Annotated in this window: 53 protein-coding genes (2 of these 53 running past the window's edge); 33 read left to right on the forward strand and 20 right to left on the reverse strand. The window is 67.9% G+C overall.

Annotated elements, in window-relative coordinates:
- From VSR71_RS27610 to pdeM, 8 genes are all read left to right on the forward strand, one after another.
- On the forward strand, positions 1–4 hold the final stretch of the coding sequence (locus VSR71_RS27610) for an amino acid permease (protein WP_342916948.1). 1,433 nt of this gene lie to the left of the window's left edge; 4 of the gene's 1,437 nt are visible here — the last part of the coding sequence; its start codon lies beyond the left edge, outside the window; the stop codon is at positions 2–4.
- 63 nt (positions 5–67) lie between these two features.
- Complete coding sequence (locus tag VSR71_RS27615; RefSeq protein ID WP_342916949.1) at positions 68–1,639, forward strand: PLP-dependent aminotransferase family protein; 1,572 nt, start codon at positions 68–70, stop codon at positions 1,637–1,639.
- A 149-nt stretch (positions 1,640–1,788) separates the two neighbouring features.
- On the forward strand, positions 1,789–2,193 hold the full coding sequence (locus VSR71_RS27620; protein ID WP_342916950.1) for a nuclear transport factor 2 family protein: 405 nt from the start codon (positions 1,789–1,791) through the stop codon (positions 2,191–2,193).
- Positions 2,194–2,209: 16 nt separating this feature from the next.
- Positions 2,210–3,652: an FAD-binding oxidoreductase gene (locus VSR71_RS27625; RefSeq protein WP_342916951.1), complete on the forward strand. Its 1,443-nt coding sequence runs from the start codon at positions 2,210–2,212 to the stop codon at positions 3,650–3,652.
- A 345-nt stretch (positions 3,653–3,997) separates the two neighbouring features.
- On the forward strand, positions 3,998–5,149 hold the full coding sequence (locus VSR71_RS27630) for a ligase-associated DNA damage response exonuclease (protein ID WP_342916952.1): 1,152 nt from the start codon (positions 3,998–4,000) through the stop codon (positions 5,147–5,149).
- Positions 5,146–6,819 (forward strand): ATP-dependent DNA ligase, encoded by a 1,674-nt coding sequence (locus tag VSR71_RS27635; RefSeq protein WP_342916953.1) that lies wholly within the window; start codon positions 5,146–5,148, stop codon positions 6,817–6,819. The genes VSR71_RS27630 and VSR71_RS27635 overlap by 4 nt, the downstream gene beginning before the upstream one ends.
- Entirely contained in the window at positions 6,816–9,500 is a 2,685-nt protein-coding gene (locus VSR71_RS27640) for a ligase-associated DNA damage response DEXH box helicase (RefSeq protein WP_342916954.1), read from the forward strand. Before VSR71_RS27635 ends, VSR71_RS27640 begins: the two co-directional genes overlap by 4 nt.
- Positions 9,497–10,204, forward strand: a complete 708-nt coding sequence (gene pdeM, locus VSR71_RS27645; protein ID WP_342916955.1) for a ligase-associated DNA damage response endonuclease PdeM — start codon at positions 9,497–9,499, stop codon at positions 10,202–10,204. Before VSR71_RS27640 ends, pdeM begins: the two co-directional genes overlap by 4 nt.
- 8 nt (positions 10,205–10,212) lie before the next feature.
- Here the strand turns inward: pdeM and VSR71_RS27650 are convergent, their stop codons facing one another.
- Positions 10,213–10,983: an SDR family NAD(P)-dependent oxidoreductase gene (locus VSR71_RS27650; RefSeq protein ID WP_342916956.1), complete on the reverse strand. Its 771-nt coding sequence runs from the start codon at positions 10,981–10,983 to the stop codon at positions 10,213–10,215.
- A 305-nt stretch (positions 10,984–11,288) separates the two neighbouring features.
- Here VSR71_RS27650 and tauA point away from each other — a divergent pair, with 305 nt between their 5' ends.
- The 12 genes from tauA (at position 11,289) to VSR71_RS27710 (ending at position 22,290) form a co-directional block, all read left to right on the forward strand.
- The gene (tauA, locus tag VSR71_RS27655; RefSeq protein ID WP_342916957.1) at positions 11,289–12,287 is read left to right on the forward strand and encodes a taurine ABC transporter substrate-binding protein; all 999 of its coding nucleotides are present in this window, start codon (positions 11,289–11,291) and stop codon (positions 12,285–12,287) included.
- 41 nt (positions 12,288–12,328) lie between these two features.
- Positions 12,329–13,105: a taurine ABC transporter ATP-binding protein gene (locus VSR71_RS27660; protein WP_029044916.1), complete on the forward strand. Its 777-nt coding sequence runs from the start codon at positions 12,329–12,331 to the stop codon at positions 13,103–13,105.
- A 10-nt stretch (positions 13,106–13,115) separates the two neighbouring features.
- A complete protein-coding gene (locus VSR71_RS27665) occupies positions 13,116–13,988 on the forward strand; it encodes an ABC transporter permease subunit (protein ID WP_342916958.1) in 873 nt (290 codons plus the stop codon).
- Positions 13,989–14,692: 704 nt separating this feature from the next.
- Positions 14,693–15,622 carry a LysR family transcriptional regulator gene (locus tag VSR71_RS27670; RefSeq protein WP_342916959.1) on the forward strand — a complete coding sequence of 310 codons (930 nt, stop codon included), beginning with the start codon at positions 14,693–14,695 and terminating at the stop codon, positions 15,620–15,622.
- Positions 15,623–15,807: 185 nt separating this feature from the next.
- A complete protein-coding gene (locus VSR71_RS27675) occupies positions 15,808–16,161 on the forward strand; it encodes an OB-fold domain-containing protein (RefSeq protein WP_342916960.1) in 354 nt (117 codons plus the stop codon).
- 36 nt (positions 16,162–16,197) lie between these two features.
- On the forward strand, positions 16,198–17,343 hold the full coding sequence (locus VSR71_RS27680; protein ID WP_342916961.1) for a thiolase family protein: 1,146 nt from the start codon (positions 16,198–16,200) through the stop codon (positions 17,341–17,343).
- Between the two features lies 1 nt (position 17,344).
- Positions 17,345–18,109, forward strand: coding sequence for an SDR family NAD(P)-dependent oxidoreductase (locus tag VSR71_RS27685; RefSeq protein WP_342916962.1), 765 nt, complete (start codon positions 17,345–17,347; stop codon positions 18,107–18,109).
- A 10-nt stretch (positions 18,110–18,119) separates the two neighbouring features.
- Entirely contained in the window at positions 18,120–18,923 is an 804-nt protein-coding gene (locus VSR71_RS27690) for an enoyl-CoA hydratase/isomerase family protein (protein ID WP_342916963.1), read from the forward strand.
- 32 nt (positions 18,924–18,955) lie between these two features.
- Positions 18,956–19,939, forward strand: coding sequence for a tripartite tricarboxylate transporter substrate binding protein (locus VSR71_RS27695; RefSeq protein ID WP_342916964.1), 984 nt, complete (start codon positions 18,956–18,958; stop codon positions 19,937–19,939).
- Positions 19,936–20,379, forward strand: a complete 444-nt coding sequence (locus tag VSR71_RS27700; RefSeq protein WP_342916965.1) for a PaaI family thioesterase — start codon at positions 19,936–19,938, stop codon at positions 20,377–20,379. The genes VSR71_RS27695 and VSR71_RS27700 overlap by 4 nt, the downstream gene beginning before the upstream one ends.
- Before the next feature lies 1 nt (position 20,380).
- On the forward strand, positions 20,381–21,613 hold the full coding sequence (locus tag VSR71_RS27705; RefSeq protein ID WP_342916966.1) for a CoA transferase: 1,233 nt from the start codon (positions 20,381–20,383) through the stop codon (positions 21,611–21,613).
- Positions 21,610–22,290 (forward strand): nitroreductase, encoded by a 681-nt coding sequence (locus VSR71_RS27710; protein WP_342916967.1) that lies wholly within the window; start codon positions 21,610–21,612, stop codon positions 22,288–22,290. Before VSR71_RS27705 ends, VSR71_RS27710 begins: the two co-directional genes overlap by 4 nt.
- A 16-nt stretch (positions 22,291–22,306) precedes the next feature.
- Here VSR71_RS27710 and gcvA read toward each other — a convergent pair whose 3' ends face one another.
- A complete protein-coding gene (gene gcvA / locus VSR71_RS27715; RefSeq protein WP_342916968.1) occupies positions 22,307–23,203 on the reverse strand; it encodes a transcriptional regulator GcvA in 897 nt (298 codons plus the stop codon).
- A gap of 191 nt (positions 23,204–23,394) precedes the next feature.
- On the opposite strand from gcvA, the gene VSR71_RS27720 reads away from it, so the two are divergent.
- Together VSR71_RS27720 and fusA are read left to right on the forward strand one after the other, a co-directional pair.
- Positions 23,395–24,300: an oxidoreductase gene (locus VSR71_RS27720; RefSeq protein ID WP_342916969.1), complete on the forward strand. Its 906-nt coding sequence runs from the start codon at positions 23,395–23,397 to the stop codon at positions 24,298–24,300.
- Positions 24,301–24,502: 202 nt separating this feature from the next.
- Positions 24,503–26,566 carry an elongation factor G gene (gene fusA, locus VSR71_RS27725; RefSeq protein ID WP_342916970.1) on the forward strand — a complete coding sequence of 688 codons (2,064 nt, stop codon included), beginning with the start codon at positions 24,503–24,505 and terminating at the stop codon, positions 26,564–26,566.
- A 16-nt stretch (positions 26,567–26,582) separates the two neighbouring features.
- Here fusA and VSR71_RS27730 read toward each other — a convergent pair whose 3' ends face one another.
- The 9 genes from VSR71_RS27730 to paaA all read right to left on the reverse strand — a co-directional run bounded on the left by VSR71_RS27730 (position 26,583) and on the right by paaA (position 35,663).
- The gene (locus VSR71_RS27730; RefSeq protein WP_342916971.1) at positions 26,583–28,247 is read right to left on the reverse strand and encodes a cation acetate symporter; all 1,665 of its coding nucleotides are present in this window, start codon (positions 28,245–28,247) and stop codon (positions 26,583–26,585) included.
- A complete protein-coding gene (locus VSR71_RS27735) occupies positions 28,244–28,552 on the reverse strand; it encodes a DUF485 domain-containing protein (RefSeq protein WP_342916972.1) in 309 nt (102 codons plus the stop codon). Before VSR71_RS27735 ends, VSR71_RS27730 begins: the two co-directional genes overlap by 4 nt.
- A gap of 255 nt (positions 28,553–28,807) precedes the next feature.
- Positions 28,808–30,157: a phenylacetate--CoA ligase PaaK gene (gene paaK, locus VSR71_RS27740; RefSeq protein ID WP_342916973.1), complete on the reverse strand. Its 1,350-nt coding sequence runs from the start codon at positions 30,155–30,157 to the stop codon at positions 28,808–28,810.
- Between the two features lie 73 nt (positions 30,158–30,230).
- Complete coding sequence (gene paaN, locus VSR71_RS27745) at positions 30,231–31,895, reverse strand: phenylacetic acid degradation protein PaaN (protein WP_342916974.1); 1,665 nt, start codon at positions 31,893–31,895, stop codon at positions 30,231–30,233.
- Positions 31,896–31,949: 54 nt separating this feature from the next.
- Positions 31,950–33,026, reverse strand: coding sequence for a 1,2-phenylacetyl-CoA epoxidase subunit PaaE (paaE, locus tag VSR71_RS27750; RefSeq protein WP_342916975.1), 1,077 nt, complete (start codon positions 33,024–33,026; stop codon positions 31,950–31,952).
- A 17-nt stretch (positions 33,027–33,043) separates the two neighbouring features.
- Entirely contained in the window at positions 33,044–33,565 is a 522-nt protein-coding gene (gene paaD / locus VSR71_RS27755; RefSeq protein ID WP_342916976.1) for a 1,2-phenylacetyl-CoA epoxidase subunit PaaD, read from the reverse strand.
- Between the two features lie 5 nt (positions 33,566–33,570).
- Positions 33,571–34,323, reverse strand: coding sequence for a 1,2-phenylacetyl-CoA epoxidase subunit PaaC (gene paaC, locus VSR71_RS27760; protein WP_342916977.1), 753 nt, complete (start codon positions 34,321–34,323; stop codon positions 33,571–33,573).
- 13 nt (positions 34,324–34,336) lie between these two features.
- Positions 34,337–34,618: a 1,2-phenylacetyl-CoA epoxidase subunit PaaB gene (gene paaB / locus VSR71_RS27765; protein WP_029044895.1), complete on the reverse strand. Its 282-nt coding sequence runs from the start codon at positions 34,616–34,618 to the stop codon at positions 34,337–34,339.
- 58 nt (positions 34,619–34,676) lie between these two features.
- A complete protein-coding gene (paaA, locus tag VSR71_RS27770) occupies positions 34,677–35,663 on the reverse strand; it encodes a 1,2-phenylacetyl-CoA epoxidase subunit PaaA (RefSeq protein ID WP_342916978.1) in 987 nt (328 codons plus the stop codon).
- Positions 35,664–35,791: 128 nt separating this feature from the next.
- Between paaA and paaX the strand changes: the two genes are divergently transcribed.
- Positions 35,792–36,715: a phenylacetic acid degradation operon negative regulatory protein PaaX gene (gene paaX / locus VSR71_RS27775; RefSeq protein ID WP_342916979.1), complete on the forward strand. Its 924-nt coding sequence runs from the start codon at positions 35,792–35,794 to the stop codon at positions 36,713–36,715.
- A gap of 194 nt (positions 36,716–36,909) precedes the next feature.
- Here paaX and boxA read toward each other — a convergent pair whose 3' ends face one another.
- From boxA to VSR71_RS27795, 4 genes are all read right to left on the reverse strand, one after another.
- Entirely contained in the window at positions 36,910–38,190 is a 1,281-nt protein-coding gene (boxA, locus tag VSR71_RS27780) for a benzoyl-CoA 2,3-epoxidase subunit BoxA (protein ID WP_342916980.1), read from the reverse strand.
- Positions 38,191–38,386: 196 nt separating this feature from the next.
- Positions 38,387–39,814: a benzoyl-CoA 2,3-epoxidase subunit BoxB gene (gene boxB, locus VSR71_RS27785; protein ID WP_092310250.1), complete on the reverse strand. Its 1,428-nt coding sequence runs from the start codon at positions 39,812–39,814 to the stop codon at positions 38,387–38,389.
- A 46-nt stretch (positions 39,815–39,860) separates the two neighbouring features.
- Positions 39,861–41,519, reverse strand: a complete 1,659-nt coding sequence (gene boxC / locus VSR71_RS27790) for a 2,3-epoxybenzoyl-CoA dihydrolase (RefSeq protein WP_342916981.1) — start codon at positions 41,517–41,519, stop codon at positions 39,861–39,863.
- A gap of 254 nt (positions 41,520–41,773) precedes the next feature.
- Positions 41,774–42,736: a helix-turn-helix transcriptional regulator gene (locus tag VSR71_RS27795; protein WP_342916982.1), complete on the reverse strand. Its 963-nt coding sequence runs from the start codon at positions 42,734–42,736 to the stop codon at positions 41,774–41,776.
- Between the two features lie 87 nt (positions 42,737–42,823).
- Here VSR71_RS27795 and VSR71_RS27800 point away from each other — a divergent pair, with 87 nt between their 5' ends.
- The 4 genes from VSR71_RS27800 to VSR71_RS27815 all read left to right on the forward strand — a co-directional run bounded on the left by VSR71_RS27800 (position 42,824) and on the right by VSR71_RS27815 (position 47,957).
- A complete protein-coding gene (locus tag VSR71_RS27800; protein ID WP_342916983.1) occupies positions 42,824–43,300 on the forward strand; it encodes a DUF4863 family protein in 477 nt (158 codons plus the stop codon).
- An 8-nt stretch (positions 43,301–43,308) separates the two neighbouring features.
- Entirely contained in the window at positions 43,309–44,856 is a 1,548-nt protein-coding gene (locus tag VSR71_RS27805) for a 3,4-dehydroadipyl-CoA semialdehyde dehydrogenase (RefSeq protein ID WP_342916984.1), read from the forward strand.
- Between the two features lie 92 nt (positions 44,857–44,948).
- A complete protein-coding gene (locus VSR71_RS27810; protein WP_342916985.1) occupies positions 44,949–46,553 on the forward strand; it encodes a benzoate-CoA ligase family protein in 1,605 nt (534 codons plus the stop codon).
- A gap of 33 nt (positions 46,554–46,586) precedes the next feature.
- Positions 46,587–47,957 (forward strand): MFS transporter, encoded by a 1,371-nt coding sequence (locus VSR71_RS27815; RefSeq protein ID WP_342916986.1) that lies wholly within the window; start codon positions 46,587–46,589, stop codon positions 47,955–47,957.
- Between the two features lie 253 nt (positions 47,958–48,210).
- On the opposite strand, the gene VSR71_RS27820 is transcribed toward VSR71_RS27815, so the two are convergent.
- On the reverse strand, positions 48,211–48,888 hold the full coding sequence (locus tag VSR71_RS27820) for an isochorismatase family protein (RefSeq protein ID WP_342916987.1): 678 nt from the start codon (positions 48,886–48,888) through the stop codon (positions 48,211–48,213).
- A gap of 157 nt (positions 48,889–49,045) precedes the next feature.
- Here VSR71_RS27820 and VSR71_RS27825 point away from each other — a divergent pair, with 157 nt between their 5' ends.
- The 4 genes from VSR71_RS27825 (at position 49,046) to VSR71_RS27840 (ending at position 51,264) form a co-directional block, all read left to right on the forward strand.
- Complete coding sequence (locus VSR71_RS27825) at positions 49,046–49,954, forward strand: LysR family transcriptional regulator (RefSeq protein WP_342916988.1); 909 nt, start codon at positions 49,046–49,048, stop codon at positions 49,952–49,954.
- 418 nt (positions 49,955–50,372) lie between these two features.
- Complete coding sequence (locus VSR71_RS27830; RefSeq protein WP_342916989.1) at positions 50,373–50,633, forward strand: isochorismatase; 261 nt, start codon at positions 50,373–50,375, stop codon at positions 50,631–50,633.
- Positions 50,634–50,705: 72 nt separating this feature from the next.
- Entirely contained in the window at positions 50,706–50,927 is a 222-nt protein-coding gene (gene infA / locus VSR71_RS27835) for a translation initiation factor IF-1 (RefSeq protein ID WP_008646230.1), read from the forward strand.
- Positions 50,928–51,009: 82 nt separating this feature from the next.
- The gene (locus VSR71_RS27840; protein ID WP_342916990.1) at positions 51,010–51,264 is read left to right on the forward strand and encodes a translation initiation factor 1; all 255 of its coding nucleotides are present in this window, start codon (positions 51,010–51,012) and stop codon (positions 51,262–51,264) included.
- A 44-nt stretch (positions 51,265–51,308) separates the two neighbouring features.
- Here the strand turns inward: VSR71_RS27840 and VSR71_RS27845 are convergent, their stop codons facing one another.
- The 3 genes from VSR71_RS27845 to VSR71_RS27855 form a co-directional block, all read right to left on the reverse strand.
- Entirely contained in the window at positions 51,309–51,683 is a 375-nt protein-coding gene (locus VSR71_RS27845; protein ID WP_342916991.1) for a hypothetical protein, read from the reverse strand.
- 98 nt (positions 51,684–51,781) lie between these two features.
- Positions 51,782–52,069, reverse strand: a complete 288-nt coding sequence (locus tag VSR71_RS27850; RefSeq protein WP_342916992.1) for a hypothetical protein — start codon at positions 52,067–52,069, stop codon at positions 51,782–51,784.
- A 177-nt stretch (positions 52,070–52,246) separates the two neighbouring features.
- Positions 52,247–52,987, reverse strand: coding sequence for a FadR/GntR family transcriptional regulator (locus VSR71_RS27855; protein WP_342916993.1), 741 nt, complete (start codon positions 52,985–52,987; stop codon positions 52,247–52,249).
- Between the two features lie 257 nt (positions 52,988–53,244).
- On the opposite strand from VSR71_RS27855, the gene uxuA reads away from it, so the two are divergent.
- On the forward strand, positions 53,245–54,285 hold the full coding sequence (gene uxuA / locus VSR71_RS27860; protein ID WP_342916994.1) for a mannonate dehydratase: 1,041 nt from the start codon (positions 53,245–53,247) through the stop codon (positions 54,283–54,285).
- 47 nt (positions 54,286–54,332) lie between these two features.
- Positions 54,333–55,352 (forward strand): tripartite tricarboxylate transporter substrate binding protein, encoded by a 1,020-nt coding sequence (locus VSR71_RS27865; RefSeq protein ID WP_342916995.1) that lies wholly within the window; start codon positions 54,333–54,335, stop codon positions 55,350–55,352.
- 127 nt (positions 55,353–55,479) lie between these two features.
- Here the strand turns inward: VSR71_RS27865 and VSR71_RS27870 are convergent, their stop codons facing one another.
- On the reverse strand, positions 55,480–56,282 hold the 3' portion of the coding sequence (locus VSR71_RS27870; RefSeq protein WP_342916996.1) for a hypothetical protein. The gene runs 490 nt beyond the window's last position; 803 of the gene's 1,293 nt are visible here — the last part of the coding sequence; its start codon lies beyond the right edge, outside the window; the stop codon is at positions 55,480–55,482.

Below are 56,282 nucleotides of genomic sequence, written 5' to 3' on the forward strand. Positions count from 1 at the left end.
TTGATGTGCCACGCGGCGCGCCAGTGCAGTAAGCTGGCGCGCTGTGTCGTTTAGCTGCCCCCGCACCATGAGCCTCAAGTCCCCCGCCACCATGTGGTTCCAGCTGTTCCAGCAGCACGCGCTGTCCGGCCTGAGCCTGCAGGGCAAGATCCGCCAGATGCTGGTGTCGGCGATCCTCGACCAGCAACTGCCGCAGGGCGAGCCGCTGCCGAGCAGCCGCGAGCTGTCCGCGCAGCTGCGCGTGGCGCGCAACACCGTGGTGCTGGCGTACCAGCAGCTGGTCGATGAAGGCTACCTGGTGGCGCGCGAACGCAGCGGCTATTTCGTCAATCCAGAGATCCTCGGCACGCGCGTCAGCGGCGTGGCCTCGCTGCGCGGCGAGCCGGTACCCGAGCGCGGCGGCGAGCCCGACTGGGAGCGGCGCTTCGTGTTCCGCCCCACGCAGCAGCGCAATATCGTCAAGCGCGCCAACTGGCGCGACTACCCCTACCCGTTCATCTACGGCCAGTACGACCCCGCGCTGTTCCCCACCGCCGACTGGCGCGAATGCTGCCTGAAGGCGCTCAGCGTGCTCGACATCCACGACTGGGCCCAGGACATGATCCTGCGCGACGACGAGTCGCTGGTGCAGCAGATCCGCACGCGCGTATTGCCGCGCCGCGGCGTCTGGGCCGGCGCCGACGAGATCGTGGTCACCGTGGGCGCGCAGCAGGCGCTTTACCTGCTGGCCGACCTGCTGGTCAGCCCCGATACGCCGGTCGGCATCGAAGACCCCGGCTACCCGGACGCGCGCAATATCTTCGGCTCGCATACCTCGCACCTGGTACCGCTGCCGGTCGACGGCGAGGGCCTGGTGCTGTCCGACGCGCAGCGCGCGTGCGACTACGTCTACGTCACGCCCAGCCACCAGTGCCCCACCACGGTCACCATGCCGCTGGCACGCCGGCAGGCGCTGCTGCGCCAGGCCGAGGAAGCGGACTTCGTGCTGATCGAGGACGACTACGAAAGCGAGAGCCGCTTCGAAGGCGACCCCACCCCCACGCTCAAGAGCCTGGACCGCGGCAACCGCGTGATCTATGTCGGCAGCCTGTCCAAGAGCCTGGCGCCGGGGCTGCGCATCGGCTATGTGGTCGGGCCGGCGCCGCTGATCGTCGAGTTGCGCGCGGCGCGGCGGCTGATGCTGCGGCATCCGTCGGCGTATATCCAGCGCGCGTTCTCGCTGTTCCTGTCGCTGGGCCACTACGACGCGCACCTGCGGCGCCTGTCGGCGGCGCACCGCGAGCGCGCCGAGGCGGTGCTGGCGGCGCTGGCCGCGCATATGCCCGACTTCCGCCCGGTGCCGATCGCCGGCGGCGCGTCATGCTGGATCGAAGGGCCGCCCTGGCTCGACGCCGACGCGCTGGCGCGACTGGCCGAGCTGCAGGGCGTGCTGATCGAGCCCGGCAGCGTCTTCTTCATGGCCGAGCCCGCGCCACGCAACGTGTTCCGGCTGGGCTACTCGTCGATCTCGCTGGACCGCATCGAGCCCGGCATCCGCGTGCTGGCGGCCGTGGCACGTGAACTGCAGGCCACCGCCGGCGCGCCAGGCGCGGCCGTAGCGGACGCCGCCGTCACTTCCCGCGCCCGCCCCGCGGCCTGATCGGGCCTGCGCAGGCTGGCCCCATGCTGGCCCAAGCGATTGTCCCGAACTGGCGCTACAGCGCCGCGGCCGGCTTCCCTATCCTCGAGTCATGGCCGGTTCCGCAGCGCCTTGCGCGGGCCGGTGGACAACACTCAGGAGACCAAGCCATGTCCGATCGCAACACCGCCGCCGGCATTGAACTGCTGCAAGCCTTCAACGACGCCTGGAACCGCCACGACCTCGAAGCCCTGATGGGCTTCATGGCCGACGACTGCGCCTTCCACGGCGTGGCCGGCAGCGAACTGCTGGGCCGCAGCTTCATCGGCCGCGACGCCGTGCGCGAAGGCTTCCAGCTCGCGTGGCAGACCTTCCCCGACGCGCAATGGGTCGATGGCGAGCATTTCGTCGTGGGCGACCGCGGCGTCAGCGAATCCACCTTCAAAGGCACCCGTGCCGACGGCGCCCGCATCGAAGCGCGCATGGTCGACGTCTTCACCTTCCGCGACGGCAAGATCGCGGTGAAGAACGCCTATCGCAAGGACCGCCCGCCCGTGGTGGCAGCGCAAGCCTGAACGCAGGAGACGCGCCATGGAAGCCGTAGTCCCCCGCAGTGCCCTGGGCGGCGAGCACACGACCGCGCCGTCGCGTCCGTACGACCCCGCCTACGACCCGCTGCATACCCCCACCCCCGGGCAAGGCCGCGAGTACGCGCCTACCTACTGGATCGGCACCGCCGGCACGCCGCCCGCCGACGACGGCCCGATCACGCATGACATCGACGTCGACGTGGCCATCATCGGCTCCGGCTTCACCGGCCTGACCTGCGCGATCTTCCTGGCGCAGCAGTACGGCATCAAGGCCACCGTGCTCGAAGCCAACCGCGTCAGCTGGGGCTGCAGCACGCGCAACGGCGGCCAGGCGCAATGCGCGTCGGGGCGGCTCAAGCGCTCGCAGTGGATCCAGCGCTACGGGCTTGACACGGCGCTGCGCCTGCATGAAGAGGTCTGCGACGGCATGGAGACCTTCAAGGGCCTGATCCGGGACATCGACTGCGATCCGCAGCCGGGCGGGCACCTGTACATCGCGCACCGCGACAAGGTAATGCCCGGGCTGGAGAAGGAAGCGAAGCTCCTGCGCGAGGTGTTCAAGTACGACGCGCGCATCCTCGATGCCGACACCGTGCGGCGCGAATACGTCGACGACAAGGAAGCCGCGGGCGCCATGCACGAGCCCGAAGGCATCGGCATCCACGCCGGCAAGCTGGCCTTCGGCTACCTGCGCCGCGCGCGCGAGCTGGGCGCCAAAGTGCATCCGTCCAGCCCCGTGACCGGCTGGGAAACGCGCAACGGCGTCCACTACCTGCGCACCCCCGGCGGCATCGTGCGCGCCCGCGCGGTGGGTGTGGCCACCGGCGGCTATACGTCGCAGTCGCTGCACCGCGAGCTCAAGAACCGGCTGTTCCCGATCCTCTCGAACTCGATCGTCACGCGCCCGCTGACCGCCGATGAACTGGCGGCGTGCAACTTCCGCACCACGCAGGTCATCACCGACACGCGCATCCTGCGCCACTACTACCGGCTGATGCCCGACGGCCGCCTGCAGATCGGCAGCCGCAGCGCCATCTCCGGCAACGACGCGCCGCAGGACCAGTACAAGCAGAAGCTGATCGCCGACATGTACCGCAAGTTCCCGGCGCTGCGCGGGATCCAGATCGACTACTCGTGGTGGGGCTGGGTCGATGTCAGCCACGACATGATGCCGCGCATCACGCAGCCGGACCCGTCGCAATCGATCTACTACGCGATGGGCTATGGCGGTAACGGCGTGATGTATTCCGCGCAGGCGGGCAAGCGGCTGGCGGCGCTGATCGCCGGCAAGGAATCATCGCTGCCGCAGCTGCCGATCTTCCGCTCGCCGCTGCCGTTCCCGAATGTGCGCGAGATGGTGGAGTCGCAGATGTTCGCGCCGTTCCGCCGGATGGGGCAGCGGGTGCTGTATCACTGGTATCACTGGAAGGATGATGTGTTTTGAATGGGGCGCGGTGCTGCTTGCCGGCCATGCTTCAGCGCGCCAACGCCCCTTGTGCAGGCTCCCCTCTCCCGCCCGGCGGGAGAGGGGTGGGGGTGAGGGCCGGAGTATCCACGGAGTGAGCCACGTCGCTATTGCCGGCACCCGCCCTCACCCCCGGCCCCTCTCCCGCGCGCGGGAGAGGGGAGCAAACCCGCAGTCTCTCTAACCGCTTGTCGGACCACCACCGACACCCAAACCGGACCCCGCCGCCTCCTCACCGCGCACGCCGCCGCAGTATGATGCCCAGGTCTCCCGCCCCGGGAGCATCGTGGCCGCATACCGGCCGCAGTGCGTCAGGAGGCACGTATGGACCACCCCCGGCCGTTCCCGTCCGAACCCGCGCGCCCCGGCGACCTGGTCGTCGCCCGGCCTGAAGGCTTGTATTGCCCGCCCGGCGACTTCTATATCGATCCGTGGCGCCCGGTCGAGCGCGCCGTCATTACCCACGCCCACTCCGACCATGCCCGCTTCGGACACGCACACTACCTCTGTCCGGAACCCGGCCGCGGCGTGCTGTTGGCGCGACTGCCAGGCATCCACCTGAACACCCTGCCCTACGGCGAACGCATCACCCATCACGGCGTCACGCTGAGCCTGCATCCGGCCGGGCACGTGCTCGGCTCGTGCCAGGTGCGGCTGGAATACGGCGGCCAGGCTTGGGTGGCCTCCGGCGACTACAAGCTGGAAGCCGATGGCACCTGCGACCCGTTCGAGCCGGTGCGGTGCGATACCTTCATCACCGAAAGCACCTTCGGCCTGCCGATCTACCGCTGGCCGTCGCAGGCGACGCTGATGGCGGAGATCTTCCACTGGTGGCAGGCCAATGCGCAGGCCGGCCGCGCCAGCATCGTCTACGCCTACAGCTTCGGCAAGGCGCAGCGCATCCTGCATGGCCTGCTGCACCATGCCGGCATCGATGGGCTGCCCGGCACGGTGATCGTGCACGGCGCGCTGACCACGCTCAACGCCGCCTACGCCGAGGCCGGCGTGGCACTGCCGCCGATGGCGCTCGCGTCAGAACTGCCGCCGCGCAGCCCGCTGCTGCGGCAGGCGCTGGTGGTGGCGCCGCCGTCGGCGCAGCGCTCGTCCTGGCTGCGGCGCTTCGGCGATGCGTCCGACGCCTTTGCCAGCGGCTGGATGCAGTTGCGCGGCACGCGCCGGCGCCGCGGGGTCGACCGCGGCTTTGCGCTGTCCGACCACGCCGACTGGCCGGGGCTGCTGCAGGCAATCAGTGCCACCGGCGCCGGCCGCATCATCGTGACCCACGGCAACGTGCCGGTGATGGTGCGCTACCTGAACGAACGCGGCTGGCAGGCGCAGGCGTTCGAGACCGAGTACGGCGACGACGATGAATCGGTGCGCGTGGAGTCGCAGGCGGCTGAAACCGCGGCTGAAACCGCGGACGGAGCCGGCAACGGAGCCGGCAACGGAGCCAGCGAAGAACAGGCCGCCCCATGAAAGCCTTCGCCGACCTCTACGCCGCGCTCGACGGCACCACTTCCACCAAGGCCCGGCTGGCCGCGCTGGTCGACTACCTGCGCGCCGCGCCGCCGCAGGACGCGGCCTGGGCCGTGTACTTCCTGGCCGGCGGCAAGCCACGGCAGATCGTCCCGGTGTCGGTACTGCGCGAACTCGCGCGCGAAGCCGCCGGCCTGCCCGACTGGCTGTTCGAGGAGAGCTACCAGGCCGTCGGCGACCTTGCCGAGACCATTGCCCTGCTGCTGCCCGAACCCATGGACGCTGACCACGCCGGCCTGGCCGAATGGGTCGAGCAGCGCCTGCTGCCGCTGCGCGGGCTGCCGCCGGAAGACCTGATGCCGCGGCTCGATGCGCTGTGGCGCCCGCTGGACGCGCAGGGCCGGCTGGTGCTGTTCAAGCTGATCACCGGCGCCTTCCGCGTCGGCGTGTCGCGCCTGCTGGTCACGCGCGCGCTGGGCGACGTGGCGGGCATCGATCCCAAGCGCGTGGCCGAGCGCATGGTCGGCTACACCGACCTGTCGGCGCGTCCCGATGCCGCACGCTTCCTCGCCTTGCTGGCGCCGGAGGGCGATGACGACCGCCAGCTGCGCGCCGGCGGACAGCCCTATCCGTTCTTTCTCGCGCATCCGCTGCAGTCCCCCGTGGAGCAGTTCGGCGGCGTGCTCGGCGCCCCCGGCGGCTGGCTGGTCGAATGGAAATGGGACGGCATCCGCGCGCAGCTGGTGTGCCGCGACGGACAGACCTGGCTGTGGTCGCGCGGCGAGGAGCTGATTACCGAGCGCTTCCCGGAGATCATCGACGCCGCGGCGGCGCTGCCCGATGGCACCGTGCTCGACGGCGAGATCGTGATCTGGCAGCACGGCCGCGTGCAGCCGTTCTCGCTGCTGCAGCAGCGCATCGGCCGCAAGACGCTGAGCGCGAAGCTGCTGCGCGACGCGCCGGCGATCCTGATGGCGTACGACCTGCTCGAATGGCAAGGACAGGACTGGCGCGGCCGGCCGCAGGCGGAGCGCCGCGCGCGGCTGGAGCAGGTGATCGCCACCCACATCCATCCGGCGCTGGAGCTGAGCCCTCTGGTCGACGCCGACAGCTGGGAGCACTACGCGCGGCTGCGCGATGCCTCGCGCGACCTTGGCGTGGAAGGCTTCATGCTCAAGGCGGCGGATGCGGCCTACGGCGCCGGCCGCACAAAGGACGTGGGCGTCTGGTGGAAATGGAAGATCGACCCCTATTCGGTCGATGCGGTGCTGATCTACGCGCAGCGCGGCCACGGCCGCCGCGCCAGCCTCTATACCGACTTCACCTTTGCGGTGTGGAACGCACCGCAGGGTACGCCGGGCCGGACGCTGGTGCCGTTCGCCAAGGCCTATTCCGGGCTGACCGACCAGGAGATGCGCGCGGTCGATGCCATCATCCGCCGCACCACCGTCGAGAAGTTCGGCCCGGTGCGCAGCGTCGAGCCCACGCAGGTGTTCGAGCTGGGCTTCGAAGGCATCGCCCGCAGCGGCCGCCACAAGAGCGGTATCGCGGTGCGCTTCCCGCGCATGCTGCGCTGGCGCACCGACAAGCCCATCGAGGAAGCCGACACCCTGGCCGCGCTGGAAGCCATGCTGCCCGGTGCCACCACGCCCCGGGAGGACGCCGCATGACCCCGCCGCGTGCCGCGCGCAAGCCGGCGGATGACGCCGCTGAGCCGCTCACCGTCGCGCAGGGCCTGCAGGCGCTGTTCGATGTGCGCGGCTGGCAGCCGTTCCCGTTCCAGCGCGAAGTCTGGACAGCGATCGCGCGCGGCCAGAGCGGGCTGCTGCATGCCACCACCGGCACCGGCAAGACCTATGCGGCGTGGCTGGGCGCGCTGATGGCATTCGGCACGCCGCGCGCCGCGCCGTCGCACGATAAACCAGCGCCGCCGCTGACGGTGCTGTGGCTGACGCCGATGCGCGCCCTCGCCGCCGACACCACGCGCGCGCTGCAGGCGCCGCTGGCGGAACTCGGCCTCGACTGGACCGTGGCGCTGCGCACCGGCGACACCGGCAGCGCCGAGCGCGCAGCGCAGCAGCGCCGCCTGCCCACCGCGCTGGTGACCACGCCGGAAAGCCTGACGCTGATGCTGACCCGCGCCGACGCGCACGAAACCCTGCGGCACGTGCGCATGGTAGTGGTCGACGAATGGCACGAGCTGATCGGCAACAAGCGCGGCGTGCAGGCGCAGCTGGCGCTGGCGCGGCTGCGGCAATGGCAGCCGGCGCTGATGGTGTGGGGCCTGTCGGCCACGCTCGGCAACCTGCCGCATGCCGCCGACGTGCTGCTGTCCGGCGTGCCGCAAGACCAGCGCGTGCTGGTGCACGGGCATACGCCCAAGACGCTCATCATCGACACGCTGCTGCCCGGCAATGCCAGCCGTTTCCCGTTCGCCGGCCACCTGGGCCTGTCGATGCTGCCGCACGTGGTCGAGGAGCTCGAGCACAGCGGCACCACGCTGGTTTTCCTCAACACCCGCTCGCAGGCCGAGCTGTGGTACCAGGCGCTGCTCGATGCGCGCCCGGACTGGGCCGGCCAGATCGCGCTGCACCACGGCTCGCTCGACCGCGCGGTGCGCGAATGGGTGGAACTGAGCCTGAAGAACGGCGAGCTGCGCGCGGTGGTCTGCACTTCAAGCCTGGACCTCGGCGTCGACTTCCTGCCGGTCGAGCGCGTGCTGCAGGTGGGATCGCCCAAGGGCGTGGCGCGGCTGCTGCAGCGTGCCGGGCGCTCCGGCCACGCGCCGGGCCGCGCGTCGCGCGTGACGGTGGTGCCCACGCACAGCCTGGAGCTGGTGGAAGCGGTAGCCGCGCGGCACGCGGTGCAGGCGGGCCGGATCGAGGCGCGCGAGTCGCCCGACAAGCCGCTCGACGTGCTGGTGCAGCATTTGGTGACGGTGGCGCTGGGCGGCGGCTTCCGCGCCGATGCGCTGCTGGCTGAGGTGCGCAGCGCCTGGGCCTACCGTGGGCTGACCGACGCCGAATGGCAATGGTGCCTGGACTTCGTGCGCCAGGGCGGCGCCACGCTGTCGGCCTATCCCGACTTCCGTCGCGCCATACCCGACGAGGAAGGCGTCTGGCGCGTGCCCGACGCGGGGCTGGCGCGGCGCCATCGCATGAGCGTGGGCACCATCGTCAGCGACGCCACCATGCAGGTGCGCTACTGGAGCCGCGCCGGCAGCGGCGGCGCCTCGCTGGGATCGGTCGAGGAAGGCTTTATCGCGCGGCTGGCGCCGGGCGACTGCTTCCTGTTCGGCGGCCGCCTGCTGGAACTGGTGCGCGTACAGGAGATGACCGCCTACGTGCGCCGCGCCACCGGCAGGCGCCCGGTGGTGCCGCGCTGGAACGGCGGCAAGATGCCGATGTCGACCGAGCTCGCCGAAGCGGTGATCGACACGCTCGAAGCCGCCGCCGCGGGCCGGCTCGATGCGCGCACCACGCCCGAACTGCCGCTGATCCAGCCGCTGGTGGACCTGCAGGCGCAGTGGTCGGCGCTGCCGACGCGCCAGACCCTGCTGGCCGAGTCGCTGCACTCGCGCGAGGGCTGGCACCTGTTCCTCTATCCCTTCGCCGGCCGCTCGGTCCACCTTGGGCTGGGCAGCCTGCTGGCGTGGCGGCTGGGGCAGAAAATGCCGGCGACGTTCTCGGTCGCGGTCAACGACTACGGGCTGGAACTGCTGGCCTCGGCGCCGCTGGACTGGGGCCACTGGCTGCCGCAGGTGCTGGCCGAGGAGCGCCGGCGCGACCTGGCCGCCGACGTGCTCGGCAGCCTCAATGCGGGCGAGCTGTCGCTGCGGCGCTTCCGCGAGATCGCGCGCGTGGCCGGGCTGATCTTCCAGGGCTATCCGGGCGCGCCCAAGAGCGCGCGGCAGTTGCAGGCGTCGTCGAGCCTGTTCTACGAGGTCTTCCGCAAGCACGATCCCGGCAACCTGCTGCTCGGCCAGGCCGAGCGCGAGGTGCTGATGCAGGAACTGGATGCGCACCGGCTGGCCGAAACCCTCGAACGGCTGGCCGCGCTCAGGCTCGACCTGCACGATCTGAAGCGGCCCACGCCGCTGTCGTTCCCGCTGGTGGTGGAATTCCTGCGCGAGAAGCTCAGCACCGAGAAGCTGGCCGACCGCATCGCGCGCATGCTGGCCGAGCTGGAACTGGCGGCGGGCCCCGAGCCCGGTGAAGCCGCCGGCATGCAGGCGGAAGCAGTGGCCGAGGCCGCGCGCTTCGGCATGGCAGACCACGCCGGCCCGTCCGCGCGCACGCCGCGCAAGCCGCGCCGCGTGCGCAAGCCCTCCAAACCCCTGCCGCTGCTATGACACCGGATACCGGCACCCTGCAGGCCAATGGCGCCTGCGCCATTCAGGTAGCGGGAGAAACACTGTGGCTGCTGCCCGAGCATGCGGCGTGGTGGCCCGCTGCCGGCATGCTGATGGTGGCCGACGTGCATTTCGGCAAGGCCGCGGCATTCCGCGCGCTGGGGCAGCCGGTGCCGCACGGCACCACCGGCGACAACCTCGGCCTGCTGACGCGGCTGACGCGGCAGTTGCCGGTCGAGGAACTGGTTTTCCTGGGCGACTTCCTGCACGCGCGCGCGGCGCGCACGCCTGCGGTGCTGGCGGCGCTGGACGGCTGGCGCCGCAGCCTGCCGCCGCAGGTGCGCTGCACGCTGGTGCGCGGCAACCACGATGCGCGCGCCGGCGATCCGCCCGACTCGCTACAGATCCGCGTGGTGACGGAACCCGCCGTGGCGAGCCCCTTCGCGCTGTGCCATTTGCCCGGCGTGTCGCCGCTGGGCTACGTGCTGGCGGGCCACCTGCATCCGGCCTGCCGCTTGCGCGGCGCCGGCGCCGACAGCCTGCGCCTGCCCTGCTTCCTGTTCGGCCCGCGCAGCGCCATCCTGCCCGCCTTCGGCGCCTTCACCGGCCACGCCACAGTGCGGCCGCAGCCGGACGAACGCGTCTACGTGGTCGGCGGCGGCCGCGTCTGGCCGGTTGGCCGCGCGCCTCGGAACAGCGCTTAGATCAACGCTTAGAACAGGGTGTAGCCGCCGTCGATGACGAAGGTGTCGCCGGTGTGGTAGGCCGACGCCGGGCTCATCAGGTAGACCGCAATGCCCGCGAAATCGCTGCCCTCGCCCCAGCGGCGCATCGGCACGCGCTTGTGCACCATCTCCTGGAAGGCATCGCTGGCCTGCGCGGCGCCGGTCATCTCGGTCTTGATCCACCCTGGCAGGATCGAATGCGCGCGGATGCCCTTGCGCGCATATTCGACGGCCAGGCCGCGCATCATCGAGATCACGCCGCCCTTGGTGGCGGCATAGTGCTCGGTGCGCGGCGCCCCTTCGATGGCCGCGACCGACGCGGTGCTGCACAGCACGCCGCCCTCGCCCTGCACCAGCATTTGCCGCACCGCGGCGCGCAGCGTGAAAAAGGCGCCGTCCAGGTTGACGCGCATGGTCTTGCGCCACACCTCCGCCGTCATCGCATCGAACGGCCCCTTGTTGCCGCCGATGCCGGCGTTGGCGAAGCAGCCGTCGATCCGCCCCAGCGCCGCCACCGTGCGCTGCATCGCAGCATCGACCGCCTGCTCGTCGCCCACGTCGCACACCTCGGTGTGCACCCGGCGGCCATGCTGCGCCAGCCGGTCGGCGGCGGCGGCATTCTTGTCCGCGTTGGTGCCCCAGATGGCGATATCCGCGCCGGCCGCGGCCAGGCCCTCGGCAATGCCCAGCCCGATGCCGCCGTTGCCGCCGGTCACCAGGGCCACTTTTCCTGCCAGGTCGAAGGGGTGCTTGCTCATGTCTGTCTCCTCGGATGGTGGGTCGCTGCCTCGACCGGACATTGTTGACCCGTCACGGCACGGCGCTCGTCGTCGGAACCGATGAGTTTGGATGCGCGCCGGCGCACTTCCGGGCCCACTTTCTGAAGCTAAGGATTTCCATGATTGACGCTTGCCCGTGCCACCGCTCCGCCCGGCCTGTCGCCATTTCCAGCCCCGCGGCGGGGCTGGTCCCAGCGAATCCGGCCAACTGGTCCTATAGCGCCGGATCGGCGCTCACCTATAAAGCCGAGACCTTCAACCCATTCCTTTCGAGGAGCAGAACCATGCGGTGGATCAAGCGACTTGCGACGTATTTCGCCCTGGCAACAGCACTGGTGCCAGCCGCCCACGCGCAAAGCAAGGATGTAGTGATTGCTTACCAGGACATGGTGGTGCCCTGGCGTTATGCGCAAGACATGAAGGAGCTGGAGAAGCAGACCGGCTACAAGGTTTCGTTCCGCCAGTTCGGCGGCGGCGGCGACGTGATCCGTGCGATGGCGTCGGGCCAGATCGCCATCGGCGAGGCAGGCACTTCGCCGATCGCCTCGGCGCTGTCGCAAGGGCTCGACGTGGAGCTGTTCTGGATCCTGGACGACATCAACGCGGCCGAGGCCATGGTCGCGCGCAATGGCAGCAAGATCGCCAGCATCGCGGATCTGAAAGGCAAGCGCGTGGGCGTGCCGTTCGTGTCGACCACGCACTATCACACGCTGGTCGCGCTGGAACGCGCCAAGGTCAATCCCAAGGACGTGCGCATCGTCAACATGCGCCCGCCCGAGGTCGCAGCCGCATGGGAGCGAGGCGACATCGACGCGACCTTTATCTGGGACCCGGTCCTGGCCAAGCTCAAGCAGTCGGGCACGGTGCTGACAACCTCCGGCCAGATCGCCGCCGATACCGGCAAGGCCACCTTCGACGGGATGATCGCCAACAAGAAATTCGCGCGGGAAAACCCGGAATTCATGGTCAAGCTGGTGCGCGTGCTGGCTGCCGCGGATGACAACTACCGCAAGAACAAGGCGTCATGGACCCCCGATTCTCCGATGGTCAAGGCGGTGGCCAAGGTCTCCGGCGCCAAGGCCGAGACGGTGCCCGCCAGCATGGCGCTGTATGCCTTCCCGACACTGGAAGAACAGGTCTCGGAGCGCTGGCTCGGCGGCGGCGCGGCGCGCGCGCTGCAGTCGGCGGCGCAGTTCCTGAAGGAGCAAGGGACGATCCAGACGGTGTTGCCGGACTACGGCAAGGGCGTCAATGCGGAATGGGCCAAACGAGCGCTGCGGTAACGCGCGATGTGTGTGGAACGGCAAGAGCAGCGGAAATCGTCATGAACAAACTTGAAATCGATAACCTCAGCGTGAACTACGGCGCCGCCGGCGGCGCACGCACGCTGGCCCTGTCGCAGGTCAATCTCACCATGGAGCGCGGCGATTTCGTGGTCGCGCTGGGCGCCTCCGGCTGCGGCAAGACCACGCTGCTGTCGTGCATTGCCGGCTTCATGGAGCCCTCGGAAGGCGAGATCCGGCTGAACGGCAAGGCGGTGCGCGGGCCCGGTGCCGAGCGCGGCGTGGTGTTCCAGAAGCATGCGCTGATGCCGTGGCTGAGCGTGGCCGACAACGTGGCGCTGGGCCTGCGCCTGCGCGGCGTGCCGCGTGCCGAACGCCTGCGCATCGCGCGCGAAAAGCTGGCCGCGGTGGGGCTGGAAGCGGCGGCCGCCAAGCCCGTCTACCAGCTTTCCGGCGGCATGCAGCAGCGCGTGGGAATCGCGCGCGCGCTGGCCTGCGACCCCGCCGTGATGCTGATGGACGAGCCGCTGGGCGCGCTCGATGCGCTGACGCGCGAGTCGATCCAGGCGCTGATCCTCAGGCTGTGGGCGAAGGAGCAGAAGATTGTGTTCTTCATCACCCACAGCGTGGAAGAGGCGCTGTTCCTGGCGACGCGGCTGATCGTGATGACGCCGTCGCCGGGCCGCATCGCGCATACCTATGAACTGCCCTTCGCGCGCCGCTTCATCGAGTGCGGCGATGCCCGCCAGGTCAAGTCCGACCCGGAATTCATCCGCTACCGCGAAGAGATCGTCGACCTGATCCATGCCACCGCCTGAGGAATTCAAGATGCCCGCTTCCGTTCAACGCATCGAACCCGCGCCGCGCGCAGCGCCTGCCGCCGCGCCTGCCAGCAAGCCGATGAAAGCCGTCTCGGGCTACCGCCTGCCCGGCGAAGGCTCCAGCTCGCGCATCTCCACCGTGACCGTGGTGGGCCTGCTCGTGCTGTGGTGGGTCGCCAGCCACCTGCGCTGGCTTCCGCCACTGTTCCTGCCCACGCCGGAGTCGATCGTCACCGCCTTCATCGATGGCTGGCAGGGCAACCTGCAAGGCGGCCAGCCGCTGACCGAGCATTTCACCGCGAGCATGGTGCGCGTGTTCGGCGCGTTCGGGCTGGCGGTGGTCACGGCGGTGCCGATCGGCGTGCTGATGGGCGTGTCGCGCATCGCGCGCGGCATCTTCGATCCGCCCATCGAGTTCTATCGCCCGCTGCCGCCGCTGGCCTACCTGCCGCTGATCGTGATCTGGTTCGGCATCGACGAGACCTCGAAGGTGCTGCTGATCTTCCTGGCGTGCTTTGCGCCGCTGGCGATGTCGGCGCAGGCAGGCGTGCGCTCGGTCACGATCGAGCAGATCAACGCGGCCTATTCGATGGGCGCCACGCCGTGGCAGGTGGTGCGGCACGTGGTGCTGCCCGCCGCGCTACCCGACATCCTGACCGGCATGCGCATTGCGATCGGCTTCGGATGGACCACGCTGGTGGCCGCCGAGATGGTGGCCGCGACCGCCGGGCTGGGGCAGATGGTGCTGAATGCTTCCAACTTCCTGCGGACTGATGTGGTGATCATGGGGATCGTGCTGATCGGGTTGATTGCTTATGTGTTTGATTTGCTGATGAGGAAGATGGCGAAGTGGATGGTGCCTTGGAAGGGGAGGATGTAAGGCTTTTTTTGGCGGGCTGCTGTCTTGGTGCCCGCTGGTTTCTTGCCTGCGGCTGGGATCTGGTAGTTGTTTTTATGCCCGGTTCCGCCCTGAAGGGCGGGTAACTTTTTGTCCGAGCGACAAAAAGTCACCAAAAAGCGCGTTTACGGCCCTGCGGGCGGCCACTCTTATCGTAGTGTGCCGGGGTTTTCGTACGGGGCTTTGCTTCGTTGCAGGGCGGGACTGCCTGACGCCTTGGTGCGCTACGGTGGCTCTGGATTGACGTGATGTTTGAACGAGCCCAGAGCTGTGGGTGGCCCCTGCTGCTGGCGTCAACGTAGGAACGCCTGCGGCTGCGCTGCGCGCCGGCAGTATCTCAGGTCGGCGGCACTGGCTCGGAACGCGTCGCTGCGCTCGCTCGGCGCTATCGGCGCTATCGGCGCTATCGGCGATGAGCCCGGGCGCCCAGGCGCTCAGCCGTCCCGCTTGTTTGCTCCCCTCTCCCGCTTGCGGGAGAGGGGCCGGGGGAGAGGGCCAGAGCCTCCACGAAGTCCTGCGCCACGGTATGCCAGCGACTGCCCCTCTCAGGGTGGTGGTCCCTGTCGAGTCCCCAATGCTATGCAAGCCAGCCCGGCCCCGTCACTTGTTCGAAATCCCGCCTTTTCGAACCAGCAAGGCCGGTTCCGCACTATCATCGGCACATTCCCAACCGCCAGTTGCCAGTCATGGACAAGGCCCGTGTGCTGACCCTCTTCATCGGCGTGGTGCGTGCCGGCAGTTTCCAGCGTGCCGCGGTGGAAGCCGGCGTGACGCCGCAAGCCGTCAGCAAGGCGGTGCGCACGCTGGAAGACGACCTCGGCGTGCGCCTGCTGCACCGGACCACGCGCAAGCTCAGCCTCACCACCGAAGGCGCGCGCCTGTTCGAGCTAGCCGCGCCGGGCATGCGCCAGCTGGATGAGGCGCTGGAGCAGGTGCGCAGCAGCAGGAGCGACGACGACGGCCTGATCCGCCTGACCGCGCCGCCGTCGATCGGCAGCCGCGTGCTGGTGCCGCTGGTGCGCGCCTTCCGCGAGTTGCATCCGGGCATCACCTTCGACGTGGTGCTGAGCGACCTCTTCACCGACCTGGTCGAATCCCGCATCGATATCGGCTTCCGCGCCGGCACCAGCCCCGGCCAGAATCTGGTCGCGCGCCGGCTGTGCGATCTGCCGCTGGTCATCTGCGCCGCGCCCGATTACCTCGCGCGGCACGGCGAGCCCGCCACGCTGGACGAACTGCTGCAGCACCAGTGCACCGGCTTCCGCCGCCCGGCGACCGGGCGCATGGTGCCGTGGGAGCTGCAGGTCGACGGCGCGCTGGTCTACCAGGAGGTGCCCGCCGTCGCCAGCTTCAACGACGTGGAGACCGAGGTCGAGGCCGTGCGTGCCGGCATGGGCATCGGCCAGCTGTCCGCCTACATGATCCACGCCGACCTCGTCAGCGGCCGGCTCAAGCCGATCCTGACCGGATTCAGCAGCAGCAATGTCGGCCTGTACATGTACTACCCGCACCGCAGCCAGATGCCGGTGCGGGTCCGGCGCTTTATCGACTTCGTGGTGGAAGCGGGCCGCGGCGCGGAGCAATCGCTGTCGCGGCTGGTCGGCCTGGTGGCCTGACCCGGTCAAGCGCGAGACAGGCCACCCCGAGCCCCACGCCGGCTTCCCGCCAACACGCTTCGCCTGAAGCCTTGCCTGACCTTACGCTTGACTTTTTCTCAAGCGACGGCACCGGAAATGTCGTTTGTCGCGCGCGCCGCCAGCGACAACCATTACGCCAAGGCCCACCAACACAGGAGACTGCCGTGTCAGACCAAGCCTATCCGCTCTGGAGTGCGGACCCCCTTCCCCACCTGATCGCCTCGCGCCACCGCGCCACCGGCGAATGGATCTTCCCGGCCGTGCCGGCCGATTCGCCGCTCGCCGCCGAGCATGACCCGGTCGCCATCCGCGGCGCCGGCGTGGTCTACAGCTTCACCGTGATCCATCCCGCCCCCAAGACCGGCCAGCCGCCGTACGCCCTTGGCTATGTCGACTTCGTCGGCCCGGTGCGCATCTTCGGGCGCCTGCAGGGCAAGGCGCGCCCGGCGATCGGCGACCGCTATGAAGCGCGCCCGGACGCCGAGTTCGGCTATGTCTTCGAGGCCGTCACGGCCTGACCGATCGAAAGTACGCAGAAGGAAAGGGAACGCAACATGCAGGACATCTACATCCATGGCGGCGCGATGACGCCGTTCGGCCGCCACCCCGGCGTGCTGGCGCCGGAACTGGCGCAACAGGCCATCCTCAAGGCGCTGGCCGACGCCGACGTGCCGGCCAGCCGCATCCAGGCGGTGTATTGCGCCAATGTGCTGGGCGGCATGATCCTGGGCCAGCTGATCGTGCGCGACCTGGGGCTGAAGGGCATCCCGGTCTACAACATCGAGAACGCCTGCGCCAGCGGCGCCACCGGCGTGCACCTGGCGCGGCACGCGCTGCTGGCCGGGCAGTATGACACCGTGCTGGTGTTCGGCATCGAGCAGCTCACCGCGCTTGGGGGCGGCACCATCCCGCTGCAGCGCAACGACCACAAGACGGAACTCTATGCCCGCGCCGGCATGGTGCTGCCCGCGGTGTATGCGATGCGCGGCACGCGCTTCCTGCACGAGCGCGACGCTGCGCCGGCCGACCTGGCGGAAGTGGCGGTCAAGAACCGCTACAACGGCTCGCTCAACCCGTATGCGCAGCAGCGCAAGGCCACCACCGTGGAGGAAGTGCTCGGCTCGCGCATGATCGCCGACCCGCTGACGCTGCTGCAGTGCTGCCCGTCGCAGGTCGATGGCGCCGCCGCGGTGGTGCTGAGCACGCGCCGCCCGGCGCAGGCGCGTCCGGTCAAGGTGCTGTCGTCGGTGGTGGTGTCCGGCCTGCGCGAAGAGGCGGACGACGACATCCTCGATGCCGAGATCACCGCGCGTGCCGCGCGCCAGGCCTATGAACAGGCCGGGCTGGGGCCGCAGGACGTCGACGTGGTCGAGCTGCACGACGCCTTCACCATTGCCGAACTGCTCTACTACGAAGCGCTGGGCCTGGCCGAACCGGGCGAAGCGGTGTCGCTGCTGAAGTCCGGCGCGACCCGGCTGGGCGGCCGCGTGCCGGTCAACCCCAGCGGCGGCCTGCTGGCCAAGGGCCACCCGCTCGGCGCCACTGGCGTGGCGCAGATGGTGGAGATCCTGTGGCACCTGCAAGGGCGCGCCGGCGAGCGCCAGGTCGACAACGCCCGCGTCGGCCTGACGCAATGCACCGGCGGCGGCATCGCGGGCGTCGACCACGCCGCGTCTTCCGTCCACCTGCTGGGAGTCTGAGATGAGTACGCAACGATTCGATCCCACGCATGTGGCCGTGGTCACGGGCGCCGCGCGCGGCATCGGCCTGGGTATCGCCACGCAACTGGCGCGGCAAGGACTGACCGTGGCGCTGCTGGACCGCGATGGCGGGGCGCTCGACGAGGCCGTCGGCACGCTGGCCGCCGGAGGGCTGAATGCCTTCGGCGCCACCGCCGACCTGACCGATTCCGCCGCGGTCAACGACGCCTTTGCGCAGGTGTCGGCACGCGCCGGCCGCGTCGACTACCTGGTCAACAACGCGGGGGCCGTGCGCGACATGCGCTTCCTGAAAATGACCGACGACGACTGGGACCTGGTCATCGATACCAACCTGCGCTCGCAGTTCCTGTGCTGCCGCGCGGCGCTGCCCGGCATGGTCGAGCGCGGCTACGGGCGCGTGGTCAATATCTCGTCGCGGGCCTGGCTGGGCGGCTTCGGGCAGGCCAACTACTCGGCAGCCAAGGGCGGCGTGGTCAGCCTGACGCGCTCGCTGGCAATCGAGTTCGCCGGCAAGGGCATCACCGTCAACGCGGTCGCGCCCGGCATTGTCGATACGCCGCTGTTCCGCGGCTTTGCGCCGGAGGTGCAGGCACGGTTGCAGAAATCGGTGCCGGTGCAGCGTATCGGCACCGCCGACGATATCGCCAATGCGGTCAGCTTCTTCCTCGACCCGCAGTCGTCGTACGTGACCGGCCAGACGCTCTACGTCTGCGGCGGGCGCAGCCTGTCGTCGCCCAGCGTGTAAGGAGGCCATCATGACCATCCAACGCCATATCGAAGGCGCGGTCGCGGTGCTGACCATCGACCGGCCCGGCGCGCTCAATGCGCTCGACGTGACCACGCTGCGCGAACTGCGCGCGCACCTGGCCGAGGTGCGCGACCGCGACGACCTGCGCGTCGCGGTGCTGACCGGCGCCGGCACGCGCGCCTTCTGCGCCGGGGCGGACCTGAAAGGCACGCGCACCTCTGCCGCCACCTACCCCGAGGCGCTGTTCCGCGCGCCGGAGCAGGCCGCGGACCTGGGGCTCTATATCCGGCTGATGGACCTGAGCGACCTCGGCCTCGCCAAGCCGCTGGTCGCGGCGGTCAACGGACACTGCCTCGGCGCGGGGCTGGAGATCGCGCTGCAGTGCGACTTGCGGATCGCGTCGACGCAGGCGACCTTTGGCCTGCCCGAAGTGGCGGTCGGCTCGATTCCGGCGGTGTCCGGCCTGCACCGGCTGCTCAGGGCCGTGCCCGCGGCGCATGCGATGCAGATGGTGCTGACCGGCGAACGGATCGATGCCGCGCACGCCGCGCGCATCGGCCTGGTCACCGAGACCATGGCGCCCGACGCCCTGCTCGACCGCGCGCTGGCGCTGGCCGCGCGTATCGCCAACAACGCGCCGCTGGCGGTGCAGGCGGTCAAGAAGCTGTCGCGCCAGACCAGCCACCTCAGCGAGGCCGACGCGCAGCAGCTTACCGAACTCTACTGGGGCGTGCTGCGCGACACCGCCGACCGCGTTGAAGGCCGCCAGGCCTTCGCCGAGAAGCGCCAGCCCCACTACACAGGCCGCTGAGCGGCCCGACAAGAACCACGCAGGAGACAACCATGGCAGGAATCCTTCGAATCATGCGCGCGGCAATGGCCGGCGTGCTGGCGGCCACCGCGCTGGGCGCGGCAGCACAGGCACCCTACCCCACGCAGAAACCGATCACGCTGGTCGTGCCGTTCGCGCCGGGCGGCGGCAACGACATCCTGGCACGCGCCATCGCGCCCAAGATGGGCCAGTTGCTGGGCCAGACCATCGTCATCGAGAACAAGCCCGGCGCCGGCGGCAACCTGGGCGCCGACTACGTCGCGCATGCCGCGCCGGACGGCTACACGCTGGTGATCGCGTCGAGCCAGATCACGATGAACCCGTTCCTCGGCATGAAGGTCCCGTTCCAGGTCGAGCGCGACTTCGAGCCGGTCGGGCGCATCGCGTCGGTACCGATCATGCTGGTTGCCAATCCCGACCAGCCTTTCCGCACGCTGCAGGAGTTCATCCAGTACACCCGCGCCAACCCGGGCAAGCTCAGCTACAGCAGCCCGGGGCCCGGCACGCCGCAGCACCTGGCCGGCGAAGTCTTTGCCAAGCTGAACAAGACCGAACTGCTGCACGTGCCCTACCGCGGCACCGGCCCGTCGATCGCCGACCTGATGGGCGGCCAGGTGCAGATCTCGTTCGCCACCTTTGCTTCGTCGATCCAGTTCGTGCGCGCCGGCAAGCTGCGCGCGCTCGGCATCGCCGGCAAGAAGCGCAGCGCGCTGATGCCCGACCTGCCGACCTTTGCCGAAGCCGGCATCGTCGGCTACGACGCGGAGCTCTGGTACAGCCTGCTGGCGCCGGCACGCACGCCCAAGGCCGTGGTCGACAAGGTCAACGCCGCGCTGGTGGCTGCGCTGAAGTCGCCCGACGTTGCCGGGCAACTGGCAAAGCAGGGCTTCGAGCCGCAAGCCTCCACACCGGACGAACTGAAGGCGTATATCGGCAAGGAAATGTCGCGCTGGCAGCGCGTGATCCAGGACAACAACATCAAGGTGGCGCTGTGAACGCGCCCGCCGCCCTCGTCGATCTCGTCGATCGCGCCATGCTGCCGCCCACCGACAACCCGCTGCTGGACTACCTTGGCATCCGCCTGGCCAGCGTCGGCGACGGCCGCTGCACCTTTGAGCTCGACATCGAGCCGCGCCACCTGAACCGGCAGGGCAGCGTGCAGGGCGGCGTGATCGCCACGCTGCTCGACGCCGCGTGCGGCTACGCCGGCCTGCCGACCGGCCCCGACGGCGCCCTCGGCCACGCGGTGACGGTGATGCTGGCCATCAGCTACCTCAGCAAGGCCAGCGCAGGCCGGCTGCGCGCCACCGCCACGGTGAGCCGCGCCGGCAAGAGCCTGTACTTTGCCTCGGCCGAACTGGCCACCGATGCCGGCGTGCTGGTCGCCACCGCGCAGGGCACGTTCAAACGATCCCGCATCCTTCCGGAGAGCTGACATGCTGCGTGACGCACTGGACGGCCTGACCGTCATCGACTTCACCCAGATCGGCGCCGGTCCGACCTGCACCATGCTGCTGGCCGACATGGGCGCCAGGGTTATCAAGGTGGAGCCGCCCGGCGGCGAACTGGGCCGCGGGCTCGGCCCCGGCTGGCTGGGCGACGACAGCGCCCTGTTCCATGGCTTCAACCGCAACAAGCTGGGCGTGGCGCTGGACCTGAAGTCCCCCGAGGGGCTCGCGGTGGCGCGCCGGATGGTGACGGAAGCCGACATCCTGGTGGAAAGCATGCGCCCCGGCGTGATGGAGCGGCTCGGGCTGGGCCATGCCGAGCTGTCGGCGCTGAACCCGTCGCTGGTCTACTGCTCGATCTCCGCCTATGGCCAGGACGGCCCGTATGCCGGCCGCGCCGGTGTCGACGGCATCATCCAGGCCGATTCCGGGCTGATGAGCCTGATCGGCCTGCCCGACGGCGAGCCGTGCAAGGTGCAGGCGCCGGTGGTCGACGTGATGACCGGTTACGTCGCCTGCGTCGGCATCCTGGGCAAGCTGGCGCAACGCGCGCGCGACGGCCAGGGCGGGCATCTCGACGTCAGCCTGCTCAACGCCGCGCTGGCGCTGCAGCAATCGTCGCTCACCAGCTATTGCGCCGACGGGCAGCTGCCGGAACGCGCGGGCAGCGCCGCCCCCTACTCGGCGCCCAACCAGGCCTTCCGCACCGCGGACGGATGGATCATGGTCGCCGCCTACATGCCCGAGCGCTGGCGCCGGCTGTGCGACGTGCTGGGCCTGCCGGCGCTCGCCGACGACCCGCGCTTCGCCACTTCGCCGCTGCGCGTGGCCAACCGCGGGGCAATGGTCGAGGCACTGACCGGAGCGTTCGTGACCCGCTCCACGGACGCGTGGCTGGCGGTGCTGCAGGACGCCGATATCCTGTGCGCACGCGTCGCCACCTATGAAGACCTGATGGCGCACCCGCAGGTGGCGGCCAACCGCATGGTGCAGCGCATCCCGCACGAGACGCTGGGCGAGATCCGCATGCCCGGATTCCCGATCAACAGCGCCCAGGAAAACGCGCTGCCGGCGCGGCCGGCGCCGGCGTGCGGGCAGCACACGCAGGCGGTGCTCGTGGAGCTTGGCTTCAGTGCGGCACAGATCGCCGCCTTGCAGGCGCGCGGCGCGATCCATTGTGCCGATGCCGTCGAGGCACCGCTTGCGGCATCGGCATCATGAACCGCGCCGACATCATCGCCGCGCTGCACGCCCGCCGCAGCGTGCGCGGCTTTCTCGATACGCCGGTGCCGCGCGACACCGTGGCGGCGATCCTGGCCGACGCGGCGCGCAGCCCGAGCGCGTCGAACACGCAGCCTTGGCGGGTCCATGCCTGCGCCGGCGCCGTGCGAGACCGGCTCAGCGCTGCCCTGCTGGCGCTGCACGACAGCGGCGGCGACGGCCATCGCGAGGAATACGTCTACTATCCGCCCGCCTGGCGCGAGCCCTACCTGGCGCGCCGCCGCACGCTGGGCAAGGCGCTCTACGGCCTGCTCGGCATCGCGCGCGGCGACGCCGCCGGCATGGCGCGGCAGTATGCGCGCAACTACGCGTTCTTCGGCGCGCCGGTGGGGCTGTTCTTCACCATCGAGCGCGGGCAGGGACAGGCGGCGTGGTTGGACCTCGGCATGTTCCTGCATGCGGTGATGATCGCGGCGCTGGGGCACGCCGTGGAAACCTGCGCGCAGCAGGCGTTCGCGCGCTACCACCAGGTCATCCGCTCGCAGCTTGCCATTCCCGACCGCGAAATCCTGGTGTGCGGCATGTCGCTCGGCTACGCCGATCCGGCCGAGCCGGCCAACCGGCTGCGCACCGCGCGCGAGCCGGTGGAGGCATTTGCCCGCTTCGCCGGATGGTGAGCGGAGCGCGCAGCGTCTAGCTTTGCGTCTCGCACTGCGCGAGCAGCCACTCGCGGAACACCGCCATGCTGGCGCTTTCCTTGCGGTCCGCCGGCGTCAGCAGGTAGTAGGTGAAATCGCCCATGTCTACGGTCTGGCGGAATGGCGCGGCCAGCCGCCCCGCCTCCAGGTCGGCCGCGACCAGGAAGCGCTGGGCGATGGCGAAGCCCTGCCCTTCCATTGCCGCCGCGTATGCCATGGCGGAGCTCTGGAAGGTCATGCCGCTGCGCGCATCGACCTGCGCGTCGGCGCGCGCAGCCTTCAGCCAGTGCGCCCAGTCGTCCGGACGCGCGATCGAATGCAGCAGCGTCTGGTGCTGCAGGTCGGCAGGCTTCTTCACCTTCGGGTTGCCGGCGGCAACGCCGGGGCTGCAGACCGGCACCAGGATGTTGGACACCAGCCGGTAGGTATTCACGCCGCTCCACTTGCCGTCGCCGAGGCGGATCGCACCGTCGATGTCTTCCTTGCGGAAATCGACCGGGTCCAGCGACGCGGTCAACAGCACCTCGATACCGGGATTGGCCGCATGGAAGCTGGACAGCCGCGGGATCAGCCAGCGCATGGCGAAGGTGGTGTAGGCGCGCACCTTGAGCTGCTTGCGCCGGGCCCGCTTGCTGAGCCGCCGCGTCGCCTCCCGCAGGTCGTCCATGGCCCGGGTCACGGCGCGGTAGTAATCCTCGCCGGTACGGGTCAGGGAGATCTGCCGGTGGCCGCGATGCAGCAGCTGCACGCCGAGGCCTTCTTCCAGCGAGCGGATCTGGCGGCTGACGGCGCCCGGCGTCACGTGCAGCTCTTCCGCGGCGGTGGTGATGCTCAGGTGCCGGGCGGCCGCTTCAAAGGCGCGCAGGGCGTTCAGGGGAGGCAGTTTGTCCATGCCGGCGAGTCTGCCACACGGTTGAGAATTGCTCAATCGACACCGCGGCCCTTTATTGACAACTTCTGGTTGTCTTTGAAACTCGATTGCACAGCCTAGTGTTGCGGACCGTGCGCGCCTAAATTTGTCTCCGTGGCCCCCGCCATCAGACATCGCAGTCAAACCGAGCACTACGCCAAAGGAGATTCACCATGTCCGCCAACACCACCATCGCTGCCAACACCGCCGCCAACGCCAGCAACGCCACCAATGCCGCCGGCAAGGTCTGGCTCATCACCGGCGCCTCGCGCGGCTTCGGCATGGAACTGACCCGTGCCGCGCTGGCCCGCGGCGACCGTGTGGTCGCCACCGCGCGCCGCCCCGAAACGATCACCGACGCCGTGGGCGCGCACGACAACCTGCTCGCCGTAGCGCTCGACGTCACCAGCGAAGCGCAGGCGATCGCCGCCGCCGAGGCCGCCGTGGCCCGCTTTGGCCGCATCGACGTGCTGGTCAACAATGCCGGCTACGGCCTGCTGGGCGCGGTGGAGGAAGCGTCGGCGCGCGAAGTCGAGCAGCAGTTCGCCACCAACGTCTTCGGCGTGCTGAACGTGACGCGCGCGGTGCTGCCGCAGATGCGCCGCCAGCGCAGCGGCCACATCGTCAATATCTCGTCGATCGGCGGCTACGCGGCCTATCCCGGCTGGGGCGTCTACGGCGCCACCAAGTTCGCCGTGGAAGGACTGACTGAAGCGCTCGACGCCGAGCTGGCACCGCTGGGCGTGCGCGCCACCGTGGTCGAGCCGGGCTTCTTCCGCACCGACTTCCTCGATGCCAGCTCACTGGTCCGCGTCGGCACCGAAATCGCCGAATACGCCGAAACCGTCGGCGCGATGCGCGGCCACATGGCATCAGCGAACCACCAGCAGCCCGGCGATCCCGCCAAGCTGGCTGTGGCGTTGCTTGCCCTTGCCGACAGCGACAACCCGCCGGTGCGGCTGCCGCTGGGCTCCGATACGGTGGCTCGCATCGCCGAGAAGAACCGCAAGGTGGAAAGCGAACTGGCCGCATGGCATGCGGTGGCGGTATCGACCGACCACGCCGAGGCGCACGCCTGATCTGTTGCAGCGCAGCAGTACGCGTATTGCTGCGCTGCAGCCAGGCGTAAAGCGAGTCGCGTCGGCCGGCCAAGCGCCGGCCGCACCACTTCGCACCCCTGCCCGTATCAGGCTTTGTCACGATGCCGACACTGGCATATGTCGTTTCCGGCAAATTTCGCCAATAATGCCCTGACAGCCATTGCCGGACGAGAGAGCCACCATGCACGACAGTCCCGATGCCATCCGCACCGTTGCCCTGCTCGGGCATGCGGGAAGCGGCAAGACCTCGCTGGTCGAAGCGCTGCTGCACAAGGGAGGTGCGCTGCACACCCCGGGCAGCGTGGAGCGCGGCTCGACGGTCAGCGACAGCGATCCGCTGGAGCGCAAGTACAAGCGCTCGCTCAGTTCCGCCATCACCCACGTCGACTTCCGCGACACGCGCATCTACCTGCTCGATACACCGGGGTATCCCGATTTTTCCGGCCTTGCGATCAGTGCGCTGGCGGCGGTCGAGACCGCGGCCATCGTCATCAATGCGGAGACCGGAATCGAGATGACCACGCGCCGCGCCATGGCCTGGGCGCAGTCGCGGCAACTGTGCCGGATGATCGTCATCAACGGCATCGACGGCGAGAAGGTCGACCTGCCGGGGCTGCTCACCGAGATCCAGGAGGCGTTCGGCAAGGAGTGCTTGCCAATCAACCTGCCGGCCGGCAACGGCGGCAAGGTGGTGGACTGCTTCTTCAATCCGGCCGGCGAGTCGGATTTTTTATCGGTGGCGTCGGCGCATGAAGCACTGATCGACCAGGTGATCGAGATCGATCCCGAGCTGATGGAGCTGTACCTGGAACAGGGCGAGGCCATCACGCCCGAGCAGCTGCACGCCCCGTTCGAGCGCGCGCTGCGCGAGGGCCACCTGGTGCCGATCTGCTTTACCTCCGCCGCCACCGGCGCGGGCGTCGAGGAGCTGCTCGATGTCTTCGTGCGGCTGCTTCCCAATCCCACCGAAGGCAACCCGCCGCTGTTCTACCGCGCCACCGGCCAGGACGCCGAGGGCACTGAAAAGCGCAAGGCGGTGCGCGCCGAGCCGGTGCCGGACAAGCACGTGCTGGCCCATGTGTTCAAGGTGGTGATCGATCCCTATGTCGGCAAGCTGGCGGTGTTCCGCATCCACCAGGGCACGGTCACGCGCGACAGCCAGCTCTATATCGGCGAGGGCCGCCAGCCGTTCAAGGTGGCGCACCTGCTGCTACTGCAGGGCAAGGAGACGCAGGAAGTGCAGCGCGCCGGCCCGGGCAATATCTGCGCGGTGGCCAAGGTCGATGAACTAGGCTTCGACGCCGTGCTGCACGACGCCACCGAGGATGGCGACATCCACCTGACGCCGCTGGAGTTTCCCACGCCGATCTACGGCCTGGCGATCGAGCCGGCGCGGCGCGGCAACGAGCAGCGGCTGGCCGAGGTGCTGCACAAGCTCAGCGCCGAAGACCCCTGCCTGCGCGTCGAGCATCCCGCCGGCACCAACGAGACCGTGGTATTCGGACTGGGCGAGTTCCACCTGCGCTGCGCGCTGGAGCGGCTGACCGAGCAGTACAAGCTGGAAGTCGCCACGCGGCCGCCGAAGATCGCGTATCGCGAAACCATTGCCGGCAAGGCCGAGGGCCACCACCGCCACAAGAAGCAGACCGGCGGCGCCGGACAGTTCGGCGAAGTGATGCTGCGCGTGGAGCCGCTGCCGCGCGGCGAGGGCTTCGAGTTTATCGATGCGGTCAAGGGCGGCGCGATCCCCGGGCAGTTCATCCCGGCGGTGGAAAAAGGCATCCGCCAGGTGCTGGAAAGCGGACCGCTGGCCGGCTTTTCGATGCAGGACGTGCGCGTGACCGTATACGACGGCAAGAGCCATCCGGTCGATTCCAAGGAAGTGGCGTTCGCCACCGCCGGACGCAAGGCGTTTATCGACGCGGTGATGAAGGCACGCCCCAGCGTGCTGGAGCCGATCGTAGAGATCGAGGTCACGGTGCCGGGCACCGCGATGGGCGACGTCATCGGCGACCTGTCCGCCAAGCGCGGCCAGGTGCATGGCACCCGCACCGGTGCCGGCAACAGCGTGATCGTTGCCGGGCAGGTGCCGCTGTCGGAGCTGAACGACTACCAGTCACGGCTGAACAGCATGACCGGCGGCCACGGCAGCTACACCATCCAGTTCAGCCATTACGACAACGTGCCGCCGGGCCAGCAGGAGAAGATGGCGTCCCGCCACAAGGCGCAGCAGGACACCGACTGACCTGCTCAATGCTGGCTCAGTGCTGACTGGCGCCGGCCGCGCCGATGCCGGTCATGGCGCGCACGAACTGCGCGCCGTAGCGCTGGCGTTCGGCGCTCGCCTGCGCCGAGCGGTCCAGCACCGAGACCAGCCATCCGGCGGCGAAAGCCAGCGTCATCGAGAACAGCGCCGGGTTGGCATACGGGAAGATCGCCTGCTGGTGCTTGAGGATCCCCACCCACACGGTCGGGCCCAGCACCAGCAGCACCACCGCCGACACCAGCCCCGCGAGGCTGCCCGCCACCGCGCCGCGCGTGGTCAGCCCCTTCCAGAACATCGACAGGAACAGCACCGGGAAGTTGACCGACGCGGCGATCGCCAGCACCAGCCCGGACAGGAAGGCGATGTTCTGCTTCTCGAACATCACGCCGAGCACCATCGCCAGCAGGCCGATCGCCAGCGTGGCGATCTTCGACACGCGGATCTCGTCCTTCTCGCTGGCCTGTCCGCGGCGGAACACATTGGCGTAGAGGTCATGCGACACCGCCGACGCGCCCGACAACGCCAGCCCCGCCACCACCGCCAGGATGGTCGCGAACGCCACCGCCGAGATAAAGCCGAGGAACAGGTCGCCGCCGATCACATGGGACAGGTGCACGGCCACCATGTTGCTGCCGCCGATCAGCTTGCCCGCCGCGTCGCGATAGGCCGGATCGGCGCCCACCATCACGATCGCCCCGAAGCCCACCACCAGGATCAGCACGTAGAAGTAGCCGATGAAACCGGTGGCGTAGAGCACGGACTTGCGCGCCTCTTTGGCATCGGCCACGGTGAAGAAGCGCATCAGGATGTGCGGCAGGCCGGCGGTGCCGAACATCATGCCGACGCCCAGCGAAATCGCATCGATCGGGTTGGACACCAGCCCGCCCGGCGACAGGATCGCGGCGCCCTTGTCGTGCACCTTGGCTGCGCTGGCGAACATCGCTTCGGGGCTGAAGCCGAAATAGGCCAGCACCATCACCGCCATGAAGGTCACGCCGCCGAGCAGCAGCACCGCCTTGATGATCTGCACCCAGGTCGTCGCCAGCATGCCGCCGAACATCACGTACAGCACCATCAGCGCGCCGACGACGACCACCGCCGATTCATAGCTGGTGCCGAACAGCAGCTCGATCAGCTTGCCGGCGCCGACCATCTGCGCGACCAGGTACATGATGACCACGGTCAGCGTCCCGCAGGCCGCGGTGATGCGCACCGGCTTCTGCGAGAGGCGGTATGACACCACGTCGGCAAAGGTGTAGCGGCCCAGGTTGCGCAGGCGTTCGGCGACGATGAACAGGATGATCGGCCATCCGGCCACCACGCCGAGCGCGTAGATCAGGCCGTCGTAGCCCTTGTCGAACATCATGGCCGAGATGCCGAGGAAGGACGCGGCCGACACCATGTCGCCGGCGATCGCCAGGCCGTTCTGGAAGCCGGTGAGGCCGCCGCCGGCCGCATAGAAATCCGACGCCGAACGCGTGCGCCGCGCGGCCCAGCGGGTAATGCCGAGCGTGAACAGCACGAACAGCAGGAACATCACGATGGCGCTCCAGTTCAGCGGCCGCTGCGCGGCTTCGCCCTGGATCGCGGGGGCCGCCGTGGCGGCGGTGGCTGCCAGCCCGCACAGGGTGGCGCCGAGGAAACGGTGTACCGGCTTCATGCTTCGCACTCCTTGCGCACGCGTTCGTTGAGCGGGTCCAGGTCGCGGTTGGCGCGGTGGACGTAGATGGCGGTCAGCAGCACGGCGGCGACGATCACCGCGACGCCTACGGGGATGCCGACCGTCATGACGCCCCCGGCGATCGGCGTGCCGAGCGTGGCGGGCGAGAACGCCAGCAGCAGGATGAAGCCGAAATAGACCGCCAGCATGATCAGCGTCAGCGACCAGCCCAGGCGCGTGCGTCCGTGGATCAGGCGGATAAAGTCGGGGTGATTCTGGATGGCTTCCAGTTGTCGCGCGTCCATGGTGTCTCCTTTGGCGCAGGGGGTGGTGTGGCGGCTCTTTGTGGCTGCCATCGGTTGGGTTTCGTTCGTTACGTCTTAAAAGACGCCGGTTTGCTCCCCTCTCCCGCTCGCGGGAGAGGGGCCGGGGGTGAGGGCCGGCGTGTGGCAAGTGCGATGCGGCTGCACTTCGTGGATACTCCGGCCCTCTCCCCCACCCCTCTCCCGCAAGCGGGAGAGGGGAGCGTTTGCGAGGGGTGTGGGTGAAAAGCAGAGGTGTCAGATCGCCCCGACCGGCTGTTCGTGCGTGATCTTCGGCCGCATGTCCAGCACACGCCGCGCCTTGCCAACCGTGGTGCGCTCGATCCCCTCGGCGGCCACCACCTGCACCCGCGTGGTCACGCCGACATAGGTCTTGATCTGGTCCTTCAGATCCCGCTCCAGCGCCGCCCGGTCGTCCGCCGACAGCGACGCGGACTGTTCCGGCCGCGCCTCGACCCGCACCTCCAGCTTGTCGAGGTGCCCGTCGCGCGTCACCACCAGCTGGTACTGCGGCGCCAGCGCCGGCGCCTTCAGGATCAGTTCCTCGATCTGCGACGGGAACACGTTGACGCCACGGATGATCAGCATGTCGTCCGACCGTCCGGTGATCTTGCCGATGCGGCGCATCGAACGCGAAGTCGGCGGCAGCAGACGCGTCAGGTCGCGCGTGCGATAGCGGATCACCGGCAGCGCTTCCTTGGTCAGCGAGGTGAACACCAGTTCCCCCTCGGAACCGTCGGGCAACACCTCGCCGGTCACCGGGTCGATGATCTCGGCATAGAAATGGTCTTCCCAGATCACCGGGCCGTCCTTGCTCTCGATGCATTCGCAAGCCACGCCGGGCCCCATCACCTCGGACAGGCCGTAGATGTCCACCGCGTCGATGCCGGCGCGCGCCTCGATCTCCGCGCGCATTGCGTCGGTCCAGGGCTCCGCGCCGAAGATGCCGACCTTCAGCGAGCTTTCCGACGGATCCATCCCCTGGCGCTCCATCTCCTCGATCAGGTTCAGCATGTACGACGGCGTCACCATGATGATGTTGGGCTGGAACTCGCGGATCAGCTGCACCTGTTTCTCGGTCTGTCCGCCCGACATCGGGATCACCGTGCAGCCGGCCTTCTCGGCGCCGTAGTGCGCGCCCAGCCCGCCGGTGAACAGCCCGTAGCCATAGCTGACATGGACGAGATCGCCGGCGCGTCCCCCCGCGGCGCGGATTGATCGCGCCACCACGCTTGCCCAGGTGTCGATGTCCTTCGCCGTATAGCCGACCACGGTCGGCTTGCCCGTGGTGCCGCTCGACGCATGCACGCGCGCCACCTGCTCGCGCGGCACCGCGAACATGCCGAACGGATAGTTGTCGCGCAGGTCCTGCTTGGTCAGGAACGGGAATTTCGACAGGTCGGACAGCGACTGCAAATCGTCCGGATGCACGCCGGCCGCGGCAAACGCCTTGCGGTAATGCGGCACGTTGTCGTAGGCATGGCGCACGCTCCATTTGAGCCGTTGCAGTTGCAGCGCCTGCAGTTCGTCGCGGCTGGCGCGCTCGATCGGCTCCAGCTCATTGGGGTTGGGGTTGCGTTGCACCATTGTCTACTCCATCTCGTTATGATGGCGCCGCGTGCGAGGGGGGGCCGGCGCCGGGGTACTGCAAGCCTTGCGATCAGATATGCGAGCGGCTCTGGACCACGCGGAAGCGATTGGCGACGAAGGCCGCATCGGACAGCGATGCATTGGCCGCCGGGTTAGCACCGGTGGCGTGGAAATCGCTGAACGCGGCCGACTGGTTGACGAACACGCCGCCGGTCAGGTTAAGCGACAGCGCCACGCCCGCGTCTTCCGCGGCATCGCGGATGCTTTCGGTCACGCCGGCATCGGTGGTGTAGGCCGACAGCGTCAGCGCGCCGTGCGTCTTCGCGCCGCGGTGCGCCAGTTCGATGCTGTGCGCGGTGCTGTCGGTCGCCACGACGAAGGAGATCGGGCCAAACAGTTCCTGCATGATCTTCGCCTCGTCGCTGGCATCGACCTTCAGCACCAGCGGCGTGCGGATGCGCGCCTCCGGAAATTCGGGATGGGCCAGCACGCGGCTGTCGGCAACGATCTCGCCCAGCGCGCGCGACGCTTCGATCCGTTCCACCACGCCCTCGTTCTGGATCGCACCGATCAGTTCCACCGCCTTGGCCGGATCGCCGGTCAGCTTGCCGACGGCCTCGCCGATCGCCGCCGCGACCTGGTCGAAGCCGATGCGCCCTTCCGGCGTATCGATGCCGTCCTTCGGCACATAGATGTTCTGCGGCGCCGTGCACATCTGGCCCGAGTACAGCGACAGCGAGAAGGCGATATTGCGCACCATGCCCTTGAAGTCGGCGGTGGAGTCAATGACGATCTGGTTGACGCCGGCCTTCTCCGTGTACACCTGCGCCTGGTGCGCGTTGCGCTCCAGCCAGTCGCCGTTGGCGCTGCTGCCGGTGAAGTCGATCAGGCGCACTTCCGGGCGCAGTGCCAGCTTCGACGCCATGCGCTCGCTCGGGTCGTTGGCCACCAGCGTGACGATATTCGGGTCGAAGCCGGCTTCTTCCAGCACTTCACGCGCCACCTCGACGGTGATCGCCAGCGGCAGGATCGCGCCCGGGTGCGGCTTGACCACCACCGCATTGCCGGTCGCCAGGCTCGCGAACAGGCCGGGATAGCCGTTCCACGTCGGGAACGTGCAGCAGCCGATCACCAGGCCCACGCCACGCGGCACCACGGTGTAGCGCTTCTCCATGCGCAGCGGCTCGTTCTTGCCTTGCGGCTTCTCCCACGTGGCCTGCTTGGGGACGCGGCGCAGTTCGTCCCACGCGTAGGCCACGGCCTCCAGGCCGCGGTCCTGCGCGTGCGGGCCGCCGGCCTGGAAGGCCATCATGAAGGCCTGGCCGGTGGTGTGCATGACGGCGTAGGCGATCTCGAAGCTGCGGCGGTTCAGGCGCTGCAGGATTTCCAGCGATACACCCACCCATGCTTCCGGTCCGGCCTTGCGCCATGCTGGCATGCCCTTGGCCATGCCAGCGAAGAGCTGGTCGAGGTCAGGCTTGGGGTAAGTGATGCCCAGTTCCGGGCCGTACGGCGAGACTTCCTTGCCGGCCTGGCCGACGGTACCAGGCTGCGGCAGCGCGAACGGCTGGTTCAGGCGGGCCTCGAATGCGGCCTTGCCGTCGGTATTGGCAGACTCGCCATAGACCTTGGGGCTCGGCATTTCAGCGAACGGGCTCCAGTAGCCGCGCGTGGCGATGGCTTGAGTGGCTTGTTCCAGCAGCGCCTGGTGGCGTTCAAAAAACGGATGGGACACGGCTTGCTCCGGGGGCGGGATTGAATCTGGGTGTATGGGATGGCAGGAAACGCTTCAGGTTTCCTGGTCGAAATCGATCACCAGCTTGTCGCTGACGGCGTAGCTCTGGCAGCTCAGGATGAAGCCGCGCGCGACCTCGTAGTCTTCCAGCGCGAAGTTGACATCCATGTCGACCTCGCCTTCGATGCGCTTGCAGCGGCAGGTCGAGCAGACGCCGCCCTTGCATGAGTACGGCAGCTCGATGCCCTGCGCCAGCGCGGCGTCGAGCACGGTTTCCTTGTTCTTCTCCAGCGTGAAGGAACGGGTGCGGCCGTCCTGGATCACCGTCACCTCGCACTGTTGCTGGCCGACCTGCTTGTGCGCATGCGCGGCGGGCCGCGCCGACGGGATGCTGGTGGCGAACAGCTCGCGCTTGATGCGGGCCTTGTCGACGCCGTTGTCGAGCAGCGACTGCGAGACCTCTTCCATCATCGAGTGCGGGCCGCAGATGAAGGCGACATCGATGTCCTGCGGCCTGACCCATTGCTTGAGCAGCGCGTTGACCTTGTCACCGTCGATACGGCCGTTGAACAGGTCGATGTCGAGCTGCTCGCGGCTGAGCACGAACACGAGGTTGAAGCGCTGCAGGTAGGTATCCTTCAGATCTTCCAGCTCTTCCTTGAACAGCACCGACGACGATGCGCGGTTGCCGTAGAACAGCGTGAAGCGGCTTTCCGGCTCCGCCCGCAAGGTGGTCTTGATGATCGACAGCATCGGCGTGATGCCGCTGCCGGCGGCGAAGGCGACGTAGTGCTTCGCGTGCGCGGCGGACAGCGGCACGTGGAAATGGCCGGATGGCGGCATCACTTCCAGCTTCATGCCAGGCTGCAGCTGCTCGTTGGCCCAGTTGGAGAACAGCCCGCCGTCGACGCGCTTGATCGCCACCCGCAGCTGTTCATCCTGTACCGCGGAGCAGATCGAATACGAGCGGCGCACGTCCTCGCCATCGATGCCGGTGCGCAGCGTCAGGTGCTGGCCCTGCACGTAGCGGTAGGCGTCGGCCAGTTCGTCCGGCACGGCGAAGGTCACGGCCACCGCGTCGCGGGTCTCGCGCGTGACCGAGGCCACCGTCAGTTCATGGAATTTGCTCATCTCCCCACCTTTCCTTCTCAGTGAGCCTTGAAGTAGTCGAACGGCTCCTTGCAGTCGCCGCAGCGGTACAACGCCTTGCACGCGGTCGAGCCGAACTGGCTGACCAGCCGCGTCTGGCGCGAGCCGCAGTGCGGGCAGGCCACCACCAGCGCCGCTCCCCTGCCTGCCTTGCGGCTGATGCCGCTGATATCGATCACCTGCTGCGCCGGCGGCGCGATGCCGTAGCCGGCGAGGCTGGCCTTGCCGCGCGGGGTCATCCAGTCGGTGGTCCACGCCGGCGCCAGCTGCGTCTGCACGCGGACCTTGTCCACGCCCTGCGCGGCGAGCGCGCTTTCGATACCCTCGCGGATCACGGTCATGGCCGGGCAGCCGGAATAGGTCGGCGTGATGGTGACGACGCAGGCGTCGCCTTCCCACGCCACGTCGCGCACGATGCCGAGGTCCACCACGGAAATCACGGGGATTTCGGGGTCGGGCACCGTGTCGAGCCAGGTCCAGACCTGCTCCACGGCGGCACGGTCCAGCGCTTGCGCGGTCATGATGCTCACCACTGCGCGCCGGGATAGGCGCGCTGCAGGAACTGCATCTCGGCCAGCAGGTAGCCGAGGTGTTCGGTATGACGGCCGTGGCGGCCGCCGCTCTGCGCCCACTGGCCGGCGGGCACGCGCAGCGTGGCTTCTTCCAGCACCTCGCTGACGTGGCGCTGCCAGGGCCCGGCCAGCGTGGCGGGATCGGGGATCACGCCTTCGTTCGCCAGCGCGGCTTCGGCCGCATCGGCTTCAAACAGTTCGCCGGTGAACATCCACAGGTCGTCGAACGCCTCCTGCATGCGGCGGTGGCTTTCTTCGGTGCCGTCGCCCAGCCGCACCACTAGGTCGGCGCTGCGGCGCACGTGGTAAGTCACTTCCTTGAGCGACTTGGCGGCGATCCCGGCGATGCGCGCGTCCGTCGAGCGCTGCAACGCTTCGAGCAGGAAGTAGTGCCACGTGTCGAACAGGAACTGGCGCGCCAGCGTATCGGCATAGCTGCCGTTGGGCTGTTCCACCAGCAGCAGGTTGCGGAACTGGTGCGCATCGCGCAGGAAGGCCAGCTGGTCGGCGGTGCGGCCGGCACCTTCCGCTTCGGCGGCGTAGCCCAGCCACAGGCGGGTCTGGCCGACCAGGTCGAGCGCGACGTTGGTCAGCGCGATGTCCTCTTCCAGCGCCGGGCCGCGGCCGCACCATTCCGACAGGCGCTGGCCGAGCACCAGCGTGGAATCGCCAAGGCGCAGCAAATATTCGAGCTTGTGGTTCGTCATGATGCGGGCCGTCTCAGATGTGCTTGACCGCTTCCGGCATCGGGAAGAACGTCGGGTGGCGGTAGACCTTGCTGTTGGCGGGCTCGAACAGCGGGCCCTTGTCGCCGGGGCTGCTGGCCATCACGTCGCTGGCCTTCACCACCCAGACGCTGACGCCTTCATTGCGGCGCGTGTAGACGTCGCGGGCGTTGTTGATCGCCATTTCGCCGTCCGGGGCGTGCAGGCTGCCCACGTGCTTGTGGGCCAGGCCGTGCTGGCTGCGGATAAAGATCTCCCAAAGCGGCCACTCTTTCATGGCAACCTCCTGTGTAATGCGATTCGATATGGGGAGCGGCGCGCTGCGCCGCATGGGGTCAGGCGGCGGCTTGCTGCGCCTGTTTGTCGGCGTGGGCAACCAGTGCGTCGCGGAACCATGCGCCGTCGTCCCAGGCCTTGACGCGGGTGCGCAGGCGGTCGCGGTTGCACGGGCCGTTGCCCTGGATCACGTTGTAGAACTCGGACCAGTCGATCTCGCCAAAGTCATAGTGGCCGCGTTCCTCGTTCCACTTCAGCTTCGGGTCGGGAATGGTCAGGCCCAGGTACTCCGCCTGCGGCACGGTCTGGTCGACCATCTTCTGGCGCAGCTCGTCGTTGGAGAACAGCTTGATGCGCCATTGCATCGACTGCGCGCTGTTGGGCGAGTCGCCATCGGACGGGCCGAACATCATCAGCGCGGGCCACCACCAGCGATTGAGCGCGTCCTGCGCCATCTGCTTCTGCTCGGGCGTGCCGTTGCACAGCTTCAGCAGGATGTCGTAACCCTGGCGCTGGTGGAACGACTCTTCCTTGCACACGCGCACCATGGCGCGCGCATACGGGCCGTACGAACAGCGGCACAGCGGCACCTGGTTGATGATGGCCGAGCCGTCGACCAGCCAGCCGATCATGCCGATATCGGCCCAGGACAGCGTGGGGTAGTTGAAGATGCTGGAATACTTGGCCTTGCCCGAATGCAGGTCGCCCAGCATCTGGTCGCGCGACACGCCCAGCGTTTCCGCCGCGCTGTACAGGTAGAGGCCGTGGCCGGCTTCATCCTGGATCTTGGCCAGCAGCACCGCCTTGCGCTCCAGCGTGGGCGCGCGGGTGACCCAGTTGCCTTCCGGCAGCTGGCCCACGATTTCCGAGTGCGCGTGCTGCGAGATCTGGCGCACCAGGGTCTTGCGGTAAGCCTCGGGCATCCAGTCCTTGGCCTCGATCTTGATGCCTTCGTCCACGCGGGACTGGAACGCGCGCTCCTGCGGGTCCATCTCTTCCATCGCGCGGAGCCTTGTTGCTCCTGTCTCCACCAGCTGTGCGTACATGCCTGCTCCGCTTTTGTTGGGTCCCGCTCGGGCTCTTGATTTACGTCAATTGCGTCAGTTGCAATGCATGGTAGTGATACAATTTGATTCAAGCAATCGACGAATGTGTATCACTTCAAGGACCCGCGATGGCGACTTCACCTGACCCGGAACAACCCTCTCCACGCATTGCCCGGCTGGCGCGCGGGCTCAAGCTGGGAGCCAATTCCCTGCTGGTGACGCTGTTCGGCGACGTGGTGGCGCCGCGGCCGCAGGCGGTGTGGCTGGGGAGCCTGATCCGCCTCGCGGCACCGTTCGGCATCAACGACCGGCTGGTGCGCACGGCCACGTTCCGGCTGACCGCGGACGACTGGCTGAGCGCCACCAGGATCGGACGGCGCAGCTACTACGGACTGTCGGAAGCCGGACTGCAACGCGTGCTGCACGCCGGCAAGCGCATCTATGCGGGCGAAGCGCAGGAATGGGATGGCCGCTGGACGATGGTGATGGTGCGCGGTGACGTACGCGCCACCGTGCGGCAGAAGCTGAAGCGGGAATTGCTGTGGGAGGGCTTTGGTGCAATCGCGCCGGGAGTGATGGCGCATCCCAATGCGGACCTGGGATCGCTGCGCGAGATCATCGGCGCGGCGCGCGCGCAGGAGTACGTCTCGGTGATGGAGGCAAGCAGCCTGGAAGCGTTCCCGATCCAGCCGCTGCAGGCGCTGATGCACCAGACCTTCAAGCTGGGCGACGTGGCGGACGCGTGGCAGGCGCTGTTGAAACGGTTTTCACCGCTGGCGGAAGAAGCGGCGCAACTAGCGCCGGCCGACGCCTATTTTGTCCGGACGCTGCTGGTGCATGAATACCGGCGCGTGCTGCTGCGCGATCCCAACCTGCCGGAGGCGCTCCTGCCACAGGACTGGCCGGGGCGAACGGCGCGGGATCTGTGCAGCGGGATGTATGGGGCGCTGCTGGAAGCGAGCGAGGATTACCTGCACCGCGTGGTCGAGGTGGCAGAAGGGTCGCTGATGCATGCGGAAAGGGTGTTGCGCAGGCGGTTCATGCATGACTGAACTCACGTCAGCCCCGCGCTTGTTTGCTCCCCTCTCCCGCCCGCTGGAGAGGGGCCGGGGGTGAGGGCAGGCGCCTCCACGAAGCGAGGGCCGTCGCTCTTGCACGCGCCGGCCCTCACCCCAACCCTCTCCCGCAAGCGGGAGAGGGAGCACCCCAGGGGAATAGATAATGCTTGGCGTCGATGGATGGGTCCTTAGTAGGTCTCCAAGTGCAGCCGCCCGTCCCGCTTCAACCCTTCCGCCAGCGTCTCCCAATGCAGCCCTGCCTGCTGCGCCACATCGCGCAGCGCCAGCACCACGCCCTCTTCCATGCTCTTGAGCCCGCACACATAGAAGTACGTATCCGGTGAAGCCAGCAGCGCCGCGAGATCGGCCGCGCGCTCGCGCATCAGGTCCTGCACATAGCGCTTGGGCTGCCCCGGCGTGCGCGAGAACGCCAGGTTGATGTCGATGAAATCCTTCGGCAGGTTCTGCAGCGGTCCGAAGTACGGCAGTTCTTCCTTGCTGCGCGCACCGAAGAACAGCATCAGCTTGCCGCCATCGAACTTGCCGGCCTTGCGCAGCCGCCGGCGCCATTCGGTCATCGCCCGCATCGGCGCGCTGCCGGTGCCCGTGCAGATCATCACGATATTCGAGCGCGGATGGTTGGGCATCAGGAAGCTGGCGCCGAACGGCCCGATCACTTCCACCTTGTCGCCCACCTTCAGGTCGCACATGTAGTTCGAGCCGACGCCGCGCACGGGGTTGCCGTCGTGATCCTGCAGCACGCGCTTGATGGTCAGCGACAGGTTGTTGTAGCCCGGACGCTCGCCGTTGCGCGCGCTGGCAATGGAGTACTGGCGCGCATGGTGCGGGCGGCCGCCGGCGTCGGTGCCCGGCGGCACGATGCCGATCGACTGGCCTTCGAGCACCGGGAACGGCGTCGCGCCGAAGTCCAGCACGATGTGGTGCGTGTCGTATTCGCGGCCGACTTCGGTCACGCGCACATTGCCGGTCACCGTGGCGGTAATGGTCTTGTGCGTGGACTTGGCGCCATAGAGGTTGGTGTAGGCATGCGCGGCGGACCACGGCGGCACGGTGGCGCCGTAGCGGGCACTGCTGAAGGTTTCCTCTGCGGTGCCGGACAGCGGCGATGCGGCGGGGAGTTCCGGCGCGGCGGTCTGCAGGTCGGCGCCGGGCGCCAGGTCGGCCAGTTGCTCGGGCGACAGTTCTTCCGGCAGCGTATCCCAGGTGAGCTGTTCTTCGACGCTGTAGGCGCGCAGCCGGGGCATGGCGCGCCAGTTGTCGATCGAGCCGGTCGGACACGGGGAAATGCAGGCCATGCACAGGTTGCACTTGTCGGCGTCGACCACATAGTTGCGCGAGTCATGGGTGATCGCGCCCACCGGGCAGGTGGCTTCGCAGGTGTTGCAGCGGATGCAGATCTCGGGATCGATCAGGTGCTGCTTGATGACTTGAATTTCTGCCATGTCCATGGCGGTCTCCAGAATCAGAGTGCTTCCAGGGCATTTATCCCCTGCCCTCGGTGTTCCCCTCTCCCCTCAGGGGAGAGGGCAGGGTGAGGGGTGGTTTAAGCACCGGCGCTTCGTTGAAGCTCCCGCCCTCACCCCCGCCCCTCTCCCGCAAGCGGGAGAGGGGAGAAAACCGGCAGCACGGAAGCAGCCATGTCGATCAGTTAAACCGCACGTACTCGAAATCCACCGGCTGGCGGTTGATGCCCATCACCGGCGGTGCGATCCAGTTGGCGAACTTGCCCGGCTCGACCACGCGGCCCATCAGGCTGGCGACGAAGGCGCGGTCGCCTTCGGTGGGCAGCCACTGGTCGCGGAAATCGCGCCATTCGGCGTCGGAGATCACGCGGCCGTCCGGCGATACCTTCACGCCGGCCAGCGCGCCGATATTGCGGTGGAAGGCCTTGTGCGGCACCTTCAGGCGGAACGGGATGCCGGCCTTCTCGATCACCTTGTTCCAGCGCTCGACGCCGGCCATGCTGTCCTTGATGTAGTCGTCGCGCAGCACTTCGTTGAGCGCGTTGAGCATCGGCACTTCCTTTTCGGTGAGCTGACCGTTCTGCGCCTGCAGGATGCGGTAGGTCTGGCCCTTGAGCACGTGGTCGTCCATGCGCTTGCCTTCTTCGTAACGGCCCTTCAGGCCGGTGCTGTAGAAGGTGGCGGCGTTGCTCGACTCATCGGCGCCGAACAGGTCGATGGTGACGCTGTAGTGGAAGTTCAGGTAGCGCTGGATGGTCGGCAGGTCGATCACGCCGGCGGCACGCAGCTTTGCCGGATCGTCGGTCTTCAGTTCGTTCATCACCTGGCAGGTGCGCTGGATCACGCGCGACACGCCGCTCTCGCCGACGAACATGTGGTGAGCTTCCTCGGTCAGCATGAATTTGGTGGTCCGTGCCAGCGGGTCGAAGGCGCTCTCGGCCAGCGCGCACAGCTGGAACTTGCCGTCGCGGTCGGTGAAGTAGGTGAACATGAAGAACGACAGCCAGTCAGGGGTCTGCTCGTTGAACGCCTGCAGGATGCGCGGGTTGTCCTGCTGGCCGCTGCGGCGCTCCAGCAGCGCTTCGCCCTCTTCCCGGCCGTCGCGGCCGAAGTACTTGTGCAGCAGGTAGACCATGGCCCACAGGTGGCGGCCCTCTTCCACGTTCACCTGGAACAGGTTGCGCAGGTCGTACATGCTGGGCGCGGTCAGGCCGAGGTGGCGCTGCTGCTCGACCGATGCCGGCTCGGTATCGCCCTGCGTCACGATGATGCGGCGCAGGTTGGCGCGATATTCGCCGGGGATGTCCTGCCACGCGTCCTCGCCCTTGTGGTCGCCGAAGTGGATCTTGCGGTTGGCCTCTGCCGGATTCAGGAAGATGCCCCAGCGGTAGTCCGGCATCTTGACGTGGCCGAAGTGGGCCCATCCCTGCGGATCGACGCTGATCGCGGTGCGCAGGTAGATGTCATGGCTGTGCGAGCCTTCCGGGCCCATGTCGTTCCACCAGCTCAGGTAGTTGGGCTGCCATTGCTCGAGCGCGCGCTGCAGGGTGCGGTCTTCGCTCAGGTTGACGTTGTTGGGGATCTTGTCGCTGTAGTTGATGCCGGACATGGTGGCCTCCGTGGTGCGGGCGATTCGGTATGCGTTCAAGGGTCGGTCAGACCCGGTTCCAGTCGAAGGCGGCCTTGTCGCCCTTGCCGTAGACCTTGAGCGCCCCCTTGTCGCCGACGGCGTTGGGACGCTGGAAGATCCAGTTCTGCCACGCGGTCAGGCGGCCGAAGATGCGGGTGAACATGTTTTCCTGGCCGTTGAAGCGCAGGTTGGCTTCCATGCCGGTCAGGGCATCGGGCGACATCGCCACGCGCTCTTCCAGCGCGATGCGCACTTCGTCGGTCCAGTCGATGTCGTCGGGGTTGGCGGTGACCAGGCCGAGCGCATGGGCGGCATCGGCATCGAGCGGCTGGCCTGCCCTGGCGCGCACCGCGTCCAGCGCCGGCTGTTCGTCATAGAAGCGGCGGCCCAGGCGGCTCTGGCCGGTGGCCATCGGGTACAGGCCGAAGTTGACTTCCGCCACGGTGATCTTCGGCGCGCGCGCCTCGTCGTCCGGCAGCGCCAGGTGGTAGCTGCGGTCGCAGGCCAGCGCCAGTTCCAGGAAAGTGCCGGCAAAGCAGGAGTCCGGCTCGATCAGCGCGAACAGGCTGCGCGACGACACGTCCAGGCGGCTCAGCGTGCGGCGCAGCAGGCCGATGGTCTCGCGCACGAACCAGTGGTCCTTGTGCGCCAGCAGCGTGGCGTCGGTGGCCAGCACCGCGGCGGCCTCGCCGCTGGTCTTGATCAGCCAGGTGCCGATATCCAGCTCGTTGGTGCGCATCGACAGGATCGCGTCTTCCAGTTCGCGCGCCAGTTGCAGCGGGTACCAGCTGGCGCCGGCTTGCACGATTTCATCGGTGTTCCGCGGCTGGGTGCCCGTCGGCGCCTTCACCGTGAACGTGGCGGTGCGGCCGTCGCGGTCGATCTCGACCGTCACATGCGTGTAGCGCAGCGCATCGGCTTCGATGGTGCGCTCGATCGGCGTGAGCGCCACGCCCTGCGCATCGGCCGGACGGTCGCTCTTTGCGGCCAGCGCCAGCGCGCGCTCCTGCACCTTCTGCGCGAACACCGCCGGCTTGGCGATATCGTCGACCAGGCGCCAGTCCTTGGCGCGCTGGCCGCGCACGCCCTCGGTGGTGGTGCAGAAGATATCGGCCAGGTCGTGGCGCACATGGCGCTTGTCGGTCACGCGGGTCAGGCCGCCGGTGCCCGGCAGCACGCCCAGCAGCGGCACTTCCGGCAGGCTCACTGCGGACGAGCGGTCGTCCACCAGCAGGATTTCGTCGCAGGCCAGCGCCAGCTCATAACCGCCGCCGGCGCAGGCGCCGTTGACCGCGGCCAGGAACTTCAGGCCGCTGTGCTGCGAGGAGTCCTCGATGCCGTTGCGGGTCTCGTTGGTGAACTTGCAGAAGTTGACCTTCCACGCATGGCTGCTGACGCCCAGCATGAAGATATTGGCGCCCGAGCAGAACACCTTGTCCTTGCCGCTCGTGACGACCACGGTGCGCACTTCCGGGTGTTCGAAGCGGATGCGGTTGAGCGCATCGTTGAGCTCGATGTCGACGCCGAGGTCATAGCTGTTCAGCTTGAGCTTGTAGCCGGGGCGCAAGCCGGCGTTTTCGTCAATATCCACCGCCAGCGTGGCGACAGGGCCTTCGAATTTCAGCTTCAGGTGCTTGTACTGGTCGGGGGTGGTCTGGTATTCGACGCGGGGGGCGGTGGTCACGGCGGTGTCTCCTCGGTGAAGCTGCACCATAGTGCATTAGCGGGAATCTGTTCGAACGCACTATAGTTCATCAATCAGATTTTATGCAAGCACTATTGTGCATCTTCTGGAGAAGAGAACGTGGATGCACCTGAGCAGAGGCCGGTTTGACACCTTCACTTCGTAGAGACCCCCGCCCTCACCCCGACCCTCTCCCGCAAGCGGGAGAGGGAAAAACCCTTGGCGCCATACCCCCGAGGGCGACCAGGCAAGCCTTAGCCTGGCATCTGCAGCGCCGTGCGCACCAGCTCGCGCAGCGCCGCGAAGGTCGGCTCCAGCGGCTGCGCACTGGTATCCAGCGAAAACTCCGCCTTGGAATAGAACGCGGCACGACCAGCCAGGATATGGCGCAGGTCTTCCATCGCCTCCTTGCTGGCCGCCATCGGGCGGAAGTCGCCCTGTGCCCGCACCCGCTCCATATGGTCTTCCGCGTCGGCCTGCAGCCAGACCGTGGTGCAGTGGGCCAGCAGCAGGTTGAAGGTGGCCGGGTCGGACACCAGCCCGCCAGGCGTGGCGATGACCGCTTCGGGATAGATCTGGATGGCCTCTTCCACCGCCCGGCGCTCGTAGCGGCGGTAGGCGTTCATGCCGTACAGCCCCTGGATCTCGGCAATGCTGCAGCCGGCGAACTTCTCGATTTCGCGGCTCAGCTCGACGAACGGGAAATCCAGGTCCTCGGCCAGCATGGCGCCGAGCGTGGTCTTGCCGGCGCCGCGCAGGCCGATCAGCGCCACGCGCGGGCTGCGCGCCGCCTGCACGGCATTCTCGCCGCCGGTGCCGAGCATCTCGCCCACGGCAATGCGCACGCGCCGCAGCGTGGCTTCGTCGCGGTGCTCCAGCAGCTCGCGCAGCAGGATCCATTCCGGCGAGGACGTGGTGACGTCGCCCAGCAGCCCGGCCAGCGAACACTGCAGCGCGTCGGCAATGTGCTGCAGCACCAGGATCGACGCGTTGCCGCTGCCATATTCCAGGTTGGCCAGGTGCCGCTCCGACACCCCGGCGGCCTGCGCCGCCGCCTTGCGCGTCAGGCCACGGCACGCGCGCAGGTCGCGCACGCGCTCGCCCAGCGCCACCAGGAAGGGGTTTTTCTCGGCACCGTTGGCGGCGGCCGCGCCTGAATCATCTTGCAGGCGCTCATCCCGGGTTAACCCAGATTCATGCAATATAGTGCTTGACATGATTTCTCGGTGGTCCTATTTTTCATACATGCACAATAATGCATGAAGCCTTCGATAGCAATGGCTGAATCAGACGGAGCCCCCTGGATGTCCCCCACCCCCTCTCCAATGCAATTCCGCGAGCAGATTGCGCAACTTACCGCGCAGCTTGCCGGCCGGCCGCTCGATGCCGCGCTGGACGCCTGGCTCAATGCCGAGCATGGCGCCGGCAGCGCTACCTACCAGCAACTGAAGGCAAGCTGCGAGGCCGGCGTGGCCGCAGGCTGGCTGTGCGACCGCGAAGGCGGCGGCATCCGTTACGGCCGCATCTTCAAGCCCGCCGACGACCTGCACGGCTTCTCGGTCGATGTGGTCGACATGCAGGACATTGCCGGTCCGCACCATACGCATCCCAACGGCGAGATCGACCTGATCATGCCGCTGGAAGGCAATGCGCAATTCGACGGCCGCGCCGCTGGCTGGCTGGTATGTCCGCCGGGCAGCGCGCACCGCCCCACCGTCAGCAACGGCCGCGCGCTGGTGCTCTACCTGCTGCCGGAAGGCCGCATCGACTTCACCCGCTGAGGACTGCCATGACCGAACTGCTTTCCAACTATCTCGGCGGCAAATGGCAGACAGGCAGCGGTGCCGGCACGCCGCTGTTCGATCCCGTGCTGGGCGATGAACTGGTGCGGGTCGATGCCACCGGCCTGGACCTCGCCGCCGGCTTTGCCTTCGCGCGCGAACAGGGCGGCGCCGCGCTGCGCGCGCTGACCTACCGCCAGCGTGCCGCGCTGCTGGGTGAAGTCGTCAAGGTGCTGCAGGCCAACCGCGATGCCTACTACGAGATTGCCACCGCGAACAGCGGCACCGTGACGAACGATTCCGCGGTCGATATCGATGGCGGCATCTTTACGCTGGGCACCTATGCGAAGCTCGGCGATACGCTCGGCGACCGCCACTACTTGCTCGACGGCGAGGCCGCGCGGCTGGGCAAGGATCCGCTGTTCCAGTCGCAGCACGTGCTGGTGCCGACGCGCGGCGTGGCGCTGTTTATCAATGCCTTCAACTTCCCGGGCTGGGGACTGTGGGAGAAGGCGGCCCCGGCGCTGCTGGCCGGCGTGCCGGTGATCGTCAAACCCGCCACCGCCACGGCCTGGCTGACGCAGCGCATGGTGCGCGACGTGGTCGAGGCCGGCGTGCTGCCGGCCGGCGCGCTGTCCGTCGTCTGCGGCAGTTCGGCGGGATTGCTGGACCAGTTGCAGCCCTTCGACGTGGTGTCTTTCACCGGCTCGGCCGATACCGCGGCGGTGATCCGCTCGCATCCGGCCATCGCGCAGCGCTCGGTGCGCGTGAATATCGAGGCGGACAGCATCAACAGCGCGCTGCTGCTGCCGCAGGCGGGGCCGGACACCGCCGCGTTCGACCTGCTGGTGAAGGAAGTGGTGCGCGAGATGACGGTCAAGTCCGGGCAGAAATGCACCGCGATCCGCCGCGTGTTCGTGCCCGAGGCGCTCTACGGGCAGGCCGCCGAAGCGATCGGCGCGCGGCTGTCGAAAGTCACCGTCGGCAATCCGCGCAATGACGCGGTGCGCATGGGCGCGCTGGTCAGCCGCGCACAGTTCGATGCGGTCACAGAAGGGCTTGCGGCGTTGCGCCAGCACGCGCAGGTGCTGCACGACGGCACGCGGCAGCCGCTGGTCGACGCCGATCCGGCCGTGGCCTGCTGCATCGGGCCGACGCTGCTCGGCGTCAGCGACGCCGATGCGGCCGCGGCGGTGCATGACACCGAGGTGTTCGGCCCGGTCGCCACGCTGCTGCCCTATCGCGATACCGCGCATGCGCTCGCGCTGGTGCGCCGCGGCCAGGGTTCGCTGGTGGCCTCGCTCTATGGCAGCGATGCCGCAGCGCTCGGCACCGCGGCGGTCGAACTGGCCGACAGCCACGGCCGCGTGCATGTGATTTCTCCCGACGTCGCGCAGCTGCACACCGGCCACGGCAACGTGATGCCGCAATCGCTGCATGGCGGCCCTGGCCGCGCCGGCGGCGGTGAGGAACTGGGCGGCCTGCGCGCGCTGCATTTCTACCATCGCCGCAGCGCGGTCCAGGCCAGCACCGGGGTACTCGGCACGCTGGCCTGACCGCCGGTTCACATCCCTTCACCGCTCCTTCACCGCGCCGCCCTCGCATGGCGGCGCGCAGCACACCGTACACCAGTAACGGGGAGACAAGCATGACCGCCACCACCGCAGACGTCCCGGTGCAGCCGCCGGGCGCGTCCTTCAACTTTGCCGCGCACCTGCTGGCGTGCAATGCCGGGCGCGCGGACAAGACCGCCTATATCGATGACGACGGCCAGCTGACCTACGGCGAGCTGGCACAGCAGGCGCGGCGCGTGGCCGCCGCGCTGCTCGGCGCCGGCGTGCGCCGCGAGGAACGGGTGCTGCTGCTGATGCACGACTGCACCGATTGGCCAGCGAGCTTCCTCGGCGCGATGTATGCCGGCATCGTGCCCGTGGCGGTCAATACGCTGCTGACCGTCGATGACTACGTCTATATGCTGCAGCACAGCCGCGCACAGGCGGTGCTGGTGTCGGCGGCGCTGCTGCCGGTGCTGCAGGACGCGCTCGCACGGCCCGGGCATGAAGTGGCCACCGTGTTCGTATCGCGCGCGCAAGGCCAGTTGCCTGAGGGCATGGTGTCGCTCGACACGGTGCTCGCCGCGCAAACCCCGCTGGCAGTGCCCGCCGCGACCAGTTGCGACGATCCGGGCTTCTGGCTGTATTCGTCAGGCTCGACCGGACAGCCCAAGGGCGTGGTGCACAGCCATGGCAACCCGTACTGGACCGCCTCGCTCTACGCCGGTCCGGTGCTGGGCCTGCGCGAGGACGACATCTGCTTTTCCGCGGCCAAGCTGTATTTCGCCTACGGCCTCGGCAATGGCCTGAGCTTTCCGTTGAGCGTTGGCGCAACGGTGGTGCTGATGGCCGAGCGGCCCACGCCCGAGGCGACCTTCCGCCGCTGGCTGGAACACAAGCCCACGGTATTCTTCGGCGCGCCCACCGGCTACGCCGGCATGCTGGCCCATCCTGCATTGCCCGCGCGCGCCGACGTGGCGCTGCGGCTGTGCTCGTCGGCCGGCGAAGCATTGCCCGCGGAGATCGGCCAGCGCTTCACCGCGCATTTCGGCTGCGAGATCATCGACGGCATCGGCTCCACCGAGATGCTGCACATCTTCCTGTCCAACCGTCCCGGCCGGGTGCGCTATGGCACCACCGGCTGGCCGGTCCCGGGCTACTCGATCGAGTTGCGCGACGAATCCGGCCAGCCGGTGCCCGACGGCGAGATCGGCGACCTCTTTATCCAGGGCCCCAGCGCCGCGATGATGTACTGGGCCAATCGCGAGAAATCGCGCGAGACCTTCCGCGGCGGCTGGACCAAAAGCGGCGACAAGTACGTGCGCAACGCGGACGGCACCTACAGCTACGCCGGACGCAGCGACGACATGCTCAAGGTCAGCGGCATCTACGTCTCGCCGTTCGAGGTCGAGGCCACCCTGGTGCAGCACCCCGCCGTACTCGAAGCGGCGGTGATCGGCGTGCCTGACCAGGAGGGGCTGATCAAGACCAAGGCGTTCGTGGTGCTCAAGTCCGGCGCGCAGCTTGGCGACGGCGAGCTGAAGGCCTTCGTCAAGGAGCGGCTGGCCGCGTACAAGTATCCGCGTGCGATCGAGTTCGTCGACACGCTGCCCAAGACCGCCACGGGCAAGATCCAGCGCTTCGTGCTGCGCGAGCGCGAGCTGAAGGCCGCCGCAGAGCGCGCCGTTGCAGTGGCGTGAGCACGCGCCATCCCACCATACCGGAGACAACCCATGCGTCAGATCGATGTCCACCAGCTGGCCGACGAGGCCCGCTTCAACCGCTTCCATGCGCAGATCCTGTTCTGGTGCGCGCTGATCATCATCTTCGACGGCTATGACCTGGCCGTCGCCGGCATCGCGCTGCCGTCGATCATGAAGGAGATGGGCGTGACCGCCACCAGCGCGGGCTTCATGGTCAGCTCGGCACTGTTCGGCATGATGTTCGGCGCGATCTTCCTCGGCACCGTGGCCGACCGCATCGGCCGCCGGCGCGCCATCGCCATCTGCATCGGCCTGTTCAGCGTGTTCACGGCGGCGGCTGGCTTTGCCGGCGATCCGGTCACGTTCAGCGTCACGCGCTTCCTGGCGGGGCTGGGCATCGGCGGCGTGATGCCCAACGTGGTGGCGCAGATGACCGAGTACTCGCCGCGCAAGCTGCGCGGCACGCTGGTGACGCTGATGTTCAGCGGCTATTCGGTCGGCGGCATGCTGGCCGCGCTGCTGGGCAAGGGCCTGATCGAGAGCTACGGCTGGCAGTCGGTGTTCCTCGCCGCCGGGCTGCCGGTGCTGCTGGTCCCGCTGGTGCTGCGCGCGCTGCCGGAATCGATGCCCTACCTGATCCGCACCAGGCAGACCGCCATGCTGCAGTCCGTGGTATCGCGGCTGGTGCCGTCGCACCGCCCGCAGCCGGACGACGTCTTCACCCTGCCCGCCGACGAGGGGGACGAAAAGACGGCCGGCAGCGCGCCGATCCGCCGCCTGTTCCAGGATGGCCGCGGCTTCAGCACGGCGATGTTCTGGGTGGCGTTCTTCATGTGCCTGTTCATGGTGTACGCGCTCAGCTCGTGGCTGACCAAGCTGATGGCTGGCGCCGGCTACACCCTCGGCTCGGCTTTGACCTTCGTGCTGGTGCTGAACTTCGGCGCGATGATCGGCGCCGTCGGCGGCGGCTGGCTGGCCGACCGGCTGCCGATCAAGCATGTGCTGATCGGCATGTACGCGCTGGCCGCGATCTCGATCACGCTGCTGGGCTACCCGATGCCGAGCGCCGCGCTGTTCGTGGTGGTGGGACTGGCCGGTGCCTCGACCATCGGCACGCAGATCGTCACCTATGCCTATGCCGGCCAGTTCTACCCGATGGCGGTGCGCGGCACCGGCATCGGCTGGGCCTCGGGCGTGGGCCGCAGCGGCGCGATCCTGGCGCCGATCGTGATCGGCGTGCTGGTGGGGATGTCGCTGCCGCTGCAGCAGAACTTCATGGCGATCGCGATTCCCGCGGTGATCGCGGTGCTGGCGGTGTCGCTGATCAACCACCGGCGGTCGGCCTCGGCGCAGGGGGAGACCGAGCAGGCGGCCGTGGGGGCTGCGGTGAAGCAGGCTTGAGTCTGATCTCACTCGTCGGCATAGCCACGGCCGGCCCTCTCCCCTGCCCCTCTCCCGCAAGCGGGAGAGGGGAGCCAATCGAGGCGTGCATGCTGCCGGCATGCAGACTATCTGCTGCCCTTCACCGTCGTATATGCGGTGATCAGGTTGCGGTAATCCGGGATATTGGCTTACTCCTGTGAAAACGGGCACGGCCGGAGGATTGCCCACCGGCCGTGCCCAGGGGTGAATAGCCATCCCAATGGGGCTGATGTCAGCGCTGCGAGTCCAGCACCTCGTGCTTCTTCTCGACTTCCTGCGCCTTCATGTAGCTTTCGATCAGCAACTGATAGGCGGGGAAGATCTTGGTGTAGACCTCGGCCCATTGCTGGGCGTCCGGGCGGTTCCAGCTCTGCTGCAGCTCGGAGGCCACTGCTGCGGTATCCATCGGCACCACGCCGGCCTGGACGATGCGCGCCAGCGTGATCTCCTGAGCCATCTTGGAATAGGTGCCGGAAGCGTCGACCACGGCGAACACCTTGTAGCCGTCGGCGACCGCGCTGATCGACGGGAAGGCCATGCAAACGCTGGTGATGGTGCCGGCGATGATCAGCGTCTTCTTGCCGGTTTCGCGCACCGCGGCGACAAAGTCGGGGTTGTCCCACGCGTTGATCTCGCCCTTGCGCGCGACATATCTGGCATGCGGGGCGTTCTCGTGAATCTCGGGAATCAGCGGGCCGTTGGGCCCTTGCGGCACCGAGGCCGTGGTGATGACGGGCAGCTTGCACAGCGTTGCCATCCTGGCCAGCGCGGCGGCGCGCAGGCGCAGTTCGGGCATCGGCATGTCGCCCACGGTCTGGAACAAGCCGCTCTGGTGGTCGATCAGCAGCATGGCCGTATCGGCGGGATCGATTGCGGGGCGCTTGCCATTGAAATTGGCGGGGGTGGTCATCTCGCTTTCTCCTTGCATGGTGGACGAGGATGGGTGGCCGTGGCGTCCAATGCCGCGTAACCAACCGTGTGGCAAAAGCATAGGTCTTGGCAGATGGCCCCGGTAGGCTCGAAAATCTGCTCTCAGCGTCCTACTGGCAGGACGACAGGAGCCCCCGTTGCATCCAGACCTCAACGACCTGTACTACTTTGCGCAGGTAGTCGACCACCAGGGCTTTGCGCCCGCGGGGCGCGTGCTGGGGATCCCCAAGTCCAAGCTGAGCCGGCGTGTGGCCATGCTGGAAGAACGGCTGGGCGTGCGCCTGATCCAGCGCTCGACGCGCCGCTTTTCCGTGACCGAACTGGGGCAGACCTACTACGCTCACTGCAAGGCGATGCTGGTCGAGGCGGAGGCCGCCGAGAGCGCGATCGAGCGCACCCGTGCCGAACCCAGCGGGCTGGTGCGCATGACTTGCCCGGTGGCGCTGTTGCATACCCGCGTGGGCGAGATGATCGCGGATTTCATGGCCGCCAATCCGAAGGTCACGGTGCACCTGGAGGCCACCAACCGCCGCGTGGACGTGGTTGCCGAAGGCGTGGACCTGGCCATCCGCGTGCGCGTGCCGCCGCTGGACGACAGCGACCTGGTGATGCGCGTGCTGGCCGAGCGTGCGTGGTGCATCGTGGCCAGCCCCAGGCTGGTGGAGAGCCTGCCCCCGCTGCTGACGCCGGCCGACCTGGACCCGCTGCCGACGCTGGACCTGGGTCCGCCGCGTCCCACGCATGTGTGGGCGCTGCACGGCCCCGACGGCGCCAGCGCCGAGCTGCACCACAAGCCCCGCCTGGTCACCGACGACATGATCATGCTGCGCGCCGCCGCGATGGCCGGCGCAGGGCTGGTGCAACTGCCGCTGATGATGGTGAGTGACGAACTGCGCGAGGGCCGCCTGGCCAGGGTGCTGCCCGGCTGGTCGATCAAGGGCGGCGTGATCCACGCGGTGTTTCCGTCGCGGCGGGGACTGCTTCCGTCAGTGCGCGAGCTGATCGATTTCCTGTCGCAGCGCTTCGCGCAGATCAGCGAAACCTGAGCGTCGGGAGCGGCCCCCACGGGGTGCTCTGCCCGGCATGCGGGCAGGACCGGCGCAGAAGTGGTATCATGCGGGTTCTTACGCATGGATCGGGCAACGCCCGACGCCAGTGCGCCCGCCGCAAGACAATCCCACAAGAAGCATATCGGCGGCGGCCCGGGCTTGATCCCGGCACTCCCTGGGCGGCATCGCCCATCACCCTACCCGACCGGCGGCACGTCCGCTCCGCAACCACTGCGCCCCTTGTAGCGCACCGGCTTGCGCAGGCATGGTCCACTTCCCGCCAGACTCCCCGCTTGCGCCGTGCGCGAGCCCCGACGCTGGCCTACAGCAACGGCGAACGGTCGCTACCCTGCGCCGCCTGCATCGCACCGATGCACCGCGCCGCCCGCGGCCGCGCCTCATGAACAGGCACACATTGAAGCAAAGCAGCCACAACCACCATCAACGCCAGGACAACAGCCGCATCCACAGCCCGTACACCGTTTCGGTCTACCCGATCCAGCAGGAACCCGGCCTCTGGTTCGCGACCTACATGATCGCCGAATACCGCAACGGGGCCGAGCGCATCGTCGCCAACGTCGCCATGCGCCACGACACGCACCGCTCGGAAGCCCACGCGCGCCAGTCAGCCCGCCGTGCCGGCGAGCGCGCCGCGGCGCGGCTGCGCCTGCAGTAACGCCTATTCCCCGGCCGCAAGGCCGTCACAACAGCGTGCGCCGTGCCGGCGCCGCTCACGCAAGGAGCCTCCTTGGCTAAAGAAGAACTGGTGGAATTTGGCGGCAAGGTATCGGAAGTCCTGCCGGACAACCGTTTCCGCGTGATCCTGGAAAACGGGTTCGAAGTCTGGGCCTATTCGTCCGGCCGCCTGAAGAAAAACCGCATCCGGGTGTTGGCGGGCGACCGCGTCACGCTGGAAATGTCGCCTTACGACCTGACCAAGGGCCGTATCAACTATCGACACAAGTCGTAGTTGGCATGCTTCGCCACGGCATGCGCCGCAGCGGCGCATGCCGTCCCGCAATGATCCACCTCACCGCAAAGGAGAACCGACCATGTCGATCATCGAAGAATGGGAATTGCTGCACCTGACGCCGGACGGCTGGCAGGCAGGCACCTACCGGCATACCCCGTGGCAGGAGGTACAGATCGAGCCGCCGGCGGCCGGCGTACTGACCGTGAGGCGCCACGTCACGGCCACCTATTGCGGCCCGTCGCGCGCGGTTGAAGACCGTACGCCCGAAATCACCGATATGGCACTGATCGAAGCACTGCTGGAGCGCCACGGCGCCCCGGTGTTCAAGATCTGACTGAAGTCCTGCCGCGTGCCGCCTGAGCACCGCTGAGCGCCGCCTCAGCCCACCACGCGCACATGCGGCCGTCCGGTCCGGAGGCCGCTGCCAACCGGCCTCAGTTCGCCGTCCCACGGCACGGCGCCGAGGTCCAGCACATAGTCGCCCTCGCGCGCCTTGTCATGCAGATTGTCGCGCACCACCTGGCCGATGGCCAGCCGGCACAGCGCTTCGCCGCTGGCGCCAAGCTGGTCCGGCAGTGCATCGGCTTCGGCCAGCACGGCGAATGCGCGCCGCCCGGCCCCGACAAAGCTGGTGAAGAGCACGCCGGTGGGCCGCTGCGCATCGATGAAGCAGACCGCGACATGGTAGGTGATGCCCTTGCCCTCGCCGGGCAACGTGCACAGAAAACCGGATGATCCCGAACGCGTGTCCATGAACGAATTCCCTGCTGGCTGACGGATGCTGTCGCGCACCGTGGCGCCAGGCGGCATCGTGCCGCGTTGATGGGGAGAAATGATGGCGAGAAAGACTGCTATCGCATCGTGACCAGCGACACCCCCGGCACCGTGCCGTTGATGATGTCCTCGGCATAGCGCAGTGCGCCGCGGCGCGCGCCGCCCACGTTGTCCCAGGGCGCGGCATCCAGGCGGAAGGTGCGTGCCTGCGCGCTTTCAGGCGATTCGCCGGCCAGGCAGATCACCACGGCCGCATCGAACGAGCGGTCCGGCCTGGGCTCCGGCCACACCCGCGCGACGGCATGCTTGTACACCAGGGGATAGACGTCATATCCCTTGTAAGTCGCAGCTGGATAAACGTCCATGACAGCCTCCGCGGGTTGGTGGTCTTCCCCTCACTCTACGCCTGTTGCAGCATCAACAGTGGCTTTATTTCTGTTTGTCCCTCCCTGGACAGACTCCGATTACTGTGGTCCGGCATTCGATGCAGCGCGGCTTGCGCAGCGCTGCACTGAATTCTCATATGCCCAAGGACTTGTCCATCAACGCCACGCCTGGGTGAACTCGCTGATTACTCTCTCCAGGTGGGTGCGCATTGCCGCCCGCGCCGCCGTCCCGTCGCGGGCCATCACGGCCGCGAAGATCCGCTGATGGTCTTCCTGCGAGGCCAGCCGCAGCCCGGTGGTATGGAAGTGGTCCTCGATCTTGCCCCACAGGGGATCGCTGCGCCCGCTGTCCCACAGTGCGGTGACCATGTGCAACAGGACCCTGTTGCCGGTCGATTCGGCAAGGCACAGGTGGAACTGGCGGTCCGCCGCCTCGTTGGCCTGCTTGTCGTCCATGTGCTCGCGCATCAGGCTCAGGGCCGAGAACATGCGGTCAAGGTCGCTGTCCTTGCGTTCGCTGGCCGCCAGGCCGGCGACTTCCGATTCGATCAACGCCCTGGCGCGCAGCGTTTCGATAGGCCCCGGTCTCCAGGTCAGTTCGAACGGCTCGGGGCCGGGCGCCGGTGTCTCCGCGCAGACGTATATTCCCGAGCCGCCGCGCACTTCCACCAGCCCCTGGACCTCCAGCGCGATGATCGCCTCGCGCACCAGGGTGCGGCTGACGCTGAACCGCTCGGCCAGGGTGCGTTCGGACGGCAGCCGCATGCCAGCCGAGAACTCTCCGGATGCGATCAGCGCGTGCAACTGGCTGGCCAGGCCCAGGTAAGACCGGTCGCTGGCAGCAGGTGGGTTATCGACTGCTGGACGTGTTGCAAGCTCGTTTGTGGAATTTCGCATCGCAGGAAAGGCGGTGGCGGCCCGGTGTCATCACCGGTGGACCACGTGTCACAAAAAAACGTACCGATTGAGGCACAGCGCTTGGTCACGGATCGGCCGCCGAATAGTAGTTCGCATGTGGCATGGGCTGGCGCTGATGCATCCCATGGTAAACCTTGAGGGCAAAACTGGGCAACCGCTTCATAATTGGTGAACCAGGCAACCTTGGTTTGGTTGACCACATTATCGGGCGCCCGCCCCCGAAGGAAGCTCCACCCATGAAGATGTCGTTCCGCTGGTTTGGCACGTCCGACCCGATCCCTCTCGAATACATCCGGCAGATCCCGGGCATGACCCATATTGTCTCGGCCATCTACGACGAGCCCGTCGGCGAGGTTTGGCCGCTGGACAAGATCCTGGCGCTCAAGGCCACCATCGAGGCGGCGGGCTTGCGCTTCAAGGTGGTGGAGTCGGTTCCCGTCCATGAGGACATCAAGCTCGGCAAGGCGACGCGCGACCAGCTGATCGCCAATTACCAGCAGAACATCAGGAACCTGGCCGCCGCGGGCATCGAGGTCATCTGCTACAACTTCATGCCTGTGTTCGACTGGACCCGGACGGAACTGGCGAAAAAACTCGATGACGGCTCGACCTGCCTAGCCTTCAGCACCCGGGAGGTCGAACAGATCGATGCCAGCCAGGGCATCGCCCTGCCCGGCTGGGATTCCAGCTACCGGCCAGGGGAGCTGCAGTCGCTGCTTGCCGAATACCGCGACATCGACGAAGCCAGGCTCTGGGAGCATCTGGAATATTTCCTGCGCGCGGTCATTCCCGTGGCGCAGGAGTGCGGGATCAAGATGGCCATCCATCCGGACGATCCGCCACGCCCCATCTTCGGACTGCCGCGCATCGTCAAGAACCGCGACGACCTCGCACGCATCCTCGGCATCGTCGACACGCCGGCAAACGGCCTGACGCTGTGCGCGGGCTCGCTTGGCGCCGGCCCACAGAACAACGTCGAGGCGCTGGTGCGTGAGTTCGGCGGCATGGGACGCATCCACTTTGCCCATATCCGCAACGTCAAGATCACGCCCGAAGGGGACTTCGAGGAAACCGCCCACCTGTCGAGCTGCGGATCGCTGGATATCGCGGCGATCGTCAAGGCGTACCACGACGTCGGCTTCCAGGGCTATTTCCGCCCCGACCACGGCCGCATGATCTGGGGCGAGACGGGCAAGCCGGGATACGGCCTCTATGACCGGGCACTCGGTGCGGTCTATATCAACGGGATGTGGGAAGCGATTGAAAAGACGGCCTGAAGCGCCGTGGGGCTGCGGCCCTGTCAAAACATAATGGGAGACCTGTCATGACAATCACCAAGAAATCGCCGGTGAATTCGCGCCGTTCGGCGTTGATCCTGGGCATCGCTGCGCTCGGCCTTGGCGCGCTGACGGCGACTGCCAGCTGGGCACAGACCACATGGCCGACCAAGCCGGTAACGCTGCTGGTCGGCTTCCCGCCCGGCGGGCAGACCGACTTCGCGGGACGTGCGCTGCTTAACGGCCTGCAGAGTTCGCTCGGCCAGCCGTTCGTCATCGACAACAAGGCCGGCGTGAACGGCAATATCGCATCCGTAGAGGCAATGCGCGCGCCGCCGGACGGCAGCAAGCTGCTGGTAGGCAACGGCTCGATGACGATCATGCCGCACGTCTACACCAAGCTCGGCATCGTCGACCCACAGAAGCTGACACCGATCGGCGTCATGCTGCAGTCTCCGCTGGTCCTCGTGGTGCCGGCCAGTTCGCCCATCAAGACCTACGCGCAGTTTGTCGAGGAGGTGAAGGCGCGGGACAAGTCGGGCAAGACCCTCGACTATGGCTCGGGCGGCACCGGCGCCCTGCCGCATGTCACGATGGAACTGCTGCGCGAGCGCATGGGCGGCCCGAAGATGAACCATGTGCCTTACAAGGGCAGCAGCCCGGCGATGGTCGACCTGATGGCCGGACGCCTGGATGCGATGTTCGATGCGACCTCGGTCGTCGCGCCCTTCATCAAGTCGGGCCAGCTGCGGCCGCTGATGGTCACCGGACCCAAGCGCGTGGCGATGATCCCGGATGTGCCGACGGCCACCGAGAGCGGCATCAAGGACTTCACCATCATCTCGTTCATCGGCTTGTACGGGCCGCCGGGCCTGAGCCCCGACATCGTCAAGAAGGCCAACGGCGCCCTGAATACGGCGCTGAAGGACCCGGCCGTGGTCAAGAGCATCGTCGACCGCGGCGACGAACCCGGCGGTGGCACGCCGGAGCAGCTCGCCACCCTGACCCGCACTCACTACAAGATGTGGGGCGATGTGGTGAAGGCAAACAACATCACGGCTGATTAAGCCAGCACAGCCGCTGATAGCGGCCGCATGACGGTCAAGAGCCGGCAAGAGTCGGGAAGACAGACAACCTCCACGTGGCCGGGCAAATCAGCCTGCCCGGCCACGGGACTCGCCTTATCCAGCCAGCTTACTTGACGCAGGCGAGGTTGACGGCAAGGCCGCCCCAGTCGGTGGCCTGGTTGTTGTCCACCTGGACCTGCAGCTTGTCGTTGTGGAGAATGGTCCCGGAGGGCATCTCGCGGCTGCAGCTCTGCAGGCCGTTGGTCACTTTGCAGCTCAGGCTGCCGACCTCCGACAGGATCACTGCAGCACCCGCTCCCGTCACCTTGTACACCGAGATGTCCAGCGACCCGTGCACCTTGCCGAGCGTGCTGGCAGTCAGCTTGACCTGGCTGCAGTCGTAGGGAATCACGACACCGAAATCCGACGGCAGAGGCACCGCACCGCCCGAGCCGGTCATGGCATAGTGGCCGCGGCTGAGCGTATCCGGCACGTTGAAGTTGCCGTTGTAGACGGTCCCTGTCGTCATCGTCACGCCGGAAGTCGGCCACTTGCCGTCCTGCTTCGGCCCGTACAGCGTCGAAGTCGAGGTATCGAAATAGAAGTCGCCATCGACACCGATGCTGTCGGCCGGCGCACCGCTGCCGTACAGGATGTGACCGCCATTGCCGACGGTGCCCCCACCTGTACCGCCAGTCCCGCCCGTGCCACCCGTGCCGCCGGACTGGCCGACCAGCGAGACCCCCTGCGGCCACTGGTCGTTGGCCTTGGGCCCATACAGCGTCCAGGTGTTGGTATCCAGGTAGTAGTCGCCATTGTTTCCGACGCTGTTGTCCGGAGCGCCCGCACCCGTCAGGACGGTGCCGCCGCCAGGTCCAGACGAGCCGCTGCCGCCGCCCAACGGGACGCCCGGCGGCCAGGTGCCATCCG

It is taken from the genome of Cupriavidus oxalaticus, assembly GCF_038900635.1.
GTDB lineage: Bacteria > Pseudomonadota > Gammaproteobacteria > Burkholderiales > Burkholderiaceae > Cupriavidus > Cupriavidus oxalaticus_B.

Excerpts from the sequence above, each read along its gene's own strand:
- VSR71_RS27615 (WP_342916949.1), top strand. The coding sequence starts at position 68 with ATGAGCCTCAAGTCCCCCGCCACCATGTGGTTCCAGCTGTTCCAGCAG.
- VSR71_RS27620 (WP_342916950.1), top strand. The coding sequence starts at position 1,789 with ATGTCCGATCGCAACACCGCCGCCGGCATTGAACTGCTGCAAGCCTTC.
- VSR71_RS27625 (WP_342916951.1), top strand. The coding sequence starts at position 2,210 with ATGGAAGCCGTAGTCCCCCGCAGTGCCCTGGGCGGCGAGCACACGACC.
- VSR71_RS27630 (WP_342916952.1), top strand. The coding sequence starts at position 3,998 with ATGGACCACCCCCGGCCGTTCCCGTCCGAACCCGCGCGCCCCGGCGAC.
- VSR71_RS27635 (WP_342916953.1), top strand. The coding sequence starts at position 5,146 with ATGAAAGCCTTCGCCGACCTCTACGCCGCGCTCGACGGCACCACTTCC.
- VSR71_RS27640 (WP_342916954.1), top strand. The coding sequence starts at position 6,816 with ATGACCCCGCCGCGTGCCGCGCGCAAGCCGGCGGATGACGCCGCTGAG.
- pdeM (WP_342916955.1), top strand. The coding sequence starts at position 9,497 with ATGACACCGGATACCGGCACCCTGCAGGCCAATGGCGCCTGCGCCATT.
- VSR71_RS27650 (WP_342916956.1), bottom strand. The coding sequence starts at position 10,983 with ATGAGCAAGCACCCCTTCGACCTGGCAGGAAAAGTGGCCCTGGTGACC.
- tauA (WP_342916957.1), top strand. The coding sequence starts at position 11,289 with ATGCGGTGGATCAAGCGACTTGCGACGTATTTCGCCCTGGCAACAGCA.
- VSR71_RS27660 (WP_029044916.1), top strand. The coding sequence starts at position 12,329 with ATGAACAAACTTGAAATCGATAACCTCAGCGTGAACTACGGCGCCGCC.
- VSR71_RS27665 (WP_342916958.1), top strand. The coding sequence starts at position 13,116 with ATGCCCGCTTCCGTTCAACGCATCGAACCCGCGCCGCGCGCAGCGCCT.
- VSR71_RS27670 (WP_342916959.1), top strand. The coding sequence starts at position 14,693 with ATGGACAAGGCCCGTGTGCTGACCCTCTTCATCGGCGTGGTGCGTGCC.
- VSR71_RS27680 (WP_342916961.1), top strand. The coding sequence starts at position 16,198 with ATGCAGGACATCTACATCCATGGCGGCGCGATGACGCCGTTCGGCCGC.
- VSR71_RS27685 (WP_342916962.1), top strand. The coding sequence starts at position 17,345 with ATGAGTACGCAACGATTCGATCCCACGCATGTGGCCGTGGTCACGGGC.
- VSR71_RS27690 (WP_342916963.1), top strand. The coding sequence starts at position 18,120 with ATGACCATCCAACGCCATATCGAAGGCGCGGTCGCGGTGCTGACCATC.
- VSR71_RS27695 (WP_342916964.1), top strand. The coding sequence starts at position 18,956 with ATGGCAGGAATCCTTCGAATCATGCGCGCGGCAATGGCCGGCGTGCTG.
- VSR71_RS27705 (WP_342916966.1), top strand. The coding sequence starts at position 20,381 with ATGCTGCGTGACGCACTGGACGGCCTGACCGTCATCGACTTCACCCAG.
- VSR71_RS27710 (WP_342916967.1), top strand. The coding sequence starts at position 21,610 with ATGAACCGCGCCGACATCATCGCCGCGCTGCACGCCCGCCGCAGCGTG.
- gcvA (WP_342916968.1), bottom strand. The coding sequence starts at position 23,203 with ATGGACAAACTGCCTCCCCTGAACGCCCTGCGCGCCTTTGAAGCGGCC.
- VSR71_RS27720 (WP_342916969.1), top strand. The coding sequence starts at position 23,395 with ATGTCCGCCAACACCACCATCGCTGCCAACACCGCCGCCAACGCCAGC.
- fusA (WP_342916970.1), top strand. The coding sequence starts at position 24,503 with ATGCACGACAGTCCCGATGCCATCCGCACCGTTGCCCTGCTCGGGCAT.
- VSR71_RS27730 (WP_342916971.1), bottom strand. The coding sequence starts at position 28,247 with ATGAAGCCGGTACACCGTTTCCTCGGCGCCACCCTGTGCGGGCTGGCA.
- VSR71_RS27735 (WP_342916972.1), bottom strand. The coding sequence starts at position 28,552 with ATGGACGCGCGACAACTGGAAGCCATCCAGAATCACCCCGACTTTATC.
- paaK (WP_342916973.1), bottom strand. The coding sequence starts at position 30,157 with ATGGTGCAACGCAACCCCAACCCCAATGAGCTGGAGCCGATCGAGCGC.
- paaE (WP_342916975.1), bottom strand. The coding sequence starts at position 33,026 with ATGAGCAAATTCCATGAACTGACGGTGGCCTCGGTCACGCGCGAGACC.
- paaD (WP_342916976.1), bottom strand. The coding sequence starts at position 33,565 with ATGACCGCGCAAGCGCTGGACCGTGCCGCCGTGGAGCAGGTCTGGACC.
- paaC (WP_342916977.1), bottom strand. The coding sequence starts at position 34,323 with ATGACGAACCACAAGCTCGAATATTTGCTGCGCCTTGGCGATTCCACG.
- paaB (WP_029044895.1), bottom strand. The coding sequence starts at position 34,618 with ATGAAAGAGTGGCCGCTTTGGGAGATCTTTATCCGCAGCCAGCACGGC.
- paaA (WP_342916978.1), bottom strand. The coding sequence starts at position 35,663 with ATGTACGCACAGCTGGTGGAGACAGGAGCAACAAGGCTCCGCGCGATG.
- paaX (WP_342916979.1), top strand. The coding sequence starts at position 35,792 with ATGGCGACTTCACCTGACCCGGAACAACCCTCTCCACGCATTGCCCGG.
- boxA (WP_342916980.1), bottom strand. The coding sequence starts at position 38,190 with ATGGACATGGCAGAAATTCAAGTCATCAAGCAGCACCTGATCGATCCC.
- boxB (WP_092310250.1), bottom strand. The coding sequence starts at position 39,814 with ATGTCCGGCATCAACTACAGCGACAAGATCCCCAACAACGTCAACCTG.
- VSR71_RS27795 (WP_342916982.1), bottom strand. The coding sequence starts at position 42,736 with ATGTCAAGCACTATATTGCATGAATCTGGGTTAACCCGGGATGAGCGC.
- VSR71_RS27800 (WP_342916983.1), top strand. The coding sequence starts at position 42,824 with ATGTCCCCCACCCCCTCTCCAATGCAATTCCGCGAGCAGATTGCGCAA.
- VSR71_RS27805 (WP_342916984.1), top strand. The coding sequence starts at position 43,309 with ATGACCGAACTGCTTTCCAACTATCTCGGCGGCAAATGGCAGACAGGC.
- VSR71_RS27810 (WP_342916985.1), top strand. The coding sequence starts at position 44,949 with ATGACCGCCACCACCGCAGACGTCCCGGTGCAGCCGCCGGGCGCGTCC.
- VSR71_RS27815 (WP_342916986.1), top strand. The coding sequence starts at position 46,587 with ATGCGTCAGATCGATGTCCACCAGCTGGCCGACGAGGCCCGCTTCAAC.
- VSR71_RS27820 (WP_342916987.1), bottom strand. The coding sequence starts at position 48,888 with ATGACCACCCCCGCCAATTTCAATGGCAAGCGCCCCGCAATCGATCCC.
- VSR71_RS27840 (WP_342916990.1), top strand. The coding sequence starts at position 51,010 with ATGTCGATCATCGAAGAATGGGAATTGCTGCACCTGACGCCGGACGGC.
- VSR71_RS27845 (WP_342916991.1), bottom strand. The coding sequence starts at position 51,683 with ATGGACACGCGTTCGGGATCATCCGGTTTTCTGTGCACGTTGCCCGGC.
- VSR71_RS27850 (WP_342916992.1), bottom strand. The coding sequence starts at position 52,069 with ATGGACGTTTATCCAGCTGCGACTTACAAGGGATATGACGTCTATCCC.
- VSR71_RS27855 (WP_342916993.1), bottom strand. The coding sequence starts at position 52,987 with ATGCGAAATTCCACAAACGAGCTTGCAACACGTCCAGCAGTCGATAAC.
- uxuA (WP_342916994.1), top strand. The coding sequence starts at position 53,245 with ATGAAGATGTCGTTCCGCTGGTTTGGCACGTCCGACCCGATCCCTCTC.
- VSR71_RS27865 (WP_342916995.1), top strand. The coding sequence starts at position 54,333 with ATGACAATCACCAAGAAATCGCCGGTGAATTCGCGCCGTTCGGCGTTG.